This is a genomic window from Streptomyces sp. AN091965 (assembly GCF_022698285.1).
In the GTDB taxonomy this organism is placed as follows: domain Bacteria; phylum Actinomycetota; class Actinomycetes; order Streptomycetales; family Streptomycetaceae; genus Streptomyces.
The window spans coordinates 228,985-286,655 of sequence record NZ_JALDMY010000001.1 but is presented as its reverse complement, the minus strand read 5'-3'; the positions used below and the strand labels follow the sequence as shown (position 1 = coordinate 286,655).

General features: G+C 70.3%; 46 protein-coding genes and 6 pseudogenes (2 of these 52 only partly in view). 31 read left to right on the top strand and 21 right to left on the bottom strand.

Annotation, left to right across the window (positions count from 1 at the left end):
* From asnB to MQV74_RS01115, 8 genes and pseudogenes are all read right to left on the bottom strand, one after another.
* A protein-coding gene (asnB, locus tag MQV74_RS01150) for an asparagine synthase (glutamine-hydrolyzing) (RefSeq protein ID WP_242714107.1) crosses the window boundary here: on the bottom strand, positions 1-410 show its start. The gene continues 1,525 nt to the left of window position 1, outside the view; 410 of the gene's 1,935 nt are visible here — the first part of the coding sequence; it begins with the start codon at positions 408-410; its stop codon lies off the left edge, out of view.
* A gap of 3 nt (positions 411-413) precedes the next feature.
* Positions 414-1,982, bottom strand: coding sequence for a Wzz/FepE/Etk N-terminal domain-containing protein (locus tag MQV74_RS01145; protein WP_242714106.1), 1,569 nt, complete (start codon positions 1,980-1,982; stop codon positions 414-416).
* Positions 1,979-3,343: a Wzz/FepE/Etk N-terminal domain-containing protein gene (locus MQV74_RS01140; RefSeq protein ID WP_242714105.1), complete on the bottom strand. Its 1,365-nt coding sequence runs from the start codon at positions 3,341-3,343 to the stop codon at positions 1,979-1,981. Before MQV74_RS01140 ends, MQV74_RS01145 begins: the two co-directional genes overlap by 4 nt.
* Positions 3,340-4,607: pseudogene (locus tag MQV74_RS01135) on the bottom strand (glycosyltransferase family 4 protein). Before MQV74_RS01135 ends, MQV74_RS01140 begins: the two are co-directional and overlap by 4 nt.
* Entirely contained in the window at positions 4,597-5,913 is a 1,317-nt protein-coding gene (locus MQV74_RS01130; RefSeq protein WP_242714103.1) for a nucleotide sugar dehydrogenase, read from the bottom strand. Before MQV74_RS01130 ends, MQV74_RS01135 begins: the two are co-directional and overlap by 11 nt.
* Positions 5,914-5,986: 73 nt before the next feature.
* Positions 5,987-7,510: a sugar transferase gene (locus MQV74_RS01125; protein ID WP_242714102.1), complete on the bottom strand. Its 1,524-nt coding sequence runs from the start codon at positions 7,508-7,510 to the stop codon at positions 5,987-5,989.
* A gap of 877 nt (positions 7,511-8,387) precedes the next feature.
* On the bottom strand, positions 8,388-9,488 hold the full coding sequence (locus MQV74_RS01120; protein WP_242714101.1) for a ScbA/BarX family gamma-butyrolactone biosynthesis protein: 1,101 nt from the start codon (positions 9,486-9,488) through the stop codon (positions 8,388-8,390).
* Positions 9,489-10,223: 735 nt separating this feature from the next.
* Positions 10,224-10,487 carry a DoxX family protein gene (locus tag MQV74_RS01115; RefSeq protein ID WP_242714100.1) on the bottom strand — a complete coding sequence of 88 codons (264 nt, stop codon included), beginning with the start codon at positions 10,485-10,487 and terminating at the stop codon, positions 10,224-10,226.
* Positions 10,488-10,994: 507 nt separating this feature from the next.
* On the opposite strand from MQV74_RS01115, the gene MQV74_RS01110 reads away from it, so the two are divergent.
* The 6 genes from MQV74_RS01110 to MQV74_RS01080 all read left to right on the top strand — a co-directional run bounded on the left by MQV74_RS01110 (position 10,995) and on the right by MQV74_RS01080 (position 20,298).
* Positions 10,995-11,222: a hypothetical protein gene (locus tag MQV74_RS01110; protein ID WP_242714099.1), complete on the top strand. Its 228-nt coding sequence runs from the start codon at positions 10,995-10,997 to the stop codon at positions 11,220-11,222.
* A 163-nt stretch (positions 11,223-11,385) separates the two neighbouring features.
* Positions 11,386-12,639, top strand: coding sequence for a helix-turn-helix domain-containing protein (locus MQV74_RS01105; RefSeq protein WP_242714098.1), 1,254 nt, complete (start codon positions 11,386-11,388; stop codon positions 12,637-12,639).
* Between the two features lie 1,054 nt (positions 12,640-13,693).
* A complete protein-coding gene (locus MQV74_RS01100; RefSeq protein WP_308402214.1) occupies positions 13,694-14,167 on the top strand; it encodes a hypothetical protein in 474 nt (157 codons plus the stop codon).
* A gap of 134 nt (positions 14,168-14,301) precedes the next feature.
* On the top strand, positions 14,302-15,888 hold the full coding sequence (locus MQV74_RS01095) for a trypsin-like serine protease (protein ID WP_242714096.1): 1,587 nt from the start codon (positions 14,302-14,304) through the stop codon (positions 15,886-15,888).
* A gap of 163 nt (positions 15,889-16,051) precedes the next feature.
* The gene (locus tag MQV74_RS40650; protein ID WP_278194059.1) at positions 16,052-19,360 is read left to right on the top strand and encodes an ALF repeat-containing protein; all 3,309 of its coding nucleotides are present in this window, start codon (positions 16,052-16,054) and stop codon (positions 19,358-19,360) included.
* Between the two features lie 332 nt (positions 19,361-19,692).
* Complete coding sequence (locus MQV74_RS01080; RefSeq protein ID WP_242714095.1) at positions 19,693-20,298, top strand: dihydrofolate reductase family protein; 606 nt, start codon at positions 19,693-19,695, stop codon at positions 20,296-20,298.
* A gap of 319 nt (positions 20,299-20,617) precedes the next feature.
* Here the strand turns inward: MQV74_RS01080 and MQV74_RS01075 are convergent, their stop codons facing one another.
* Both MQV74_RS01075 and MQV74_RS01070 read right to left on the bottom strand, forming a co-directional pair.
* A complete protein-coding gene (locus tag MQV74_RS01075; protein ID WP_242714094.1) occupies positions 20,618-21,433 on the bottom strand; it encodes an SDR family NAD(P)-dependent oxidoreductase in 816 nt (271 codons plus the stop codon).
* An 88-nt stretch (positions 21,434-21,521) separates the two neighbouring features.
* The gene (locus MQV74_RS01070) at positions 21,522-21,992 is read right to left on the bottom strand and encodes a GNAT family N-acetyltransferase (protein WP_242714093.1); all 471 of its coding nucleotides are present in this window, start codon (positions 21,990-21,992) and stop codon (positions 21,522-21,524) included.
* Between the two features lie 291 nt (positions 21,993-22,283).
* Here MQV74_RS01070 and MQV74_RS01065 point away from each other — a divergent pair, with 291 nt between their 5' ends.
* From MQV74_RS01065 to MQV74_RS01055, 3 genes are read left to right on the top strand one after another with little or no spacing between them, the layout of a single operon-like run.
* Positions 22,284-22,739, top strand: coding sequence for an ester cyclase (locus tag MQV74_RS01065; protein WP_242714092.1), 456 nt, complete (start codon positions 22,284-22,286; stop codon positions 22,737-22,739).
* Positions 22,736-23,341, top strand: a complete 606-nt coding sequence (locus MQV74_RS01060) for a TetR/AcrR family transcriptional regulator (RefSeq protein ID WP_242714091.1) — start codon at positions 22,736-22,738, stop codon at positions 23,339-23,341. The genes MQV74_RS01065 and MQV74_RS01060 overlap by 4 nt, the downstream gene beginning before the upstream one ends.
* Positions 23,338-24,270, top strand: coding sequence for an oxidoreductase (locus MQV74_RS01055; RefSeq protein ID WP_242714090.1), 933 nt, complete (start codon positions 23,338-23,340; stop codon positions 24,268-24,270). The genes MQV74_RS01060 and MQV74_RS01055 overlap by 4 nt, the downstream gene beginning before the upstream one ends.
* Before the next feature lie 193 nt (positions 24,271-24,463).
* On the opposite strand, the gene MQV74_RS01050 is transcribed toward MQV74_RS01055, so the two are convergent.
* Both MQV74_RS01050 and MQV74_RS01045 read right to left on the bottom strand, forming a co-directional pair.
* A complete protein-coding gene (locus MQV74_RS01050; RefSeq protein ID WP_242714089.1) occupies positions 24,464-25,339 on the bottom strand; it encodes a methyltransferase domain-containing protein in 876 nt (291 codons plus the stop codon).
* A 13-nt stretch (positions 25,340-25,352) separates the two neighbouring features.
* Positions 25,353-25,514, bottom strand: coding sequence for a hypothetical protein (locus MQV74_RS01045; RefSeq protein WP_242714088.1), 162 nt, complete (start codon positions 25,512-25,514; stop codon positions 25,353-25,355).
* A gap of 780 nt (positions 25,515-26,294) precedes the next feature.
* Between MQV74_RS01045 and MQV74_RS41305 the strand changes: the two are divergent.
* Positions 26,295-26,484, top strand: a pseudogene (locus MQV74_RS41305) (hypothetical protein); the annotation flags it as partial.
* Between the two features lie 335 nt (positions 26,485-26,819).
* Here the strand turns inward: MQV74_RS41305 and MQV74_RS01035 are convergent.
* Together MQV74_RS01035 and MQV74_RS41300 are read right to left on the bottom strand one after the other, a co-directional pair.
* The gene (locus MQV74_RS01035; protein WP_242714087.1) at positions 26,820-27,941 is read right to left on the bottom strand and encodes a hypothetical protein; all 1,122 of its coding nucleotides are present in this window, start codon (positions 27,939-27,941) and stop codon (positions 26,820-26,822) included.
* A 799-nt stretch (positions 27,942-28,740) separates the two neighbouring features.
* On the bottom strand, positions 28,741-29,280 hold the full coding sequence (locus tag MQV74_RS41300) for a transposase (RefSeq protein WP_374120765.1): 540 nt from the start codon (positions 29,278-29,280) through the stop codon (positions 28,741-28,743).
* Positions 29,281-29,442: 162 nt separating this feature from the next.
* Here MQV74_RS41300 and MQV74_RS01030 point away from each other — a divergent pair, with 162 nt between their 5' ends.
* The 6 genes from MQV74_RS01030 to MQV74_RS01005 all read left to right on the top strand — a co-directional run bounded on the left by MQV74_RS01030 (position 29,443) and on the right by MQV74_RS01005 (position 35,572).
* On the top strand, positions 29,443-30,210 hold the full coding sequence (locus MQV74_RS01030; protein ID WP_242714086.1) for a peptidase: 768 nt from the start codon (positions 29,443-29,445) through the stop codon (positions 30,208-30,210).
* 167 nt (positions 30,211-30,377) lie between these two features.
* A complete protein-coding gene (locus MQV74_RS01025; RefSeq protein ID WP_242714085.1) occupies positions 30,378-31,589 on the top strand; it encodes an aspartate aminotransferase family protein in 1,212 nt (403 codons plus the stop codon).
* Positions 31,586-32,830: a glutamate-5-semialdehyde dehydrogenase gene (locus MQV74_RS01020; protein ID WP_242714084.1), complete on the top strand. Its 1,245-nt coding sequence runs from the start codon at positions 31,586-31,588 to the stop codon at positions 32,828-32,830. Before MQV74_RS01025 ends, MQV74_RS01020 begins: the two co-directional genes overlap by 4 nt.
* Positions 32,827-33,648 carry a hydroxyethylthiazole kinase gene (gene thiM / locus MQV74_RS01015; RefSeq protein ID WP_242714083.1) on the top strand — a complete coding sequence of 274 codons (822 nt, stop codon included), beginning with the start codon at positions 32,827-32,829 and terminating at the stop codon, positions 33,646-33,648. The genes MQV74_RS01020 and thiM overlap by 4 nt, the downstream gene beginning before the upstream one ends.
* Positions 33,645-34,250, top strand: a complete 606-nt coding sequence (locus MQV74_RS01010; protein ID WP_242714082.1) for an HD domain-containing protein — start codon at positions 33,645-33,647, stop codon at positions 34,248-34,250. Before thiM ends, MQV74_RS01010 begins: the two co-directional genes overlap by 4 nt.
* Positions 34,247-35,572: an ATP-grasp domain-containing protein gene (locus tag MQV74_RS01005; RefSeq protein WP_242714081.1), complete on the top strand. Its 1,326-nt coding sequence runs from the start codon at positions 34,247-34,249 to the stop codon at positions 35,570-35,572. Before MQV74_RS01010 ends, MQV74_RS01005 begins: the two co-directional genes overlap by 4 nt.
* On the opposite strand, the gene MQV74_RS01000 is transcribed toward MQV74_RS01005, so the two are convergent.
* A protein-coding gene (locus MQV74_RS01000) for an IS5 family transposase (protein ID WP_374120566.1) occupies positions 35,558-36,501 on the bottom strand; the annotation gives its coding sequence in 2 pieces (ribosomal slippage) (positions 35,558-36,082 and positions 36,085-36,501; 942 coding nt in all). The two genes, MQV74_RS01005 and MQV74_RS01000, sit on opposite strands and share 15 nt — an antisense overlap.
* 79 nt (positions 36,502-36,580) lie before the next feature.
* Between MQV74_RS01000 and MQV74_RS00995 the strand changes: the two genes are divergently transcribed.
* The 5 genes from MQV74_RS00995 to MQV74_RS00975 all read left to right on the top strand — a co-directional run bounded on the left by MQV74_RS00995 (position 36,581) and on the right by MQV74_RS00975 (position 40,995).
* The gene (locus tag MQV74_RS00995) at positions 36,581-37,519 is read left to right on the top strand and encodes a DMT family transporter (protein ID WP_242714079.1); all 939 of its coding nucleotides are present in this window, start codon (positions 36,581-36,583) and stop codon (positions 37,517-37,519) included.
* A 92-nt stretch (positions 37,520-37,611) separates the two neighbouring features.
* Positions 37,612-37,767, top strand: a complete 156-nt coding sequence (locus tag MQV74_RS00990; protein ID WP_242714078.1) for a hypothetical protein — start codon at positions 37,612-37,614, stop codon at positions 37,765-37,767.
* Positions 37,768-37,967: 200 nt separating this feature from the next.
* Positions 37,968-38,801, top strand: coding sequence for an NAD(P)-dependent oxidoreductase (locus MQV74_RS00985; RefSeq protein WP_242714077.1), 834 nt, complete (start codon positions 37,968-37,970; stop codon positions 38,799-38,801).
* A 446-nt stretch (positions 38,802-39,247) separates the two neighbouring features.
* Positions 39,248-39,601, top strand: a complete 354-nt coding sequence (locus MQV74_RS00980) for a hypothetical protein (protein ID WP_242714076.1) — start codon at positions 39,248-39,250, stop codon at positions 39,599-39,601.
* The gene (locus tag MQV74_RS00975; protein ID WP_242714075.1) at positions 39,598-40,995 is read left to right on the top strand and encodes a hypothetical protein; all 1,398 of its coding nucleotides are present in this window, start codon (positions 39,598-39,600) and stop codon (positions 40,993-40,995) included. Before MQV74_RS00980 ends, MQV74_RS00975 begins: the two co-directional genes overlap by 4 nt.
* A 159-nt stretch (positions 40,996-41,154) precedes the next feature.
* On the opposite strand, the pseudogene MQV74_RS00970 reads toward MQV74_RS00975, so the two are convergent.
* Positions 41,155-41,997, bottom strand: a pseudogene (locus tag MQV74_RS00970) (zinc-binding dehydrogenase); the annotation flags it as partial.
* A 197-nt stretch (positions 41,998-42,194) separates the two neighbouring features.
* Here MQV74_RS00970 and MQV74_RS00965 point away from each other — a divergent pair.
* From MQV74_RS00965 to MQV74_RS00950, 3 genes and pseudogenes are all read left to right on the top strand, one after another.
* Positions 42,195-42,383 (top strand): annotated as a pseudogene (locus tag MQV74_RS00965) (molybdopterin cofactor-binding domain-containing protein); the annotation flags it as partial.
* A 1,411-nt stretch (positions 42,384-43,794) separates the two neighbouring features.
* The gene (locus MQV74_RS00960; protein WP_242714074.1) at positions 43,795-45,996 is read left to right on the top strand and encodes a ribosome-inactivating family protein; all 2,202 of its coding nucleotides are present in this window, start codon (positions 43,795-43,797) and stop codon (positions 45,994-45,996) included.
* Positions 45,997-46,651: 655 nt separating this feature from the next.
* Positions 46,652-46,903 (top strand): aldo/keto reductase, encoded by a 252-nt coding sequence (locus MQV74_RS00950; RefSeq protein WP_242714073.1) that lies wholly within the window; start codon positions 46,652-46,654, stop codon positions 46,901-46,903.
* Positions 46,904-46,912: 9 nt separating this feature from the next.
* Here MQV74_RS00950 and MQV74_RS00945 read toward each other — a convergent pair whose 3' ends face one another.
* Complete coding sequence (locus tag MQV74_RS00945) at positions 46,913-47,326, bottom strand: DUF4345 domain-containing protein (protein WP_242714072.1); 414 nt, start codon at positions 47,324-47,326, stop codon at positions 46,913-46,915.
* An 89-nt stretch (positions 47,327-47,415) separates the two neighbouring features.
* Here MQV74_RS00945 and MQV74_RS00940 point away from each other — a divergent pair, with 89 nt between their 5' ends.
* Positions 47,416-48,063 (top strand): TetR/AcrR family transcriptional regulator, encoded by a 648-nt coding sequence (locus MQV74_RS00940; protein ID WP_242714071.1) that lies wholly within the window; start codon positions 47,416-47,418, stop codon positions 48,061-48,063.
* Positions 48,064-48,151: 88 nt separating this feature from the next.
* Here MQV74_RS00940 and MQV74_RS00935 read toward each other — a convergent pair whose 3' ends face one another.
* Positions 48,152-48,832 (bottom strand): hypothetical protein, encoded by a 681-nt coding sequence (locus tag MQV74_RS00935; protein WP_242714070.1) that lies wholly within the window; start codon positions 48,830-48,832, stop codon positions 48,152-48,154.
* A 351-nt stretch (positions 48,833-49,183) separates the two neighbouring features.
* A complete protein-coding gene (locus MQV74_RS00930) occupies positions 49,184-50,743 on the bottom strand; it encodes an InlB B-repeat-containing protein (protein ID WP_242714069.1) in 1,560 nt (519 codons plus the stop codon).
* Between the two features lie 174 nt (positions 50,744-50,917).
* Here MQV74_RS00930 and MQV74_RS00925 point away from each other — a divergent pair, with 174 nt between their 5' ends.
* From MQV74_RS00925 to MQV74_RS00915, 3 genes are all read left to right on the top strand, one after another.
* Entirely contained in the window at positions 50,918-51,361 is a 444-nt protein-coding gene (locus tag MQV74_RS00925; RefSeq protein WP_242714068.1) for a DnaJ C-terminal domain-containing protein, read from the top strand.
* Between the two features lie 385 nt (positions 51,362-51,746).
* The gene (locus tag MQV74_RS00920; RefSeq protein WP_242714067.1) at positions 51,747-52,019 is read left to right on the top strand and encodes a hypothetical protein; all 273 of its coding nucleotides are present in this window, start codon (positions 51,747-51,749) and stop codon (positions 52,017-52,019) included.
* Positions 52,020-52,737: 718 nt separating this feature from the next.
* Positions 52,738-53,121, top strand: a complete 384-nt coding sequence (locus MQV74_RS00915) for a peptidase inhibitor family I36 protein (RefSeq protein WP_242714066.1) — start codon at positions 52,738-52,740, stop codon at positions 53,119-53,121.
* On the opposite strand, the gene MQV74_RS00910 is transcribed toward MQV74_RS00915, so the two are convergent.
* On the bottom strand, positions 53,091-53,336 hold the full coding sequence (locus MQV74_RS00910) for a hypothetical protein (RefSeq protein ID WP_242714065.1): 246 nt from the start codon (positions 53,334-53,336) through the stop codon (positions 53,091-53,093). The two genes, MQV74_RS00915 and MQV74_RS00910, sit on opposite strands and share 31 nt — an antisense overlap.
* A 328-nt stretch (positions 53,337-53,664) precedes the next feature.
* On the opposite strand from MQV74_RS00910, the pseudogene MQV74_RS00905 reads away from it, so the two are divergent.
* The 3 genes and pseudogenes from MQV74_RS00905 to MQV74_RS00895 all read left to right on the top strand — a co-directional run bounded on the left by MQV74_RS00905 (position 53,665) and on the right by MQV74_RS00895 (position 57,147).
* A pseudogene (locus MQV74_RS00905) lies at positions 53,665-55,434 on the top strand (ABC transporter transmembrane domain-containing protein).
* Positions 55,431-56,201 (top strand): annotated as a pseudogene (locus tag MQV74_RS00900) (ABC transporter transmembrane domain-containing protein); the annotation flags it as partial. The pseudogenes MQV74_RS00905 and MQV74_RS00900, both read left to right, overlap by 4 nt.
* An 88-nt stretch (positions 56,202-56,289) precedes the next feature.
* Complete coding sequence (locus MQV74_RS00895; RefSeq protein ID WP_242714064.1) at positions 56,290-57,147, top strand: NAD(P)H-binding protein; 858 nt, start codon at positions 56,290-56,292, stop codon at positions 57,145-57,147.
* Between the two features lie 475 nt (positions 57,148-57,622).
* On the opposite strand, the gene MQV74_RS41055 is transcribed toward MQV74_RS00895, so the two are convergent.
* Positions 57,623-57,671, bottom strand: partial view of a cytochrome P450 gene (locus MQV74_RS41055; RefSeq protein WP_242714063.1) — the 3' portion only. The gene runs 1,181 nt beyond the window's last position; only the last 49 of its 1,230 coding nucleotides appear in the window; the start codon falls outside the window, past its right edge — the gene reads right to left on this strand; the stop codon is at positions 57,623-57,625.

Genomic DNA, 57,671 nt, shown 5'->3' with positions numbered 1-57,671 from the left:
GCGAGCACCAGGTCACCCGTGCGCTCGTCGAAGATCCCGAACGCGAACATGCCGCGAAGGCGGGGCAGACAGTCCGTGCCCCACCGCCGCCAGGCCTCAAGGACCACCTCGGTGTCGGAGGTGCCGCGGAAGCGCACCCCGGCGGCCGCCAACTCGGCCCGCAGCTCCGGCGCGTTGTACAGCTCGCCGTTGTACGTCAGGGCGAGGCCGCCCGAGACCATCGGCTGGGCGCCGGTCTCCGACAGGTCGATGATGGCGAGACGGCGGTGCCCGAGGTGCACTTCGCCGTCACCGGCGGGATGGCTGTACCTGCCCGCCCCGTCCGGACCGCGATGGGTGAGGACATCGGTGAGCCGGTCGGTCACGACCTTCCCGTCCGGCCATCGATACGTGCCTGCGATACCACACATGTCCTACCGCGCCTCCTGGTCGCTGTCCGGGACCCGAGCGGCCGGCCTCGACGGTCTCTCCGTCCGCGGCCCGCCCGTCCCGTTCTGCCGGGGTGGCCGCTCGGTGCGCGGCTGACCCGTTCCGTTCTGCCGGGCCCGCCGCTCAACAGGGCCCCGCAGCGCGGCGTGCGGCCCGTCCCACAGCGTGCCGTCGGTCCTGTCCCGCGGATCGGGGTCGATCAGCACCACACCGATCACGGGAACGCACTGGTCCGCGAGTTGCCGCGCCACGGTGTGCAGCCACGCGGCACTGCCGTGCCCGGCCCGCACGACGAGCACGGTCTGACCGCCGAGGTACTGCAGATCGGTCCAGGCCGTGCCGGGCGCGACCGAGCCGACGCCGATCCTGCGCACCTCGGGCGACACGGTCGCGGCCCGCTCGCCGCTGACCACGTCCGGGTCTCCCGACTCCTTGCGGCTGCCCGCGAGCTGCGGTCCCGGCAGACCGTCGACGACGACCACGGGCCCGTCCGCCGCCAGGGCTCTGGCCACGTTCAGGGCGAGCACGCTCGTGCTGCGCGCACAGCCCAGTTCGAGCAGCGACACCGGTTCCGTGGAGTTGCGCACGGTGCGCACCAGGGTCGTGGTGAGCCGTTCGTGTGCCGTACGGGTCCGTCGCCGCTGCCACAGCCAGGCCGGTCTGCGGCGCGCACGGCGCAGCTCCGCGATGACCGAGGCGCCCAGGTTCGCGGCGATCTCCCGGCGCAGCACGGGGCGGTCCGCCACCACCGTGCCGACCGCGGCCACCGCGAGCCCGAGGACGAGCCCGAGGACCGCCCCGATCACGGCGTTCGTGCCCGCGGCCTTGGGCAGCGAGTGCTCCACCGCGCGCGGGTCGTCCACGATCTGCGTGCCGGAGATGAGCCGGGGCGTGCCGACGCGTGCCTCCTCGGCGCGCTGGGCGAAGTCGGCGATCCGCGAACTGAGCTCGGCCCGGCGGGCGAAGAGCGACTCCATGTTCGCCGGCGCCTTCTCCCCGCTCTGCGGCGACCGGCCGCCGATCACCTTGTTGACCTCGGCGAGTTCCTTCCGCATCCGGTCACGCTGCTCCAGCAGTGCCTCGGCCTCCGCCTTCGCTGCCTCCTTCATCCGCCGCACGTGGTCCGCGACGAACGCGTTCGCCAGCGCCTTGGCCCGGGCCACCGCGTCCGCCTCGCTGGCGGCCGTCACATCGATCCGCAGCAGGTTGTTGGTCAGGCCCGTGCCCCGGTAGTCCTGCATGAAGTCCTCCGGCCTCACGGGGGACTTGAGCGACTGCAGGGCCTTGGCGGCGATCCGTGTGGTCCCGAGCAGCTCGACATCGGTACGGATCAGCGTTCCGGTGTCGTTCGGCTGGTCCTCCTTGTGCGCGACGAGGACCTTGGTCATGGCGCTCGGCGGCGGGGGCCGCAGCACCGCCAGCGCCGCGCCGGCCAGCAGCCCGATGACCGCGAGCGAGGACCACAGGCGGCGCCGTCTGCGCACCGCCACCACCAGCGTCTGCAGATCGAGGAGTGGAGCGGCGGTCGACGACTCCGTTGTCCTGCCCCTCACACCGCACCTCCCCCTGTGTCGTCGCCCACCGCGATGGCAGGCGTGGCGCGCCGCGCGGAACGGCCGGCCTTCTCCTTCGGACGCGCCCGGACCGGACCGGCCACGACGATGCCGACGACCTCGTGCCCCGCGTCAGCACTCGCCTCGGCGACGGCCGCGAGGTCCCCCGCGGTCCAGGTGCCCGCGCTGAGCACGACCAGGACACCGGACTCGATGTCGCGGTCCGGCACCATCGGCCGGGACATCGAGACCCCCACCACCCGCAGCGGATCGCTCTTGGCCTCGGTGACGAGCTGCCCGGCGGCCCGGCGGGCGACCTCGTCGCCGTCCGGTACGACGACCAGTAGCCGCCGCGGGGCCGGCACCAGATCCCGCAGGCGGGCGCACACGCGCCGGTAGCGGACCTGTCTGCTGGCCTCGTCGCCGGACGACTGCGGGATCGGCAGGTCCCACCGGGTGTCGACGCCGAGGAACCAGCGGACCCAGGCCCGTCGGCCACGGCCCTTGGGCCGGTGCGCGGACCGCTCACCCGGTACGTCGACGGTGCCGAGGAGCACCGAGCCGAGCGCCGCGGCGATCTCCGGCTCGGTCCGCAGCCGACGGTTCACCCGGGCCGCGGTGAGATGGCCGATGACCGAGAACACGAAGGCCAGCAGTGCCCCGGCCACGGTCAGCTGCAGCCTCGTCGGCGGCGCCTCGCCGGTCGGCCGGGCCGCGGGGCCCATGACGACCATGCCTGCCTTGCCGGTCGCCGGATCGGCCTCGTCGAGCTTCTTCATGGCCTCCGCCAGCGCCGTACGCAACTTCTCCAGCTCGGTGCGGACCTGCACGCTCTCCACGGTCTGCCCCGGATCCGCCGCATTGGCCAGTTCGGTGATGCGGCGGTTGGTCTCCGTCACCTTCTTCCGCAGCGCCTCGGGCCCGGTGGCGGCCCCCGAGTCGGTGCCGTCGCCCGCGATCCGTGCGGCGAAGGCGACGAACTGGTGGGCCAGCCGGTCGGAGAGCTGCTGGGCGCGCTCCGGAGTCTCGGCCGTACCGGAGACCTTGATGATGTTCCCGTCCGCTGCCTTGGCGCTCACGTGGCCCCGCAGGTCGCTGCCGCTGACGCCGTCCCAGCGGAGCGCGGCGGCCGTGCGGTCGACCACCGCCGAACTGGTGGCGATCTCCGCCTGGGTCAGCAGTTCGCGCTCCTCCCACTGCCCCGGCAGCAGGACCGACGTCGACGTCGTATAACGCGGCGGGAACAGCAGGGAGGTGCCGTAGCCGACGAGCGCGCCCACCACCGTGAGAATGGCCAGGAGCCGCCAGCGACGGCGGAGGATCCGCCCGATCGTGACCAGGCGTATGGTGTCATCGCTCAACGGTGCGGCCTCTTCCGTGTCCGGACCGGGCGTCGCCCGCCGGCACCGGAGCATGGTCACGGCAGGCAGCTGTGTAGGCGGCGAGCAGCGAGCGCTGGGAGTTCTGCCAGGAGAGCTCCCCGCTGATCCGCTCCTTGCCGATCTCGCCCATCCGGGCCCGCCGCTCGGGGTCGTCGAGCAGCAGCGCGACGAGCTCGGCGAACGCGGCCTCGTCGTTGGCGGGCGCGTAGACGGCGGCGTCCCCGGCGGAGACTCTCGCCTCCTTCAGGTCGAACGAGACGATCGGCCGGCCCATCGCCATGTACTCCAGGACCTTGTTCATGGTCGATACGTCGTTGAGCGGATTGCGCGGGTCGGGGGAGAGGCAGACGTCCGCCGTGGACAGATAGCGCACCAGGTCGGCGTCCGGGATGCGCCCGGTGAACTGCACCTGCTCGGACAGGCCGAGCTGCCGGGACAGCGCCACCATCGCGTCGAAGGCGTCACCCGCCCCGACGAACACCGCGTGCCAGTCGCTCCGCCCGACCTCGTCCCGCAGCTTCGCCAGGGCCCGCAAGGCGTAGTCGACGCCGTCCTGCGGCCCCATCACGCCTAGGTAGCACAGCAGATGGGGCTTGCCGCGCTTCAACTCGGGCTCCGGCGCGACCGGTTGGAACCGGTCGGTCGCGGGGGCGCTGCGCACCACGAAGACGTCCTCGGGCCGCCGTCCGCCACGGCGCACCGCGACGTCCCGGTAGCTCTCGTTCGTCGCGAGCACGATGTCCGCGGCCCGATAGGTCCGCCGCTCCAGCGCGCACACGGCGCGGTAGAGCAGGTCCTTGCCGCGGCCGAACCGCGAGAGGTACAGCTCGGGCACCAGGTCGTGCTGGTCGAAGACGAACCGCGAGCCGCGCCGCTTCAGCCACAGGGCCGGCAGGAACAGCAGGTCGGGCGGATTGCAGGCGTGGACCACGTGGACCGGGCCGACCTTCCGGGCGAGCCGGAGCGTATGCCACAACGCCGAGCCGTACTCCCGCAGATAGCCGGCCGGTCCGCCGGTGGCCGCGCGCAACGGGTAGCGGTGGATCCGCACCCCGTCGATCTCCGCTTCCAGTTCCGTGTCCCGCTTGTTCCCCCGGGGACAGATGACGTGCACTTCCCAACCCGCGTCGCGCAGCGTCGTGCATTCTTGCCACACCCGCCGGTCGAACGGCACCGACAGGTTCTCCACCAGGATCAGCGCGCGCCGGGCAGGCGCGCCGCCGCTGGTCGTATTACCAAGCAAGACCCAAGTACCCCGTTTCGGCCCGGCGCTCCTCGGCGTCCGGAAGGCGGATGAGATCGACGATCACCGGTCCGTCACCATGGGGCAGTGCCGAGAGCACCGCCGGATCCTTGGTCCCGACCAGGCAGACGTCGGCGTGTTCGAGCACCTCGTCGACGGAGTCCGCGAGCAGCTGCGCGAGGTGCGGAAGGCGGGTCTCGATGTACTCGCGGTTCGCCCCGATCAGCCGGGAGAGGCTCACATTGGCGTCGTAGATCTTGAGCTCGTACCCCTTGCCGAAGAGCCGCTCCGCCAGCTCGACGAGCGGACTCTCGCGGAGGTCGTCGGTGCCGGGCTTGAAGGAGAGCCCGAACAGGCCCACCCGCCGCTTGCCGGTGCGCTCCACCAGCTCCACCGCGCGCTGCAGATGGTCGGCGTTGGAGGGCAGCACATGGGACAGGATCGGCACCGAGACGTCGGCCCGCTGCGCCGCGTACACCAGGCTCCGCAGGTCCTTGGGCAGGCAGGAGCCGCCGAAGGCGAAGCCGGGCCGCAGATAGGCGGGGCTGATGTTCAGCTTGCGGTCGGCCAGGAACACGTCCATCACCTGGTGCGAGTCCACCCCGAGCGCCTGGCACACCGCGCCCAGCTCGTTCGCGAAGCCGATCTTCAGGCCGTGGAACGCGTTGTCCGCGTACTTGATCGCCTCGGCCGTCGGCACCGGCACCCGGAACACCTCGCCGGGCAGGCCCTCGTACAGCGCCGCCACCGCGTCGCCGCTCGCCGGGTCGAGCTGCCCGACGACGGTCTTGGGCGGGTCGAAGAAGTCCCGCACGCTCGTGCCCTCGCGCAGGAACTCCGGGTTGACCGAGACCCCGAAGTCCACCCCGGCCGTGCCGCCGACGTACTTCTCCAGGATCGGCACCAAAAGGTTCATGCAGGTGCCCGGGAGCATGGTGCTGCGGAACACCACGGTGTGCCGCCCGCCCCGCTCGGCGAGCGCGGCGCCGATCTGCTCGGTGACGCGCTCCAAGTAGGTGGTGCACAGGCTGCCGTTGGGCTCCGAGGGCGTGCCCACGCAGACCAGCGACACCTCGCTTCCCATGATCGCTTCACGGACGTCGCGCGTGGCCCGTAAGGCTCCGGTCCGCACGACTTCGGCGGTGAGCTCGCCGATCCGCTCCTCGATCACCGGGGCCTTGCCGTCGTTGACCAGGTCGACCTTCACCTGGTTCACGTCGACGCCGATGACCTCGTGCCCCATGCTGGCCAGGCACGCGGCCGACACGCAGCCCACGTAACCGAGCCCCAGGACGCTGACTCTCATAACCCGTTCCTCCCCCCAGGCACGCCCTTCCGGCCTGCCTTCCGTGTACCGGCCGGACGACGAACTCCCCGCATCAATAGGCTCCTTGCCCCTGGAGCACCGCCCGCAGGGTCTTCCACAAGATCACTGTGTCCAGGGCGAGCGACCAGTCCTCCACGTACCGCAGATCGAGGCGGACCGCCTCCTCCCACGGCAGGTCGCTGCGCCCGCTGATCTGCCACAGGCCGGTGAGCCCGGGCTTGACGAGCAACCGCCGCCGGATGTCCGGGCCGTACGCGGCGGATTCCTCCGGCAGCGGAGGTCGCGGACCGACGAGCGACATCGACCCGGTGAGGACGTTGAAGAGCTGCGGGAGCTCGTCGAGCGAGTACCGGCGAAGCACCGCTCCCACCCGGGTCACCCGCGGATCCCTGCGGAGCTTGAACAGCAGCCCCGCGCCCTCGTTGCGGTCGGCCAGCGCGGCCCGTGCCCCATCAGCGCCGACGACCATGGTGCGGAACTTCAAAATCGTGAACTCCCGCCCGTCCTTGCCGACTCGGCGCTGCCGGTAGAACGCCCCGCCCCGGCTGTCCACGAGCACAAGCAGCCCGACGAGCATCATCAGCGGCGCGAACAGCAGCAGCAGGAGGGCCGCGCCCATCCGGTCGACGACCTCCTTGACCGCCCGGCGGCCCCCGGTGAAGGTCGGCATGCTGACTCGGAGCAGCGGGATCCCGAGCACCGCGTCGACGTGCAGCCGCGGCCCTGCCACCTCCATCAGCACGGGCGCCACGACCATCTCGGCGTCGCTGCCCTCAAGGTTCCAGGCGAGGCGTTGCAGCCGATCGGGAGACCAGTGCGGGTCCGGCGTGACCGCGACGACGCGGTAGCCGTCACGGCGTACGTGACCCGCGACGTCCGCCAGTCGGCCGACGACCGGCACGCCGTCCAGGTGGTCCCCGTCGGGCCCGAGGCCGTCCGTCGTGCAGACCGCCTCGACCCGCCAGCCGAGGTGCGGGAACTTACGGGCCCGGGTGATCAGATCGCGCACGGTGGCCAGGCTCCCGGCGGCGAGCACCGGTCTGAGGCACCGGCCTTCCTTGCGCTGCTTGTGCAGCCAGAGGCGCAGCAGATAGCGCGCCGTCATGGTGATGATCGCGATGGCCGGTATCGCGACGAAGATCCAGAGTTTGATGTTGCGCGAGGTGAAGGCGATCCCGCCGAGCGCCAGGACGACCGTCGCCGCGAACAGCGAGCGGCCAAGGCGCCGGAATTCCTCGGCCCCCTGGCCGAGCACGGCCGGAGCCCACGAACGGCTCACCGCGAGGGCACCCAGCACGAGCAGCTCGGTGCCGAAGGCGAGAATGCCCCACTTCTCATGCCAGTTGGCCGCGTCCCGGGCCCCGAAGAAGTTACCGATGGCTGCCACTACGAAGGCTGTGGCCACGGTGTCGCTGGTGATCACGGTACGCCGGTACCGCTGCTCCCAGTCGATCGCGGGCTGGCTGATCGCCCCGTTCACCGGGCGCCCGCGCGCCGATGAGAACGGGCTGACTAATTCCCCCGGCTGTACAGCCCCCCGCAGGTCGCCAGTGGGCTCGGCGTGTTCGCTCCACATGGTTCCTCCCCCCCTCGGGAGGCCCCCGCCTCCCGCACTGGTCCACCCCTCGGGAGGCCCCCAGCCCCCCGCGCCGCACCGTTCCTCCCCTCGGGAAGCCGTCGCCCTCCGCGATGGCGTCCCGGTTGTTGCAGCGCTACTTGACCACCCCACCCAGGCGGCGGACGCTCACGCCCTGCCGGCCCCTCCAGGCATGCGGGAACCCGTCGAATTCCAGGTTGCCCCCCACGCCTGAGGCCTCAGCCCGGGCCCCAAGTACTGATCACCCCCACGTCCGCCGCCCGAGACGGCACATGCTGGCCTTCCGTGGTGCCGCACCCGCAGATCACTATCCGTTGCCTCGTGACCACGCAGGCGAAGCACGGTCAACATAGACCATCGGAGCCCGTCTGGAGAGGGGTGTGTGTGCAATTTGTGCGCAAGCTTTGAAGCCAAGTCCACCGGCTGGTTACCGCCCACGGACGCCTCGCCGACGAGCACGTGCCGTGTGGCCTGTGAATACGTCCTTCCGCCACCCCGAGGCCGCCCAAATCCGGGGGGCGCCCCGACCCCGCCAACTGGGCCGTAATCAGTACTGCAACGGTCCCTGACGTGACGACGGGGCGGGTGCGGCGTGACTCGGGTGACGAGTGGGAAGTTTGGGGCGGTCTGTTGGCGGATGCGCGGAGTGGGGCGTTCCTGCCCCCTCGGGGGAGGGGGCCGGCTTGTCCGCGGAGGCCCGCTGGGCGGTTGGCCAACGGGTCTGTGGCCTGCCCAGCGGGGAGGTCGCGTTAGCCACTGCGAAGGGGGCGTTTGCGCAGGGGCGGAGGGTGGCTAACTGGTCCTGGCGGGTGGGTCGTTGCGCTGTGCCCTGTTTGTCGCGGCTGTCTGGCTGGGCCTAGGGGTGGGGTGTGGTGGTGATGGTGCTGGTGAAGGCGGTTTGGTTGTTTTGGGTGGCGGTGATGTGGGTGGTGGTGGTTCCGGTGGTGGTTCCGGTGGTGGTTGCGCTTGGTCCGGTGTCAGGTCCGGGTTGTGTGGTGGTGGTGATGTGGGTGGGGGTGGTGTATTCGAGGAACTGGAGGAAGGTGGCGTGGATGTGGGTGGGGTAGGGGGGTGGGGTGGGCGGGGTGGTGAGGCGGGGGGTGCGGGTTGGGGTGCGGGTGAGGGTGGCTGTGGCTGTTCCTGTGGCTGTGACTGTGGTTGGTTCCGGGCTCGCGCCGGTGTTCAGTGCGGTGTGGTGGTTGTGGTTGTGGTTGTGGTTGTGGTTGTTGTGGTGGTGGGTGGCGTGGGTGGCTTGGCGGGCGGCTTCGAGGAGGAGCATGCCGGGGGTGTGGTCGACGGGGTGGTCGAAGAGGGTGGGGTGGGTGGTGTCATTGCGGAGGGTCCAGTGGTGGGGGTGGGGGGTGGGGGAGAGGACGACGTCGTGGGGGTGGTGGCGGCCTACGTGGGTGGGGTGGGTGGGGGGTGGGGGTGTGGTGGGTGTTTGGGGGTGGTTGCCGCGGATGCGCTGGTAGATGGTGGGGGAGTGGGCGGAGAAGCGGGTTTGGGCGGTGCCGAGGTGGGTGCCGTTGCGCAGGGCGATGGCGTGGAGGGTGAGGGCGGTGAGGTGGCCGTTTTGGCGGCGGCGGATGTCGGAGCAGGTGATGTAGAGGGTGAGGTGGGTGGGGTGGTGGGGGGTGTGGTGCATGGCGTGAGGGTTGATGTCGGCGGTGAGGTATTGCCAGATGAGGTGGTGGCCGTGGGGGAGGTGGTAGGCGTTGTGGGCGAGGAGGGGGAAGCATTGGCGGATGGTTTCGATGAAGAGGAGGGGGTCGTTGAGGTGGGGTGTGGGGGTGTAGAAGGGGTGGTGTGTCGGCCATTGGGCGGTGACGGTGTAGGTGTCGGGGCGCAGGGTGTCGTAGCCGGTGAGGAGGACTTCGGCGGGGTTGTGTTTGTGCACGTGGTGGGGTGCGAGGGTGGGTTGTGCGGGTGTGTGGGTGAGGTGCTGGGTGACAGGCATGGTGAGCCCCCGTTGAGTGGTTGCGAGTGACCGCTTGCACTTGTGCTCGGTTGGCGCTGTCTCGCCGTCCAGCAACATAACGAGTGTTCTTTTTGTTGTCGAGGGGTGTCTGGATCCTGTCCGTGGCACGGGGTGCCGTGCCGGGGGGCCGGGGTGCGGGGTGGCAGGGAAAGGGGGGCCTGTCGGGCGGGTGCACCCAGGGGCGCGGTGAGTGCCGGGGCAGGGTGCGGCGGGGGTGGGGGTGGTGGTGGAGTTGACCGGAACTGTTCGGCGGAGGCGGGGAGTTGGGGCCGTGAGGCGGGGCGTGGAGGGCGTTGGGTGGCTGAAAGTGGAAGGTCGTCATCCGTCGTGGGGCGGGTGGCTGCTTCCCGCCCCTTGGCTCCGATTTGACGGGGCGTCAGCTATCTGGTGCCTTCACCCCCACCGGCTGCCTCACTGCCCCGGTGCTGTCGCTCCCCACTGGGATTCCCGCCGTTCCGGTGTCTTCGGCTCTTTCTGCCGTCCTGGGCTGTTCGGCTGCGGGCTTGCCGCCCCTGTCCTGCGTGTCCTTGCCGGGCCTTCTGGCCAGGCCTGAGCCACCGTCAGGCCTCGGCGAATCAGAGAGGCAGCCTGGGGAACTTCGCCCTACAAGCCACCCCCCTGCGCGACGTGGCCACCGCGGCCACGGCGCGAAGCCCGCGATCGGTGGGGCAGGCCGGTCGCGGGCTGGGGCGCTGCGGGGGAGGGGGCTTGCGGTCAAGCGGCGTAGCCGAGGGCGATGGCAGCCACGACGGGTGCGAGGTGGAGGACGGGGAAGGTGATGGTCTTGTGCGAGCGGGTGCGCAGCACGGTGATGACGGCCCCGCCGAAGTGCAGGAAGAGGCCGATCGCGGCTGCCGCCCCGATCGCGGGCACCGCGAAGCCCACCAGCAGGCCGATGGCCCCGCCGGCCTTGGCCAGGCTGAGCAGGGCCCGCCACGACTGCGGGACGCCGTACTGGGTCGGCGGGGCGGTGGCCATCAAATGCCCTCAGCTCATGGTGTGTTGAGCGGCCCAGGTCCCCGCCGCCCTAGGTTGCCGAAATCCATTTCGACATCTACGGGAGGGGCAGGGTGCCCGATTAAGGGTGTGGCGGGCGACGGCGTCGCGTCGGAGCGCGATGCTCACGTCGTGCGATGGATGCGCACAACCGCTACCGGGCGCCGCGCGGGATGCGCCTGGCGGCAGTGAGCGTCATGAGTGAGCCTCCGCAGGCTGGACGCGGGCCCGCTCCTTCCTCCTTGTGAGTGATCGACTGGTGTGTGGCACGGGCCGAGCATGGAGGCAGGGCCTCGTGTGGGGCCGTTCGTTCCTGCTCGATGAGGAGTGGTTGTGTGGTGTCAGAAAGTGGCTCCGAGCCTCGCGCTCGGCTGCGCGCTCACCGCTGCTGTGATCGGTTTGGCGCCGGGTGCGGTCCACGCGGAACCTCGGGCCCAGGCGCGTGCCTCGGAGCCGGCCTGTGACGAACCGGGCACTGGCGAGTGCTACGTGGAATGGTTCGATCGCGTAGGCAACCGGACCATCGATCGAGACCCGGAGATCGGCGTCTGCCGCAACGTGGCCGCGGGCGCGGTCAGCGGCACCAACCGCACCAACCTCCCGCTGCGCTTCTGGCCCAGAGCCAACTGCCGCGACAGTCCGACGTTCCTGCTCCCCGCGGGCTTCTCCTGGAACGACCCCGTCCAGCCCTACTTCTCGTACATGCCCGCCCGCTGAGGCGCGTCGGGCGAGGAGTGCTCTCCTCCGCACTGGAGCCGGACGCGCAGCTCCGTCTCTGGGCTCTCGCTGCTGCGCAGGATGACCGTGACCTCACGCGAGCGGGCGGGGCGGGAGCTGACGGCCCCCGTACGCGGCGATCGCGGTCTGCCCGTCGAACGGCGTGATCGAGGCTCTGCCGGGCGGTGCGGAACAGGGCACCCTGCGTGCCATGACAGAGCGATTCTCATTTGGCAAACGCGTGCGGTTCCACCGAAAACGTCGTGGTCTTCTCCAGCGGGAACTCGGAGCGCTGCTGAGCCGCTCGGAGGACTGGGTGTACCGCGTGGAAGCGGACCGGATCCCCGTGCACAACGTAAGAATGCTCTCGGACCTGGCGCGGGCTCTCCGCGTGCAGGTGCAAGACCTTGAGGAAGCCCCGATATCCGTCGGCGGCGGAAGCGAAGTCGGCGTCACTGCCATCAGATCGGCCCTGATGCGTTCACGGCAGCTGAGCGGAGCCCTGTACGCGGACCGTGAACCACCGAAGCTGGAGCGTCTGGGCGCAGAAGTGGATGGCGCGTGGTCGCGCTTTCAGGCGTCTGACTACGAGCGACTCACCGAAGACCTCCCCGCTCTCTTGGCGGATGCTCGCCTTGCCGTGTGCGAGCACCCGTCGGGCCGGGAAAGAGTTCAGGCTTTGCGGCTCTTTGCTCTGGTGTGCCATGTCACGGCGGTTCTCCTTCGCAACATCGGCGAGACCAGCCTGGCCTGGACGGCATCCGACCAAGGAGACGTCGCGGCGAGTGAGTCGGAGGACCCGGCCGTGATGCTGGCACTGCGCCGATGCGTGCTTCATGTGCAGCTCGGGTCCGATATGGCCGCCGAGGCCGTGGACGTTGCGCTGCGCACCATGGAGGGCCTGGCACAGCGCCGGCTCCGGTCCTCACCGGTGGCGTTGTCCCTGCACGGAACGCTCTGCCTCAACGCGGCCGTCGCCGCGGCCCGGCTCCCCGACCGGCCCCTGGCCCATGACCTGTTGGCGCAGGCGCAGCGGGCAGCCGATCGTCTGGGTGCCGACGGCAACGCGATGTGGACCTCCTTCGGCCCTACGAACGTCGAGCTTCATCGCTTGGCACTGGCCCTTGAGTTCGACGATGGACAACTGGCCGTGGATCTGGCCTCCCGGCTGCGACTGGGGCGGGACCTGCCGCTGGAACGGCGTGCACGGGCGCGCCTCGATGTCGCTCGGGCCTTTGACGGGGTCGGCAGGACCGATGAGGCGGCGGATCAGCTGAAGCGGGCCTTCAGAGCGGCCCCCGCGCAGATACGGACGCATCACCTCGCCCGCACTCTGGCGGGGCGCCTGCACAGACAGAGCGCGCGACGAGACGTGTACGAACTCGCCCTGGCGCTCGGCGTACTCGACGCCTCGTGACGAAGACGACGGCGGACCCGGAAGTTTTTTCCGGGTCCGGCCCGTGCCGGTGGTCTACGGTCCCCTTCTCGCAGCCAGTGCCTCGTGCCCGGCCCCGGCGTCGCGGCACCGGCCGCGCGCCGCGCGGCCGACGCCGAGGGCCAGCCCCGGGACCTGCGGGGCAGGAAGACCCCGCAACGGAAGGTGGAATCGATGGCCACAGGGAAGAGAAGGGCGGCCTTCGCGCTGGTGGCGTCTCGCGCTGTCAGCCGGTGCGTTGACGGTGACGGTGGCCCCCGCGTCCGCAGGGCCCCCTTGTCCATGGCCTCGCGGCCCCCTTGTCCATGGCCTCGCGCGGCCTCCGATACACACTCCCGCGCGAGGCGGGGCCGCCTGGCGGCGCTGCGTGTAGGAGGCCGGGCACCCGCGCAGGGACCGGTGGCGATTGTGCGGGAACCGCCTGCGACGGCGGACGCCCGCAAGGACGCTGTCGCGCGCGGGCGTCGGCTGCAAAGAGTCCGCGAATGCTTTGCATACGGTGTACACCGTCCTGGCGGCGGCTCGGCAAGGCTGGCTCGACGACAACCCAGAGATCGTCTCGGAATGGCGCAAACTAAAGGAACGCCAGGACCAGGCGGCGGACTCCGTCTCCGCCTCCTGAACCGGAGAACGACCGGGCGGGGCAGGTGCGGTGAATGTCGTCACGGTTCTCCGGGTCTTATCCGGTGGCTGGGAACGACCGCATCGGCAGCTGTCGCCCCGGCCGTCAGCGGCAAGCTCGTGAGTAACTTCCTTCGCCACAATCGCCCACGTCACACACCGTTTCCAGAATGCGGAGTCCATTTCCGTCTCGCTCCACAGAGCTTTCGGGAAAGCACTCCAGCTTGCGCCGGACGGTAGATTCCGGGGGCGGAGCCATGGCTCTCCCGCACCCTCACCGCGTTCGGACCACGTACTGCGACCTACGGATAGGACGGCGATGAAGACACGGAGAAGAACGGCCTCAAGAACGAAGTGGCACAGACTCGGCAAGGCGGCACTGAGCGGCGCAGCGGTTGCCGCCTTGATCTGGTGCTTGGTGACCGGTGGCCTGTCGGGCACGCCCGCCACGGCGGACGCGCACACCGCTGACGCGGACACCAAGGTGCACAGCGCCCTCGTAGCGGACGACGCCCCCGGGTTCGCCATCGAGTACTTCGCCTATCCGCAGGCCGACAAGATCCGGGCGGAGAAGGGCATCATCCTCAAGCGGGGCGACGGGCACGTCCTGCTCGCCGACTGCGCCGGCGGGCCCGGTCTGCTGGAGGTCTGGGCCCGTGCCAAGGAGAAGATCTGCTTCCGGGTCACCGGCAACTCCGGCTATCTGAGCCTGGAGATCCCCTCGGTCTTCGGAGTGAAGGGCAACGACTACGCCGCCCGCGTGGACATGACCGCGGGCAGTGAGCGTAAGAGCTTCGACATCACGAAGAACGCCTGGACCGGAGTGGGAGAGAGCGCGGACGAACAGGGCCGCGACTTCATGCTCGTGGAGATCAGGACCGCCAAGTAGCTGCCATACCCGGCCTCTTCGCACGGCGCTTCCATGCCGGCGGCCCGACCGCGCCCGCCAAGGCCGTGCTCCGCGTTTCCCGTCAGGCCCCGCCGACGGGCCTCCCTTGCCCACCTCGCAGCAAGGAACACATCATGCCCCTCACCAGACCCCTGCGCCTCGTCGCTCTGGCCACAGCCATGATCACCGGGCCTCTCGCACTGAGCGCCGCCGTTCCCGTCGGCGCCGTCTCCGGTACCGCCACCACCAGCTCCGCCTACGCCTTCGCCGCGCGCCTGGACATCGGCGACGGCGAACGGGCCTGCTCGGGCGCGCTGGTGGACCCCCGCTGGGTGCTCACCGCCGCCTCCTGCTTCGTCGACGCCCCCGCATCGGGAGCGACGCCCGAGCCGGGCAAGCCCGCGAAGAAGACCGTCGCCACCATCGGCCGCACCGACCTGACCGGCACCGGGGGACTCGTCACCGAGGTCGTGGAGCTCGTCCCGCACCCGAGCCGAGACCTCGTCATGGCCCGGCTGGCGCAGCCCACCTCCGGGATCGCCCCGATCTCCCCGGCCACCACGGCACCCGGCGCCGGCGAGACCCTCAAGGCCGCCGGGTACGGCCGTACCAGGACCGAGTGGTCCCCGCTCACCCTGCACACCGGCTCCTTCACTGTGGACGCCGTCCAGGACGGCCAGGTAGCCATCACCGGCCAGGGCGGTGCCGCGGTGTGCGCAGGCGATACCGGCGGCCCCTTGATCAGGGAGCAGGACGGCAAGACCGAACTCGTCGCCGTCAACAGCCGCTCCTGGCAGGGAGGGTGCTTCGGACAGGAAGCGACCGAGACCCGTACCGGTGCCCTGTCGGGACGTGTCGACGACGGCGCGGCCCAGGAATGGGCCCAGGAGGCGCGGGAGCGTCTGCGCGAGGTCGTGTCCATGGCCGACATCAACGGAGACGGCGCGGACGACCTGGTGATTCAGGGCGCGGATGGCACCATCACAGTGCGCACCGCGGTGAAGAACTTCACGCCACAACCGGGAAAGCCCGCCTACCGGTTCTCCGCAGGGGTCCATTGGAGTGCGGGTTGGTCGAATTTCCTCGGTCTCCCTGGCCAGGGTCGTCTGTATTTCGGTGACGTCAACGGTGACAGCGAGGCTGATCTGATCGTTCATGGCACTGATGGGAACATTTCGGTGCGTGTGAACAAGGGCACGTATTTTGACGGTGGTACGCATTGGAGTGCGGGTTGGTCGAATTTCCTCGGTCATCCCGGCAAGGGTCGTCTGTATTTCGGTGACGTCAACGGTGACAGCAAGGCTGATCTGATCGTTCATGGCACTGATGGGAACGTCTCGGTGCGTGTGAACAAGGGCACGTATTTTGACGGTGGTACGCATTGGAGTGCGGGTTGGTCGAATTTCCTCGGTCATCCCGGCAAGGGTCGTCTGTACTTTGGTGACGTCAACGGTGACAGCAAGGCTGATCTGATCGTTCATGGCACTGATGGGAACATTTCGGTGCGTGTGAACAAGGGCACGTATTTTGACGGTGGTACGCATTGGAGTGCGGGTTGGTCGAACTTCCTCGGCCACCCCGGCAAAGGCCACCTGTACTTCGGCGACGTCAACGCCGACAAGAAGGCGGACCTGGTCGTCCACAGCCCGGACGGGAAGGTCGGTGCCCGTCTGAACACGGGTACCTACTTCGCCACCGCGCCGGGCGACGACTGGATCTGACGCACGAGCCGTCGCCCGCCGCAACAGCTGAGGCACCTCACCCCACCCTCCTGCCCCGCGCGGCCGCCCTGCGTGCCCGCTGTGCGCCGCCACCGGGCACCGACCTCGAAGGGCCACCCCTGTGGACACCACGTTATGGAGCAGACGACGCGTTCTGGCGACCTTGTCGGCCACCACCGCCGTCGCCGTCACCTCAAGTCTCGTCCTCAACCCGTTGGCGGCCCGAGCCGACACCCCGCCGACCGGCGGCGAGGAGGGCGACCCGTTCAGCCTGCCCGACACCGACCGGGCCAAGGTCGTCAAGGCGTGGCTGCTCGGCGGCAAGGCGGTCCGTACCGCCGCCGAGGCCGCACTGAGCGGCGCGGACGCCGATGTCCGGGCGTTTCTGGCCGACGGCCTGCCCAATGCCACCGCGGAGGACAACCGCGTCGCCATCCTCAGCTCGCTCGCCGGAGGCGGCAAGGGCACCCGGCGGGAGGCGGGCGCGGCATTGGACGGCGGCGACGCCACCATCGCCGAATTCCTCGACGGCGGATTCGAAGTCGCTCTGACGGAGGACTTGCGCGTCGCCACCACCACCGTGATGGCCGTCGGCGGGAAGGCCGTCAACCGCGACGGCGACGCGGCCCTGAAGGCAGGCACGCGGACCGCACTGGAGTCGTTCCTCACCGACGGCCAGCACGCGGCCCGCCTGGAGGACATGCGCTTCGAGGCGTTCACGCTCATGCGGGAGGCCGGTCCGGAAGTGCGCAAGTACGCCGACCGTGCCGTGTCGGGCACGGCCGCGGACGTGGAGTGGTTCCTCGACACCGGCCAGCACATCGCCCGCGCCCGCGACCAGGAGTCCGCCACCATCGAGGAACTCGTGGCGGTGGTCGAACGCGAGGGCAAGAAGGCCGACGCGAAGACGAAGCAGGCCGAAGAGGCCGCCGCCCGCGCCCAGACCGCCGCGGAGAAGGCCAAGGAAGCGGCGGAGAAGGCCGCAGCCGAGGCCAAGGCGGCCCAGGACGACGTGGTGAAGTCAGGCAGAGCCGCACGCAAAGCCGCCGAGTCGGCCAAAGGCGCGGCCAACTCCGCCCGGGTCGCGATCCGCGCCTCCCACGCCGCCGTTCAGGCCTCGCGCCGCGCCGCCTACGCCTCCACCGCGGCGAGCCAGGCCGCCGCCAGCGCGGGATCCGCCGCCGCGGCCGCCTACGGGGCCGCCATCGCCGCATCCAAGGACGCCTCGCGCGCGGCCGCCGCCAAGAACGCCGCCGTCGCCGCGCGCAACGCCGCAGCCAAGGCCCGCACCGCGGCCCGGGCCGCCGACCACGCCGCCACGGCCTCCGCCCAGGCCGCGGGCGCCGGGTCGGCCGCAGCGTCCGCGGCCCGCAACGCCGCGGCGGCCGCGAACGCCTCAGCAGCGGCCGCCGCGGCCGCGGGCAGGGCCCAGGCCCTGGCTGCCGAGGCCCGCCGCCAGGCACAGATCGCCAACACCAACGCCACCATCGCCACCAACGCCGCGGGCACCGCCCAGGCCCTGGCCAACAAGGCGGCGCAGGCGGCTCGTACCGCCCGTGACGCCGCCAACAGCGCGGCCGGTCATGCCGACAGAGCCGCGGACGCGGCGGAGTGGGCCGCCAAATACGCGGGTCAGGCCGTCGAGTACGCGAAGAAGTCCACCGAGTTCGCCAACGAGGCGACCAAGGCAGCGAACACCGCCATCGAAGCCGTCACCAAGGCCGTCGAGGTGGAGAAGGAGGCACGCGAGGCCGAGTGGCAGCGCCTGGACGAGGACATGAAGCAGGCGATGGAGGAGTCCCGGCTGCTCGTGCAGATCGAGGAGCAGGAGCGGGAGGAGGTCACCAGGAAACGCACCCAGGCCGATCAGCTCTCCCAGGCCACCAAGGACCTCATCGCTCAGGCCGAGGCGGCCCTGAAGGCAGGTGACGGGAACCTCGCCGCCACCGCGGGGCGCAAGGCGGCCATCGCCTTGATGAACGCTCCCGGCGGCTGGTCGCGTGAGGCCGCACGGTTCGCCCTGTGCGGTACGGAAGCCGACATCCACGCCTGGATCGACACCGACCGGCAGCTCGCCCAGCATCAGGACGACAGGGAGACCGCCCTCTACCTGGCCCGCATCTCCACCCCGGACGTCGCCGACGCCGCGACCGAGGCCGTGGAGAGCGCCGCCCCGGACGCTGCCACGACGTTCCTGAGCACGGGCGTGGTGGAGGCCTCCGCCACCGACAACCGCGTCATGATCACACGCATTCTGGCCAGCGGTCCCGGGAGCGCGGTGAGGAGGGCGGCGAACGACGCGCTGGACGCGGGGACCGCCCGGGCGCTGCACGAGTTCGTCAGCGCCGCCTACGAGGCGGCGCAGCAGGAGGACGACGCGGTGGCCACCGCCGCCGTCATCGCCTCGGCGGGCCCGTACACCAAGGCCCACGCCCAGGCCGCGATGGAGGGCCCGGCATGGATGCGCCGCCGCTTCCTCGCCACCGTGCAGTACAAGACCGCGCAGCTCGACCACGACTCCGCGGCACACATCGCCGCCATCCAGGGCGCGATCGCCGCCGCCATGAAGATCGCGCACAAGGCGCAGGAGGACGCCGCCCGCGCCCAGGAGGCGGCGGCCAGGGCCCGTAACGCGGCGTCGGAAGCGCTGGAGTGGGCGGACAAGGCGAAGAAGTCGGCGACGCAGGCCGCGCATTACGCCCAGCAGGCGGATGCGAACGCCGATGCCGCCGACAAGTCGGCCAGGGACGCCCAGGCATCCGCCGACAAGGCGAAGCAGGCAGCCGCCACCGCCCGTACGGCCGCGCGTACGGCGAACCACTCCGCCAACCGCGCCATGGACGCCGCCCGCCGCTCGGTGGCCTCCGCCAACTCGGCGCAGGAGTCGGCCACGTCGGCCCGCGCCTCGGCGATCCAGGCGGGCAAGGACGCGCGTACGGCGGCAGTGGCCGCCAGCCAGGCGCACCAGATCGCGGCCGCCAAGCGGAAGGCCGAGATCGCGGCGGCGATGAGGAAGGCGGCCGAGGACGCCCGCCGGGCACGGGCGAGCGGGCAGAACCCGGCCGACACCCCTGACAACGACGACTTCGACGACCTCGTCCCTCAGTGGAAGCTCGAGGCCAGGCGCTATGCGGACGCCTTCAACGCGTTCAGCATCCTCACCGGACTGGCCGCTGCCGGGCTCGGCGTCGCCAGCCTGTTCCTGCCCATCGCTCCCGTCACGGCTCCGCTCGCGGTCGGCTTCGGGATCGCCTCGCTCATCTTCACCGGCGCCAACGTCGTCTTCACCGGCCTCGGCTACGGCTGGACGAGCCGCAAATTCTTCACGTCCCTCGCCGGCGGCGGCCTGGCCCTGCTCACCTTCGGTCAGTCCAAATGGATCGGGGCGATGGGCGGCAGCAGGGCCGTGACGAAGGTCTCGCAGTTCGGACACGACCTCATCTCGCCGGTCACGAGCTGGCTGACCTTCTGATCACGCGCCCGACCGGAGCGCGGAGGCGGCGCCTCACTCCGCGCTCCGGCCGCACCCGGCCCTTGCCGACGCGCCCAGTCTCCCTGGCTGAGTGGTCCCGGGCAGAAGCCGGGATACGTCAGCGGGGGGTGGCGGCCCCGCAGCGCGCACATCTCCGCGGTCCGATCACGGACCCGGCGGGGTGGCTGATGGGCCTGGGCCTGCCGCAGCGCCGCTCCGCCGACCTGATCGGCTGCAGTGTCATGGCCTTTTTCGTTACTTCACAGCGTGGCCGATGAGTTTGTGGCGCCCGGCCGGTCCAAGCTCGTGACACCCCACGAAAGGACACCGTCATGTCGGAGCTTCTCGTCGACTTCATCACCTCCCTCGACGGCTGCGCGTCGGGAGAGGGATGGCCCGGGTTCTGGGGCCTGGAGGGCCCGGAGTACCTCGCGTGGCTCGGCGAGCAGCCCGAGGTCACCTACCTGATGGGAGCCAACACCTACCGCCTGATGTCGGGCTTCGCCGCAGGCGAGGTCCCCGGCGGCCAGGACGAGTTCAGGCCCGAGGAAGAGGCGTCCGTCGACGAGCTCACGCAAGCGTCCAAGGTGGTGTTCTCCTCCTCCCTCAAGGAGCCCCTGACGTGGGCCAACTCCACACTCGTCCGCGACGACGCCGTCGAGGCGGTCCGTGCCATGAAGTCGAGCGGCGCGGGGCTCCTCAGCACGATCGGCAGCCTCAGCCTGTGCCGGTCCCTGCTGCGAGCCGGACTCGTCGACCGCTTCCGGGTCGTGATGTTCCCGGTGATCACCGGGGCCACGGGCGAAGAACGCATCTACGACGGCTATCCGGACGTCGCCCTGGAGATGACCGAGCACCGCACCTTCGACGGCCGCATCCAACTGGTCGAGTACAAGCCCCGCGTACTCGACCACCCACCGCTCCACACCCCTGCGTGACGACACCCCGTCCGCCGGACTGCCCGCGCCGCGCCCGGCCGCAGCCATCCCGACCCCGGCGGCCGTGGACGTCGAAGACCAACAGGAGCTGAGGGAGACGGCACGCAGGGGCGCCGGGCGCGGTGCCGACGTCCGAGCCGATCGACGTCCGATCCGGAGCTCCCCCGAAGGCCCGGGCCATCCAGTCGTTGGGTGCTTCGACCTGACGCAACATCTGGACGTGTTCAAGCCCAGCTCTTGCTGGGGCCGGCGGGTCTGCCCCCGTCACAGGTCCAGCCCTCACCGCGGACCCCGCGAAATGAACCCATCCGGTACTCCGCTACAGGTGCGGGGTGCGCGGCTCGATCCGGTGGTCGAAGGCGGCACCACCGACGCCGACCGTGGTCATTCCGCCGTCGATGGTGAGGACGGCCGCGTTGACGTAGGACGCGCCGGGTGACAGCAGCCAGTCGATCGCCTCGGCGACCTCCTCCGGATCGCCGGGCCGCCCGGCCGGATTCAGCCGGTTGGCTTCCTCGTACGCTGCCTCGGTGCCGCCCGCCAGGCCCGCCTCTGCCGCGAACCGTGCCATCCGCTGGTCAGCCATCTCTGTACGCACCCAGCCCGGGCACACCGTATTGGCCCGCAGCCCCTGCGGCCCGTAGTCGACGGCGAGGGAGCGGCAGAGGTGGAGCAGGGCCGCCTTGGATGTCGCGTAGGCGGCGTTGCCTGCGCTGTTGCGCAGCGCCGCGACCGAGGCGACGGCGACCACCGCGCCGCGGGCGGCGAGCAGATGCGGCAGCGCGGCGCGCAGCAGCAGGAACGGGCCGGTGAGGTTGGTCCGCATCAGCTCTTCCCAGTCTTCGACCGTGGTGTCGCCGACCGCACCGCCCCGTCCGATTCCGGCGTTGAGCACCAGACCGTCGAGTCTCCCGTAGGCCGTCACCGTCGTCTCGATGAGCTCGCGCACGGCCTCAGGGTCGGAGACGTCGGAGGGGTGGGCCAGCGCTCCGGTCTCCTTGGCCACCGCGTGAAGTGGCTCGGTCCGCCGCCCGGAGATCACGACGTGGTGCCCGCCTGCGCGCAGCAGCCGGGCGGTGGCGGCCCCGATTCCGGTGCCTCCGCCCGTCACCAGGACAACACGCTGTTCTGCCATGGTCGTTCGCCTCCGAAGATCGGCTTCCAGTTCCTCGCACGGCGAGCATACGAAGCGCCGGCACCACTGGACCGACCGGGTGCGGCTGCTACCAGCAGCACGGCCGACGCACCGTCCTCCTGCTGCACCACCGTGGCGGTCGGAGATAGCTCGTAGCGCACCTCTGTACGGGGGTTCCGCCGATGTCGGAGCTCTCCGCGTGGCCATCGCTGCAGAAGCCCGTCCACTCGTAGAAGTGTCGTGCGTGGGTGTTTCTCCGGAGAACCCATAGCCTCACCCAGGTCAGGTCAGGGCGGTGCGCCTCGGAGAGGACGTGGTCCATCAGCGCCGTGCCGACCCCTGTGGACTGCTGCTCGGGCAGCACGTACATGGCGTGCAACTCGCCGTCACGCGGCGGCTCTTCGGGCTCCGGGCGGGGTCCGAAGCAGACCCACCCCACGAACTTTCCCGTGCGGTCGGCGACCCGGTCGGCCATGGCGCCGGTGCCGCGTTCCAGGAACGCGCGGCGCGGCTTGGCGTCGTCCGCCACGGACATCGAGTCCAGATAGGGCTGCGGCATCAGCCCTGCAAAGCAGGGAGGTCAGCAGCTCGCCAACCACGGCGTCGCAGCGCAGCAGCGGCAAGGCATCCGTCCGGCGCCCACGCAACTGCTACCACCGTGAACACCAGGACCACGCACCCGGTCTGCGTTGAGGCGTAGATCGCACCGGGCTGATGCCGGGTGGTCTTCCCTCGTGTCCTGTTCGCTGATGCGGAGGGGGGATAGGTGGCGGCCTCACGACCGCATCCACTATTGGTTACACCGTACACATCGTGTACGGTGTAACCACATCGACGACCGGAGGATCCGATGTCCCAGCAGACTGTCGCGCACGCATTCGCCGCATTGATGAACGGCCACGACCCCAATGCCGTGGACGGCTTCGTGGCCGAGGACTATGTCAACCACAACCCGTACGTCGAGGACGGCCGGGAGGCCAACCGGGCCTTCTGGGGCCGCTGGTTCGCCGCCTTCCCCGACACCCGTGTGACTCTCGAGGACGTCCTGGTCGACGGAGACCGTGTGGTCGGCAGGTTCACCTACCGTGCCACCCACCTCGGGTCGCTGCTCGGAGAGGAGCCCACCGGTCGCCCGGTGGAGATGCGGTCACTGGACATCTGGCGGGTACGGGACGGCATGGCGGTCGAGCACTGGGACGAGCTCAACACCATCGAGTTCTTCACCCAGCTGGGCCTGCTCGCACCGATGAACATGCCCGGCGCGCCCGCCGGCGCGCGGAGCCGGGAAGAGGGCGATGCGTCATGACGCCTCCCGGGCAGGAGCCCGAGCCCTCCAGGTCCCGGCAGCGCCGGGAGCGGGAACGCGCTGAAACGCGGGCCGAGATCCTGCGGGCCGCCCGTGAGCTGGCCCGTTCCGAGGGCTGGGACGCCGTGAGCATGCGCCGCCTGGCCGACCGGATCGGTTACTCCGCCAACTACGCCTACCGCTACTTCAAGGGCCGGGACGACATCCTGCTGGCCTTCGTCAAGGACGGCTTCGTCCGGCTCGCCGGCGTCATGAGCTCCGGTGGTACGTCGGTCCAGGCCGCGGCGGCCGCCTACTTGGACTTCGCGCTCGACGAGCCGGACGTCTACCAGGTGATGTACGGCCTCGGTGGCGTCCACGTGCCCGCCGCCGACACCGTCACCGAGGGCAACGCGGTCGGCGCCGTGATCGCGGACGCCCTGGGTGTCGCGGACCCTTACGACGACCGCATCGCCCGTATCTGGGCCACCGCGCACGGCCTCGCCGCTCTGCACGCCATCCGCAAACTCCCCGTCGACCGCGCCCACCTGCACCGGCTGCTCGCGGCAAGCGTCGACGACCTGCTCCGCACCCCACAGCAGTCAGAAGGAGACGCCCGATGACCACCGCTCCCGCCGTCCCCGCCCGCTGGACTGCGGACGACATCCCGGACCAGACCGGCCGCACCGTCATCGTGACCGGTGCCAACAGCGGCCTGGGCTACGTCACCGCACGAGAACTCGCCCGCCACGGTGCTCACGTCATCCTCACCGCACGCAACGCGGACAAAGGCAGAGCCGCGCTGGACAGACTCCGCGGCGAGCTCGTCGCCCCCTCCCTGGAACTGCGCGCCCTGGACCTGGCCGACCTGAACTCGGTCCGCGACTTCGCCGACACCCTCGATGCACCCGTGGACGTACTCGTCAACAACGCGGGGATCATGATGCCGCCGCGCACCCTCAGCAAACAGGGATTCGAGTCCCAGTTCGCCACCAACCACCTGGGGCCCTTCGCGCTGACCGGCCTGCTGCTGAAGCGACTGCGGACCGGAAGCGACCCACGCGTAGTGACGGTCACCTCGACCCTCCACAAGAACGGAGCCATTCACTACGACGACCTCGACGGCGAACGGTCCTACTCACCACGCGGGTTCTACGCACAGTCCAAGTACGCCAACGTACTGTTCGGCCTCGAACTGGACCGGCGACTGCGTACGAACGCCGTCCAGGTCCGCAGCATCCTGGCCCACCCCGGCTACTCGGCCACGAACCTCCAGTCCTCCGGGCCGACCGGACTGCTCAAGGCCATCCTCAAGGTCACCAACCGCCTCGTCGCCCAGGACGTCGAGACGGGCGCGCTCAACCAGCTCTACGCGGCCGCCGCCCCGCAGGCCAGGAGCGGGCAATTCATCGGCCCCGACGGACGCAACGAGGCGAAGGGCCACCCCACCCTCGTACAGCCGGCCGAGTCCGCCACGGACCCCGAGACCGCCCGCCGCCTGTGGGACCTGTCGGAGCAGCTCACAGGAGTCCGTTACGACTTCACCGACTGACCGACTGACCGACTTCACCGACTGACCGACTTCACCGACTGACCGACTTCACCGACTGGTCCGCACCACGCCGCCGCCCTGCCATGAAGGCCGAGAAGACCGACGCCGCCCGAACCGAAAACCGCCACATCTCCGAGCACACCGCGGCCGACCAAGAGGACGTCGGGCCTGAAAGCCAGGCCGTCTCACTCCTTCACGGCAGCGTTCGAACGCGTTGCTCGCCCGACTCCACCGTGACCCGGTAACCGCTCCAGGTCGGCCAGCCCAGGTCGGCGTAGCTGCGGACTGCGCGCTGCCCTCGTGTCTTCATGAAGTCGACGGCGCCGACGAAGGAGCCGGTTGCCCGCCCCTGCCCGTCGACGGTGAGGCGGGCGAGGCCGTCGCACTGGAAGGGGCTGTCGAGCGGGGCCAGGATCACACCGCCGGGGCGGACCTGGTCGACCCAGGCCTGCGGGAGCTGACGCACGGCGACGGTGGAGATGAGGCGGTCGTACGGAGCGCCTGGCGGGTGGCCTTCCTCGCCGTCTCCCACGACGAGGCGCGGCACGCAGCCCGCGGCGCGCAGCACGGTCTCGGCGTGCTCGGCGAGGTCTTTGTCGATCTCGATCGAGGTGATGGCGGCCGCGCCGGCACGCTCGGCCAGGAGCGCGGTGTTGTACCCGGTGCCGGTGCCGATCTCCAGGATCCGCTCGCCGGGCTGGGGGTCCAAGTGGTGCAGCATGTCGACGACGACGGCCGGGCAGGAGATGGACCCGGTGAAGTCGCCGCATTCCGTCGGCCCGTGGGGAGGTACGGCCCCGTCAGCGATCTGCGTGATCAGCGGGCTCCGGGCGCGGTAGACGGCCCTCAGCCACTGGTCGGCCTTCGTCCGCCGGTCCAGGAGGGGGAACAGCCCGTCCTCGGGGCTGCGGTGCGGCCACCACACGCGCTCGGGAACGAAGGCCTCGCGCGGCACGGCGAGGAAGGCCTCGCGCAGCCAGGGCCGGTCGTGGAAGTGGCCACACTCGTACCGATCGATCTCGTCGGCGCATTCCGCCCGCGCCCGCTCCGCGGCCGCCACCGTGCGCATCCCTGACGCCGGGTCAGCCGCCGCTTCCGGGCTCGTCCGGTGGCTCCTCCTCAGGTGGCTCCTGGACGTCTGGGTCTTCCGGCGGCAGCGTCTCCTCCGGCATGGGATTGCCGGGATCGCCCGGGGACGAGTACTCGCCGCCGACCTGGCCGTTGCCCTGCTGCCGGTGCGCCACGGCCCCTCCTCCACACTGCTGGTCCTGTGAGTCTGCGCGCCACCGCACCCTGATCGCCACACCGCGACGCGACCGTTTGTGCATCCAGCACGCGCTCTGTGCGGCGGCCACCGCCCTCCCTACCGCGGGTGGACCAGCCGCGCGGAGGCGTGGGAGGCCCCCTGAGCGCCGATTCCCTGGGGGAGAGCACGCGGGTCCCCGCGCTTGTCGCCGCGGGTCGCTGCGGCGCCCTGACCCGGGTGCGCCGACAGGCGCGCGGGTGGCGGCAGGCGGACCTCGGCGCCCGCATCGGGTGCGTGGCAGCGACCGTCTCCCGGCCGGAGCGACGCACCGCCCCCGGCGACGTGGGCCTGGTGGTAGCCGCCACGCGGGCGGTCGGCTGCGCCGGCCGGTGCCGAACGGATCGCCTCGCTTGCCGTGGCGGCCGCCACGGGAGCGGTCCTCGGCCTGGGCGCGAGCGATCGGCCCTGGACAGATTGCCTCTTGTGGGGGCTGGCCGGATGCATCGCCGTAGTGCCGATAGCCATAGGCGCCAGGCAAGTCGCCCGGTACGTGAGCAGACGGCGAACACCCTGACACCTTCGAGCCGGTCCACTCCTGACAACCGCCAAGGACGATGTCAGGAGTGGACCGGCGCCAGGCCATGACCGATCCGTCGGGCACGGTCGCGGAAATGTCGACCGCCGCGATGCGGGAGCTGTCCCGCCGCGCGTTCCCTGAGCCCGACGCCGTCGCGGACGACGCGTCGGCCCCGATCGAGCAGGTCCGCCTTGAGCGCCGCCGTCAGGCCGCGTGCTCGACCTGGACCTTCCAGCCGCCTTGGCAGTGGCCCGGCGCCACCTGGGCAGCTGCGCACTGCCAGTACGCCGCCCAGCCGACACCCGACCGCCCCGACGGCGCGATCATCGCCACCACCGCAGCAGACCGGTGGATCGGTGAGCCGGTCCGTGCCCTGGAACTGACGCCCTGACCGAGTCGGCCGCTCCCAGCGGGCAGCAGCCCGCCGTCGACGGGCTGAAGCTGTCCGGCGTCGGCCGTGCCCGGGTCGCGCCGCGCGACGGCCGGGAACCGTCCGGGTTCGCCGCCGTGTTGCAGGACCTGGCGGCCGACCGGGCCTGGGACCTGCTCCGGGGTGCGCGGCGCAGGTTCGTAGAATCCATGGGCACGGTCGTTCCGGACGCACACGGCACGCCCTCAGCCCCGGAACGTTGGGGGTGACACGCCCCGAGACCTGTCTGTGGGGAGAGGGTCCTCGTGAGCACGCTGCCCGGAGCCGGTGGCTGACGGCGGGAGCGAGCACCCGTCTCAGGATGGCCAGTTCAGGTCCGGGAACGCGTCACGCGTCTCTGCCAGGAGGTGCGGGTAGGCGCTGCCATAGGTAGCGGCGGCCGCGTACACGGCATCCAGGGCGGCGCGCCGCGGGTCCTCCTGCACCGCGGCGAACAGCGCGATCATTGCCGTGGCCTGCTGCGACACCTCGCCCCCGGAACCGTGCAGAGGGCGTACGAAGGTGTGCGGCAGGTTCTTCTGGGCGAAGAACCATTCCCAGGCCTGGGCCCGGTCGCCGAGGGGGACCGGTAACTCCTCGCCAAGGCGCAGCGCCCGGATGGCGCGCGCGAAGGTGGAGAACGTATGGAGTTCAGCCTTGGCGATGGCGTAGCTGACGGCCCACCGGGCGATGTCCCGCTGGGTGGCCGCGTCGGCGCTGTCCACGGCGTCCACCAGGTCACGGTCCAGGGATATGAGCCCCCACTTGTTGCCGCCGACCTCGCGCAGCGTCGGGCTCGGCGCCCGTCCGCCCCAGTTGCCTGCTTCCGCCTGCCGCTCCGCTTCACGGACGATGGTCTCTTCCGCTTCGCGTCGAAGGCGCTCGGCCTCGGCGCGGATCTCGGGCCCGGGCGGGGGCGGCAGAGCGCGGGCGCAGTCATGCCAGTAGGCGGCGCTCCGCGTTGTCTGCTTGATTACCTGGTCCGCGGCGGGTTCGGCCGGCCAGAACTGCAGTAGGTAGTGATCGATCACAGGGCCGTCGTCCAGGACGGAGAGTTCGTCGTCCGGGGTGACATCCATGCCTCGGCCGCAGTAGCGGACCCGGTAGTCGGTGACGGGCAGATCGAGCGAGCAGACCGCGCCGTCGCCCCACGGAACGACGGCGGTCTCCGCGGATGCAGGGCGGAAGGAGACCTCGACGATCTCCTCCCACTGGTCATCCAGGGACGGTTCCGTCTCGTGGACCTCCACCGTCAGTCCCACACGTCCTGTGTGCAGACCTGTGGTCAGGAACAGGTTGCCGGGGTTCGCGGCCCCGCACAGCCCGTTGCTCTGACCGGCGCAGTGCGCGATCTCCTCCTCGCGCGAAATGTCGAGGCGGCTCTCCACGTAGAACTGCCTGTAGTGGACTCTCAGTTCACCGTCGTAGACCGTCCGCACACCTGCCCCCTTGGCCGAGCTTCATGGGAAGGCAGTATGCGACCCCGCACTGACAACGCCGCCCGGACGCGTACAGGAGCGGGGCAGGCGGGACGTACTCGGCAGCCCCGAGCGCGAGCGACAGGCCGGGGCCGCAGGCAAGTCCACCGAGGAACGCGCCGGCGCCGCCGGGCCCGGGACCGTGGCGCGTGACGGGCGGGAGCCGTTGCACAGCGCGGCTGGTCGCCGCCGGGCCGGAGATCTGCAGCGTGAATGCCGGGAGCCGTCCGGGGTTGCCGCCGTAGTTGAGGTGCCCTGCGCGGGTCCTTCGTGGGTCCTTTGCGGTTCTTCAGGGGCACGGTACTGGCGGGCGGCGGCCAGGCCGCGGGCCCACTTCCCCCTCGGCCCGCTCACCCACGTGCGTTGGCGGAGCCAACGGGCGAGGCGCCCGATCATCGCCCGCCGGCGGTGGCATCCGGCTCACAGCCCTGGATGACTACGCCCGGGGAGGGTTCACCGTGATGGCCCAGGGGGATACGCGGGCTCGCGAAGTCGCTGGACATCAACAGGGCTAGCAGAAGGTGTTCCACTGCTTTTCCTTCCGGATCATGCGGAGACGGAAGGTGATAGCGCCGCCCCTTCTCGATCAACGCCTGCGCGTCAGTGATCTCACGCTCACATTTCATCGTCACCGTGACCGTGGCGCGCTGGGTGCCGTTTCCTGGCTCAATTTCGATGCCTGCCGTGATGGCCGGAAAAGAAGGTCTGAGTGCGGCGTTCCCCAGCTACCTTGACGCCGTCTGGAGGAAGTGCATGGGATTCAGGCCTGGAGCCGTACTGCTGGCCCTTGCGCTCGTATCGCACGGTGCGGCGGTGGTAGCCGAACAGCCACGAGAGCGACCGCTCGACCTTCCAGCGGTGTCACCGAGCCGCTTGCTGGAGTCGATCGCGGGGCGGCTGACGCGCGGGTCGAAGGCGCGTTCTCGCAGGCAGGCGAGGTACTCGACGGAGCGGAGCTTGCCGCCGGGGCGGTGCTTGCGGTGCCCGCGCCGAGCGCACGCGGCGGGCACCTCGAGCCGAGCCCGTCCAAGACCTTCCGATGCAGCTGCCGCCACACCGACGTCGCCTCGGCCCAGGCGGTGCACCGGCGAAGTGCCCTGTCCGGGGAGACCCCGAAGATCTCCGGCAGCTGCCGCCAGGCGCACCCACTGGTGAGGACGCACACCACGGCCGTGCACATCGCTCGCTCGTCGACCGGAGCGGTCACTCCGCCCGACGGACGGGTGGAGTAGAAGAAAGGCAGCAACGGATCGGCCGACGACCGCAGTTCGTCACGAACCAACCGGTGCGGCCGACACATACCCACGGCTCGACATCATGTCGCATCGAGTGCCACCACGTGAAAGCGCTTACGACAGAAACCTGGTCACGGCTGGCGTCCCGGTCGGCGCGGTCATCAGTGTCTCTCCATCATCCGCCCAGTCCCGGTTCGGGCTCGCGAAGGGAATGCTCAGTGTTAGGCGTGGAGATATTACGTAGCCTTGGACTTCCAGAACAGGACGACTACAGCCTCAGTCGTTCACCGCATTCTTTCCCGGATGGTGCCGACTTCCGGATCGAAGTGCCGGTCGTCAACAGCTTCAGCACCTTCCGAGCACTGGTGGATCAGGCTCGGCGCAGAGGCATGACCGTGAACAGAGTGACCGAGACGGTCGGTCTCTTCCGGCACACCAGGGAAGAACTGATCGACTATCTGAGGCTGGCCGCGGACGAAGGCATCACCACGGTCTTCTCGGTGGGCCCGCGCGCCACGTACGACACGTGCCCCACCCGATTGACTCAGCACGGCAGTTTCATCGGGTACCGGCTGCGCGGGTTCGACCAGATCCGGCGCGCGCTCGACGACGTGCTGCGCGGCCTCGAATTGGGATGCCGGTCGTTCGTCGTGTACGACGAGGGATTGCTGAAGACACTCGGGCAGGCCAGGAAGGCGGGCCTGCTGCCGGCGGACACCACGTTCAAGGCCTCCGCTCACCTCGGCTACGCCAATCCGATCAGCATCTCGATGCTGGAGGAGTTCGGTGCGGACAGCATCAACCCGGTCAGGGACCTCCCCCTGCCTGCCATCGCGGCTGTCCGGCAGCACATCGCCGTACCGCTCGACGTGCATACGGACAACCCGCCGTCGTCCGGCGGGTTCATCAGAACGTACGAGGCACCCGACATCGTGCGCGTCGCACGGCCGGTGTATCTGAAGACGGGCAATTCAGTGGTCGGTGCGCACGGCTAGTTCACCGGGGCTGAGGACGGTGAGAGAATGGCGGACCAGGCCTCCATCACGCTGGAGACGGTACAGCGGTTCGCACCCGAAGTGAGGCAGAGTCCCGCGGGTTCACCAACACCGGGAGACGCGGTTTCCAGTCGGGCTGCGAGCGAGGAGCCCGCCGGGAGCATGCGATGACGCATCCGGCGCTGGTGGCCACCCTGCTCGATGGCCCGGTCATGCGCAGTGGCAGCGGCTCCTGGCTCGTCGACATCGAGGGAAACCGCTATCTGGACTGTGTCGCGGGGCCCGGTGTGCATCTGCTGGGCCACGGTCATCCGGCGGTGATCTCGGCAATCGAACGGCAAGCGGGCGCACTCGTTCATTCGAGTTTTCAGCTCAACGAACCGGTCATCGCATTGGCGGAAGAGCTCACCGAACTGGCCGGTGGCTCGTTTCAGCGCGTCTTTTTCGCCAACAGCGGCTCCGAAGCGATCGAGACCGCGGTCAAGCTGGCCAAGAAGTTCCAGGCCTCTCGCGGCAGGTTCGGCCATTCCATCGCCGCGCTGGAGAACGGTTATCACGGGCGGTCCGGCATAGCGCTCGCGCTCACCGGGATGAACATCTACAAGACTGGTCTGCCCGGTTTCAGTCTCTATCCGGGCATCGTGCACCTGCCGGTGCCCCGGACCGGCGAGGTGGACCTCGACGAGCTGGGACGCCAACTGGACGCGCGGTCCCAGGACGACCTGCTCGCCGTCGTCGCGGAACCGGTGCTGGGAGTGGGCGGGGTGATCGTGCCTCCCGACGGCTTCCTCCGCGCGCTGCGCGAACTGTGCGACGCACGGGGTGCGCTGCTGATCTTCGACGAGATCTTCACCGGCCTCGGCAGAACAGGCACGACGTTCGCCTTCGAGCGCTCCGGAGTGCGGCCGGACATCCTGGTGATCGGCAAGCCGCTCGGCGCCGGCTTGCCGGTCGGCGCCGTCCTCACCCCGGACGACCTCGGCTCGTGCTGGGCACCCGTCGACCACTCGACCACGTTCGGCGGGAACGGGGCCCTGGTGGGCGCGGTGGGCAGGGCGGTGCTCGGGGAGCTGACCGCGGGCGGCCTGGCGGACGCGTCGGAACGAGCGGGCAACCAGCTGATGGACGCGCTGCGTTCCGCGGCGCCGGCTGACGTCGAGGTGCGCGGGCAGGGGCTGCTCATCGGCCTGGAGTGGCGGTCGCCCGATCAGGCCATGGCGTTCCGGCGCCGGATGATGGCGCGCGGCGTCCTCGTGGGCGTCGGCGGCCAGCGACGCTCGGTCGTGCGTCTCACTCCGCCGCTCAACATCACCTCCGAAGACCTCAAGCTCCTGGAGAGCACCACGCTCGCCATGTTCGACGAGGTGGTGCGCCGGTGACCTGGGACGTGGTCGACAGGCGGGTCGCGGCGGCAGCGGCGCGGTTGACAGGAGACGAGAAACGCGCCGCCCTGCATGCGGTGGCGGACGCGATGGCGGAGCGGTTCGGCGAGATCGCGGCGACCAACAAGGACGAGTTCGCACGGGCGGAGAGGGCAGGCTCGGTCACGGGCAAGGCGCTGCGGCGGATGCTGGTGGAACGCCCCCGGTTCGACCGGATCATCAACGGCGTCCGGTGGCTCGCCGAGTGCCCGGACCCGGTGGGAGAGATCTCTGAACTCCGTCCGCAGCCGAACGGCCTCCTGGTCGGCCGGATGCGCGTTCCGCTCGGAGTCATCGCCGCCGTGTACGAAAGCCGTCCCGAGGTGACCCTTGAGGCCTCGGCGATGGCGCTGAAGAGCGGCAACGCCATCGTCCTCCGGGGTGGCGGGGAATCGACGCGGACGAACCGGCTACTGGTGCGGATCATCCAGGACTGCCTGAAGGACGTCGGTGTCCCACCGGGCATCACCCGGTACGTCGACGATCCGTCACGGGAGGCACTGTGGGACCTGCTCAGCGGCGACAACCGGATCGACCTGGTCGTGGCCAGGGGCAGCGACGCCTTCATCGCTGAGGTGCGGCGCCGCTCTCCCTGGCCGGTCCTCGCGTCCGGCGGCGGCAACTGCCACATCTACGTCGACGCGTCGGCGGACCTCGACTCGGCGACCCGCATCGTGCTCAACGCGAAACTCTCCGCGCCGACCATGTGCAACGCGGTGGAGACGGTGCTGGTGCACGCTGCTCACGCGCCGGGCTACGTCAGCAGCCTGGTCACCGAACTGCACCGGGCCGAGGTCGCCGTGCACGGCTGCCTCCAGGTGTGCGCGGCGGCCCCGGAGGCCACCCGGGCCGACGAGGAGGACTGGTGCACGGAGTTCCTCGGCCCGACCGTGGCCATGCGCGTGGTGCCGGACCTGGAGACCGCCGTCGACCACATCAACACGTACGGCACCGGGCACTCGGAGGCGATCGTGACGGCCGACCTGGCGAACGCCCGCGAGTTCCAGTACGCGGTGGACGCGGCCGCCGTCTTCGTCAACGCGTCGACCCGGTTCACCTACGGCTATGAGTTCGGTCTCGGCCCGATGCTGGGCGTCTCCACGCAGAAGCTGCACGCGCGAGGGCCGATCGGCGTCACCGATCTCACGTCGAGGAAGTTCGTCGTGACGGGTGCCGGTCAGTTGCGGACGGCGCCATGAGCGGGCCGGCAGGTGACGGGCTGATCGCCACGATCCGCGAGCGCCGCCCGCTCGTACACATGATCACCAACCTGGTGTCGATGGCTGCCTGTGCGCAGACCGTGAAGTCGCTGGGCGCTGCGACCATCTTCGCGCACGCGGCCGAGGAGGCGGCGGAGATCGCCGGGACGGCGGACGCGGTCGTGCTGAACGTCGGGACCTCCGTGCCGGGCATGGACCGGACCGTACTGCGGGTGGCCGAGATCTGTGCGGCACGGTCGATCCCCGTCGTCCTCGACCCGTTGGGCTCCGGAGCCAGCCGGTTCCGCTCGAACCTCGCCAGGGCGCTGCTCGGCACCGGAGCCGTCCGCATGGTGTCCGGCAATGTCGCCGAGCTGGCGGACCTGTGCGGTGTCCCGTCGGTGATGCGTGGCGCCGACGCCGTCAGCGCCACAGCCCCAGCGGATGAGGTGTGCCGGAAGCTGGCGGAGTCCGCTCGGGTCGTCGCCGCCGTCTCCGGCCGCACCGACTACGTCGGCGACGGACGGCAGCTGGCCGCGATCGCCAACGGACATCCGGTCATGGGGCAAGTGGTCGGCACGGGCAGTGCGCGGTCCGCGGTGCTCGGCGCCTTCGCGGCCGTCGCGGGTGAGGACATGTTCACCGCGACGGTCACCGGGGTCTGCGCCTACGGCATCGCCGGTGAGCTGGCGGCGGCCACCGGCCGAGGACCCGGATACTTCCTGCCCGAGCTCTGCAATCAGCTGTTCGTCATCGACGACGAGGTGGTCGCGACCCGGTCACAGGTCACCACGTCCGCCCCCAGGGAGACATCGTGAAGTGGGTGCAGTGGCTGCCCGAGCTCACCAGGATCGGTGACGACGGCCTGCGGGACAGGACGGTCGACGTGCTGTCCGAGGCCGCGCGGCGCGGTGGCTGGGCCGACCCGAGCATCATGTGGTACGTCGAGGAGACCGCGTCCGGAGGGCCACCGGTCGTCCGCACGCAGGTGAGGCTGGTCGATCACCTCCGGCTGGTGGCGGCCGCCGCGGCCGACATGGCGGAGCAGTGCAACCGGATCGTGGGCTCGCGCACCATGGTGGACCACGTCCTGGCCGGCGGGCTGCTGCACGACGTCGGCCTGTTCGAGCTCTTCGGACCGAAGAGCCCGGCCGAACCGGCGGTGCCGGTGCTGCGCCAACCGTTGCTGCTGCGCCACCCGTACACGGGCGCGCGCCTCGCCGAGGAGATGGGCCTGCCGACCGAGGTGGTGCACATCATCGCGACCCACTCCGTCGAGGGGGAGCACACCAAGCGCAGCAAGGAGTCGGCGCTGGTGCACTGGGCGGACTGGGCGACCTACGACGTGATGCGGGAGGCACTGTTCCCGAACGCGCCGCAAGAACGGGCCTTTTACTACGCTCCGGGGGGCGCGTCATGAGGGTGCTCATCGTCTACGACTACGGCGGCCCGCCGCTGTCCTACTTTCTGCCCGTTCTGCGAGCTCGGGCCCGCGTCGCGGTCTACGTGCCGCGCCCCGAACGCCTCGACCCGGTGGAGCGTGCCTTGCTCACCGCCACAGCGGAACGTGTTCTGCTGGACGACGGCACATGGGACCGGCGGGACGAGCAGGAGACCGAACGACGCGTCGTCGTGGCGGCGCAGGACTGGCGTGCCGACGCTCTGGTGTGCTTCAGCGAGCTCTACGCCACTCAGACGGCCGGCGTGGCGGAAAAGCTCGGGCTGCGCGGTCCCGGCGCGGCCGGTGCCGAACGCGCCAGGGACAAACTCCTGATGCGGGACGCCCTCACGGTGGCAGGGCTGACGAATGTGCGCTACCGCCCGCTGCGGTCGCAGGAGGACATCGTCGCCCTGATGTCCGAAGTGGGTGGTCCCGTGCTGATCAAGCCACGGCGCGGAATGTCCGCGGCCGGCATCCAGCGAGTCGATCGCGCCGACCAGGCGCAGCAGATGTTCGCCTCGGCACGGGAGTCGCTGGCCGGTTTCGACGTTCCGGCCGATGCCGAAGGGGCCTTCCTGGTGGAGGAACTGCTCCATGGCGATCCGGACCTGTGGTACCCCGTACCGGGCTTCAGCGACCAGGTCTGTGTCGAAGGCCTGGTGGTGGCCGGCGCGTACGTACCGGTCGCCATCACCGACGTGACCCCGAAAGTGCCTCCGCTCACCCAGAGCGGTCACGTCTCACCGACGTCCCTGGACGTGGACGCCCGCCGCCGGGTGATCGACACGGCCGAACGGGCCGTCGCCGCACTGGGCCTTGACACATGCGGCACGCATGTCGAGCTCAAGCTCATGCCCGACGGCAGCTGTGCCGTCGTGGAGATCGCGGCTCGCTACGCGGGCCGCACGATCATCCCGGAGACGGACTTCGCCCACGGCTGCGACCTGGTCGGCGCCCTCGCGGACGCGCTGCTGCACGGTACGTGCACCACCCGGCGCTACGATCCCGACGCGGAGCCGCCGCGGGCGGCGGCCACCATCCATCTCTACGGCAGCGAGTGCCTGGGCACCCATCGGACCCCCGTCCGGTTCGGCGGCTTCGCCGTACACCCGGCCGAGCTCCTGGACCGGACGGTGCGGATCGCGGGCTACGCCGAGCGGGAGCGTGGCTGGGTCGTCGAGGACCGGGTGCACGAGCAGCCGTACTGGCTCGCGCAGCTCCACCTGCAGAGCACCTCCCTCGTCGAGCTGCGGAACTCGGTGACGCGCGTGCGCCGGGAGCTGCGACTAGGGCGTTTCTGATGGCTCTTGGACGGTGTCGCGGAGCCAGATGACGATCGCGGTGACGGTGAGGGTGCCGTTGAAGATGTAGTCGCGTTTGTCGTACCGGGTGGCCACCGCGCGGAACTGCTTCCACTTGTTCACGCACCGCTCAACGGCGTTGCGGTGGCGGTACTGGGCCGTGTCGAAGGCCGGGGGCCGGCCACCGCGGCGTCCGCGCTTCTTGCGGTGGGCACGCTGGTCTTCGGGCTGCGCGATAGTGGCCTTGATGCCGCGTCGTTGCAGGTAGGCGCGGTTGTCGCGGCTGGAGTACGCCTTGTCGCCGCGGACCCGGTTCGGTCGGCTGCGCGGGCGGCCTGCACCACGGCGCCGGATGCGTAAGCCGTCCAGCACCGAGGCGAACATTGTGCTGTCACCCCGTTGGCCCGGCGAGGTCAGCCAGTGCAGAGGACGGGCCCGGTCGTCGGAGAGCAGATGGACCTTGCTGGTCAGCCCGCCCCGCGAGTGCCCCAATGCCTCGCGCCCATCTGCCTCCTCACGAGCCCCGCCCCCTTTTGCGGGTAGTCAGCGGGAGCCTTGCGGGGCGCCCCGGCCGCATGCTGATGTGCCCGGCAGGACGTCGAGTCGATGTTGACCGCCCACTCCTGCCGGGAAATTTCGCGGGCATGGGCCTCGTCCGGGTCGTCGGCATCCGCTTCGATCTGCAGCTCTTCCAAGATGGTCCGCCAGGTGCCATCGGCCGACCAGCGGCGATGACGCTCATAGACGGTTTGCCAGGGCCTGTACCGTTCCGGCAGATCAGGCCAGGGGACCCCGGTCCGGGCTCGGAACAGCACCCCGTTGACGATCTTCCGGTGATCGGCCCACTGTCCGCCCGGCCTGCCGTTTCCGGGCAAAAGAGGCTCAATCTTCCGCCACTGCGCGTCCGTGAGCTCGTGTCGCCGCACCATACGAGCGTCCTGCCCGGACGACCACGAGATCTACCCAACCACCAAGAGCCATCAGAAACGACCTAGTGCCGGAGGACGAGTGAAGGGTCGGGGTTCCGCGCTGCTCGCGCTGTCGACCACCGTGCTGATCTGGGCCTCGACCTTCGTCGTGAGCGACCGCGTGCTGACCGAGACCGGGCCGGCCCAGCTCACGTTCCTGCGCTTCGCCATCGGATCCCTCGTGCTCCTGCCGTTCGGCATCGCCGGTGGGCTGCGGGCGCGTGACCTGTTCAGATCCGCGTACGTGGTGTGCGGACTCACCGGCGTCGCCCTGTACTACGGACTGCAGAACGTGGGGCTGCTGTTCACCTCACCCGACAGCGCCGCGCTTCTGCAGGCGGCACTGCCGGTGCTCACTGTGATGCTGGGTCTGCTGTGGCTGCGCGAGCGGCTCCGTGCCGGCCGGGCACTGGGACTGGTCCTTGCCGTGCTCGGCGTGCTGCTCGTGGTCCGGCACGGCGGGCCCAGGTTCGACCTGCTCGGCAACCTGATCGTGCTCGGTGGTGTCGCCGCGTACGCGTTTTACACCGCCTACGTACGGCGCTTCTGCACTCACCTCAAGCCGGTCGTACTGGCCTCGGCGTCCAGCCTGTGGGGCCTGGTGTTCCTGACACCGTGGCTGGGGTGGGAGATCGGTGAGAAGGGGTTCCGGCCGCCCTCCACCGACGGCTGGCTCGCGATCACCTACCTCGGTGTCGTGGCGTCCGGCCTCACCCTGCTCCTGTGGGCGTTCGCACTGCGCAAGGTGTCGGCGTCCGTGGCAGGCACGTTCACCGGCGGCATCCCAGCCGTCGGCTACCTGTTCGCGGTCCTGACCGGGGCACCGCTGATCTGGTCCCAACTCATGGGAGGAGCATTGGCGTTGGCGGGTGTGTTCCTCAGTGCGACGAGCCGGCCGGACCCCGTGCCGGGCCGACCGGAGCGTGCGGTGATCCGGCAGGAGCGTGGGCGGGTCGATGCCGTGTACCGCGACTCCTGACGGCAACCACGCCGAAGTGCTGTGGCGAACCGGTGCCGTGGCGGGAGGCCACCACACATGTCCGCTCGGTGGGGCACGCATCGGTGTCCGCCGTGTTCGAAGGAGTTCGGGCGTACGGGGAACTGCTCCCGATCACCGAAGTCGGCGGCCTGCTCGTCGGGAGCGGCGAGCCGGGGCCGGCCGGCACCGAACTCGTCCTGGCCTGTCGCCGCGTCGTACGGGGTGAGAAGGCTGGCTGCTCCCACTGACTCATACCGGGCGGTGAGGTGATCTCACCCAGCACAGGACGACCTGTGCGGTGCGCGGCCCAGCCCAGGCCGGGCCTGGGGCCCTTGGAGGAGGGTCGCCCGCCGAGTCACCCCCACCGGACGGACTCCGTGCGACGGCCGCCGGTGGCTGGGGGAGCGCCGCTTCACCACCGTTCAAGGAGACGATGATGCATATCGCTGTGATCGGCCTCGGCGAGGCCGGCTCCCGTTACGCGACGGCCTTGGCCGCCGCCGGACACGAGACGACCGGATTCGACCCCGGCCCCGCCGCCACCCCCGGCGGCGTCCACCGCGTGGCAGACCTGGCCGACGCCGTACGCGAGGCCGAGATAGTGCTGCTGCTCACCCCCGCGTCACTGAGTGTCCGCCTCGCGACGCAGGCCCGCCCCGCTCTCGCCCCGGGCACCTGCTGGGCCGATCTCACCGCGGCTTCCCCGGCGACGATGACCGCGGCCGCCGAGGCCTTCGCCGACGCGCCGGTGTCCTTCGCCGATGTCGCGATCCTCGGCACGGTACCGCTCACGGGCGCACGGACGGCCGTGGTCGCCAGCGGCCCCGGTGGCCCCGCCGTCGCCCGGGTACTGCGGGGACTTGGCGCCCCCGTCGAGCTGCTGCCGTTTCCTGCCGGTGCTGCCGCCGCCCGCAAACTGCTGCGCAGCGTGCTGATGAAGCCGCTCGCCTTGGTGATCTGTGAGGCAGTGGAGGCCGCTCGCGCGGCGGGCTGCGAAGAGTGGATGCGCGAGCAGATCACGGACCAGCTGGGCGCCGACGGACCGGTCATGATCGACCGATTCCTCACCGGCACCCGGCAGCACGCCGAACGCCGGTCGGCCGAGATGCGAGCGACGGTCGGCTATCTGGACTCCCTGGGCGTCGCGAGTGAGATGTCCAGCGCTTCGGAACAGGCACTCCTGCGGCTGACCCGGAGGAATCCGGCTGTGCCGCTTTCCGCGGATGCCGCTTCAACGCACACGAGGAAGTCGTCCGGTGCCGATGCGCGTGATCAACAATGAGGAGAAGGGGCTCCGGTCCACTTGGCGTGCGGGGTGAGCGGTCTCACCCTCCACTACTACCGCTCCTACGACTACCCTCCCGACAAAGACGGCTATGGCCCCTGCCTTGAGACCGGCTCGGGTCCAGCCACGAGCATGGCGCCGACGCGCTACACCGGCTGGCGGGTCATACCCGGCTGACGCACCCGCGACATGCACCCTCCTGGCTTCCGCCCCCGGGCGGGGAGGCCATCCCCTTATGTCTGCCCCCGCGTTGATGGGCTGGAGGGCCGCAGTAACGCTGGGGGGCATCCCCCACACGCACCTCCGCTGTCGCTCCGGCCGCAGTCGTGCACAGTTCGTCGTTCCCGCACACCGCACGGAATCGGCGGGCCCTATGCTCCCGTAGCAGATGGCATCAGGTCACCGCGAGTGACCGCTCGGGGGCGACGGGGGGACGGGACCACATGACCGTCGAGGAGTACTGGAGCAGGAGCGACGACGAGCTGTACGCCTTGCTGGGGGCGGAGCTCCTGGGGGAGGGTTTGGGGCTCTCTCCCGCTGACGACGAGGACAAACGCCGGTTCGGGCAGCAGTGGTTCGCCAACAAGCACCGGGAACTGCAGATCAAGGTCTGTCATCACGAGCGGGCCCAGTCGCTCATGGGCACCACCGGCTCGGACCGGCTCCTCGACGCCTACGCCCTCCAGGAACTGCTGCAGCAGTCCCTCGGTGACCCCACGACGGCCATCCTCATCGCCGTCCTCGTCGCCAGGGTGGGACTCGGCACGTTCTGCCACAACGCTCCCGCGCGCCCATGACGACCCTGGCGGACCGCAAACGCGCTCTCCTCCAGGCGGACCGCGAGGCGGCACTGGCGGAGAAGCGGCGACAACTGCGGGAACTCGGGGCCCACGACCTGCTGCGACGTGTCGACGAGGCCTCCACCAACTGGCGAAAGGACCCTCGGTACAAGCCGGGCGCCGACCTGTCCGTCGGCTTCGTGGACATGGTGGGTGAGGAGCTGAGGGCCGCGATGGCCGACCTCGGGGCGAGCGCCGCCCGGCTCGAGTCGGTACGCGTCGTCACCACGCTCGACCAAGCCGTGTCGGCCCAGATGACCCCCTTCGACGACGGCTCGGGCCTGGTCATCGTTGCCGACGGAATCTTCGGCATGTGCTCCAGCTACTGCCAGTACCTCGCTCTGTGCGCCGACAAGCGGTCCCACGCCGCGTCCCGGCCCATGGCCTTCTGGCGAGTGCTGCGCGACCTGGGCAAGGGGGAGCTCTTCGGGTACGAGGACGTGCTCACCGCCCTGCTGCGCTACCACACCACCCACCAGCGGGCCTTGGCCGCGTCGACGCAGTTGGGGGTGCGGCTCAGCCCGGAGGGCGAGCGGTACGCCTGGCAACTCAGTCACCTCGCCTATCGCTTCGTCGTCGGCCATGAGATGGCCCACCACGTCCTCGGGCACTCCTCAGGCCCGAGCGCGTTCGCGCCGGGCGAGCGCCTTCCGGCCTGCTCCGCGGACGACCGCAGGGAGCGGGACGCGGACCGGCTCGCCTTCCAGGCCACCAGGTGCGCCAGTGAGAGGCTCAGCCACGGCCGGTGGGAAACGTTGGGCATGCGGGAGCGGGCCACCATGGCCGCGCTGATGGCCATGATGGCCCTGCACGTGGCGGAGCGGACGCTGTTCGTCCACCGGGGTTGCACGCATCCCCCCGCCGCTGTCCGGACGGGCTGGCTGCTGGAACAGCTCAAGCCGGGCAAGCAGCAGTCCACGCGCCGTCTCCTGCGCGTACCGATGAAAGCCACGGAGGCCGCCACCGATCTGTCAGAGCATGCCCGGCCCTTCTCCTGGCAGGCGTTGGATCCGGACCTGGTGTTCAGCCCCATGCCCCGCTCCCACCTGGAGGCGATCGGCGAGTTCGACGCGATGCAGTGCGAAACGGAGGCCTTCCACGTCTCCTGGCTGGAACGGCACGCCACGGCCGACACCGCCTGGCTGGGCGAGGGAGCGCGGCTGGCCGCCGCCGACGAACCGGCGCCCGCGCTGCGGCGCTGGGGCGTGGACGCGGGGACCTCCCGCAAGCTGTGCGACCCTCAAAGGGCGCTCACCTTCTTCACGTTGAAGGAGTACATCACCCGGTCCTTCACCGAGCGGGGCATCGCGGAACCGTGGGTGGCCCCGCATGCCCTGGCGGCGAGATGCTGATCGCCAGGCGCGTGCAGCCGCGTCGAGCGCATCTCGCGCAGGGCCCCGACGGCTGCTCGCCTTCTGGCCGCCTGGCATGAGTGGAGCAGAGCGACGTGCTCCCCTTGCTGCCCTTACCCGGCCACCGAGCGGCTGACCGGGTGGCCCCGGCCGCGGTCGTCACGGCTGCAGGAGCGTCTTGATCATGCCGTCGTCCTTGGCCTGGAACGTCCGGTAGGCCAGCGGGGCGTCCTCCAGGGGCATGTGGTGCGTGGCGAAGTCGTCCACGCCGAGGGGGTCGTCGTCGGTGAGCAGCGGCAGGATGTCGTCCACCCAGTGCTTGACGTTGGCCTGTCCCATGCGCAGCTGGATCTGCTTGTCGAACATGGTCAGCAGCGGCAGGGGGTCGGCGGCTCCGCCGTAGACGCCGCTGAGTGAGAGGGTGCCGCCCCGGCGCACGATGTCGATGGCGGCGTAGAGGGCGCCGAGCCGGTCGACGCCGACGCGTTCCATGAGCTTCTCCGCCAGTGCGTCGGGCAGCAGGCCCACGCCCCACTGCGCCGCCTTGGCCACTGGTGCCCCGTGTGCCTCCATGCCCACCGCGTCGATCACGGCGTCCGTGCCCCGGCCCTGCGTCTGGTCCCGGACGGTGTCACCGATGTCCTTGCTGTGGCGTCGCAGGTCAAGGGCCTTGGCGCCGTCCCGGCTCGCCCTGCTCAGCCGGTCCGGCACGAGGTCGACGCCGATGACGAGGTTCGCGCCCTGGTGCAGCGCGATCCGGGCCGCCATGGCGCCGATCGGCCCGAGGCCCAGGACGGTCACGGTGCCGCCGGGCGGGACGTTCGCGTACTGGACGGCCTGCCAGGCGGTGGGCAGGACGTCGGAGAGGTAGACGTACCGGTCGTCGGGCGGGCCGTGCGGTACCTTGACCGGCAGTGTGTTGCCGAAGGGGACCCGCAGGAACTCGGCCTGGCCGCCGGGGACTTGGCCGTACAGCTTGGTGTACCCGAAGAGCGCGGCGCCCCGCATGTCAGCTGGTGCGCGAACCATTACCTGCAGTGGCCGCCCGGTGCCTCTCTGGCGCGGCGCGACCTCCGGCCTCCCGGGCCCTGCTCCCGGCGCCCTCCGCAGGCACGCTCGGTGACCGAGTCGGCGACGTGCCGGCCGCCCCAGACGGGGATCGCCCTGGCGGCTCTGAACGACGTGATGACGACTGCGGCATCGCCGAGGAGCTGGGGGTGCCCCTGGAGCGGGTGCGCGTCACGCTGGCCGACGCGCGGCCGGAGCTGGTGTTCAACCAGCCCACCGGCGCGTCCAACACCACCATCTCGACATACGCCCCCATCCGGGTCGCCGCCGCCGTGGCCCGCGAGCGGCTGCTGCGGGCCGCGGCGGACACGCTTGGCTCCCCGGCCGACGGACCTTCGGGCAGCGCATCAAGGCCGTGCGCGCTGCGGGTGGCGTAGCGTCCCGGCACCGCGAAGGGCAGATCCGATGAGTCTGTGCTCGAGGAACTGCGGGCCGCGGAGCTGCCCTTCGGCCTTTCGCCGCTCACGAAGTCGGTGGAGGCCTCGACGGGTCCCCGTTGGTCTTGCCGCCCTGCCGGGCGAGTGCGGGTTCGTGTGGGAGCCGCGGGCTGCCTCCCGGCAGGTCCTGGTCGAGGCCTCGCGCCTGTACGCAGAGCGGTACGGGCCCCTGCTGCCCGGCCTTGCGAAGACCATCGACGTCGAGGGGTAGCGGGTACGCATTGGGAAACCGCTGAGCGAATGCCGCAGACCCACCTGGGGGCGCCCGGCCCGAGGAACGCCAGGTCGCCCGCACACTCGATCGGCTTGCGGTGTGGCGGGTACGGGTCGAAGCACCCTGGAACACGGGCTGGAAGCGGAAACCCTGCCGTTCGAGGCCTTCCACGCCCAAGGCGGACCCCGCGCAGAACTCCTGACCAGGCACCGCGACTTCCGCAGGACAGACGCAGCGGTCGGCTCGTCGCCGAGTCGCCGTCGCGGCGGGCACCGGGCGGCGTCCCGGTCGCGCGGTGTCGGCAGAACGGCCGACTCAGCCGAACGGGTCCTCCGGGGGTCCAGCACCGGTGGGCGGACAGGGAGAAGTACAGGGAGGCTGTCACCGTGTCGGGGGCGGCCTCCCTGTCTTCGTTCGCTCTGATCAGCTCATCTCGTCGGGGTAGAACGGGCTGTGCCTGTTGGTCACCCTGCTGGTGGTCCAGTCGCGGCGCATCCCGGAACCAGCAAGTGCGGCGCACTGACGTACTGCCCGGCATCCCCCTGGACGAGCAGGCGCAGATACTCGAAGCGCTCCCACGCCCCGGTGAAGGCACTCTCGTTGGCCACCACGCGCCCGGTGAAAATGGGCTTGAGGTACCCGCCTGCCCGTGCCGCGGAGGTGCGTCGGCCGAGAACCGTCTCGAGCCGTCGACGGTCAGCCTCAAGTTGCCCCCCCCCGGCGACTACTGAATGGCTCCGGCCCCGACGCCGGGCACTGGCCACGGCCCCTTCCTCTGCCGCGTCACCTCGGACTCGGCTTCACGGCCGAGGGGGGGCCGTCACGCCACGTCCGAGGAACCCTCGCAGCGGCCCGGGGCATCTTCGCGGTGGCGCCTTCCGGCGCAGCGGTGGGCGGGGAAGAGCTGGTTTCTGTCTTCTGCTGGAAGCTGTGGGAGAGGTCCACTGGTGGCAGTGGAAGGGCAGTGTGGGCCGGGGGGTGGAGGGATGCTGGCGCGTGCGGCGCGTGGGCCACCGGGGTGCGGCTCTGTCTCGACGGTGTGCAACAGACCTTTCCACCACACCAGAACGGGAGATCGACATGCCGCCGCGTTGCGTGGCCACCTTGGACATCGAGAGCACCGACACCAGGGCCTACGGCGCCTTCATCGCCGCCGTCCGGGACGCCGTCGCCGTCCAGGAAGGTGATCAAGTCGAAGCGGGCAGGACCGGTGAGGCCCTCCGGCCGGTGCGCATGTTCCGGCTGCGGGGGGAGCACACGGAGAACAGCACCGACAGCGTCTTCTACGTGCGCATCACCGCGGGGACGACGGCTCTGATCGATTTCTACGTCCAGGACACCACTTTGTACGGGTGGGGTTTCGCCCTCCCCAGCACCAGCGCTGACAACGACCCGCAGAGGTTCCACCTGTACCACGCCTCGAACCCGCCCGGCGGAATCAGAGACTTGGCACGTGAGGGCTACACCCTTCACGACATGGGCTTCTCGGAGGCGTACGGCTCCAACGGTGTGCCGCACAACCGACTGGGCTGGGAAAACCTGCGTCGCACGATCGACGATCTCAGGCGCCGACCGGACTCACGCGACTCCCGGCAGCAGGTGATGGGCTACCTGGTCGAGATGATCTCCGAGGCCGTGCGCTTCCGCGAGATGGCCCGGATCCTGGCACGGATGTGGGGAACCACCGAGGAGATCTCCGACGCCACCCGGGCGGATCTCACCTACATGGTGACCAGCTGGCAGACGGCCTCACAGCTGTTTCACACCTACAACGTCGCGCCGGGGACAGCAGCCACCACCCGTTCCGACAACCCCACGACCCTCACTCGGACCTATCCCTCCCTCGCCGTGGTCGCGGCGGTGCTGACCATCCTGCAGGTCAGGCAGGGGGCCGGGCAGGGCTCCTCCCGTCCCCGGGACGGAGCGGCCCAGCGGGTCTCCGGCGCCGACGCGTCGCCCCGCTCCTCCCGGCTGTATCCGGTCCTGGACGCGGGCGGGAACGACGGGGACGGCATGTCGGCCCGCTTCTTCCGGCCGGGCACCTGCGTCTTCGTCGACCTCAGCAGTGGCAGCGTCTCCGGGAACTCCGTCCGCACCTTCGCCAAGGCCTTTCCCGCGCTGAAGGACACCGACTTCGTCACACGGATCGACGCTGTCATGCCCGTCACGGGCAGCACGGCCGATCTGTGGCTGTTCAGCGCGGACCAGTGCGCCGAGTACAACACCGGAACCGGCTATTGCACGAAGCAGTACATCGGCACTGCCTGGCCCGGTCTCGCGGCCACCGAGTTCGCCCGCTACATCGACGCCGCCGTCGAGGACCCCCTCGACCCCACGCGCCACGTCTATTTCTTCCGCGAGTCCGAGATCATCTCTTACGACCTCAACACGGGGGCGATCAATGGCCCCGTGTCCATCGCCGAGAAGCTGCCCGGTCTCGCGGGCACCGATCTCGTCCACGGTGTCAGCGCCGCGGTGCGCGACACCAGGAGCGGGCACACCGGACAGCTGTGGCTGTTCCGGGGCGACACCTACGTGCACTACAACATCAACACTCATCGCATAGAGGGCCCCACGCTCATCCACCAGGGCTGGGCGGGCCTGCAGCGCAAGGCGTTCACCGACGGCGTCAGCGCCGTCCTGCCCTGCCCGATCGGCCACGTGGGCCGATCCGTCTGGATGTTCCACGACGACCTCTACCTCCGGTTCGACATCGACGCGAACACGGTCACCGTGCCCGCCACCCCCGTCGCCTCGAAGTGGCCCGGGCTCGGCACCGACGGCTTCGACCACGTCGACGCCGTCATCCCCAGACCGAAACGGGACGGCGAGCCTCACTACGCGTGGTTCTTTCACAAGGACCGCTACCTGCGCTACGACATCGACAACAGCAAGGTCCTGTACGGCGCCCGCCCCATCGCGGACGGCTGGAAAGGGCTGAAGGGCACCGGCTTCGAGTACGGCATCGACTCCGCCCTCCCCGACCCCGGCAACTCCGACGCCGTGTGGATCTTCGCCGGACACCAGTACGTCCGCTACTACCTCGAAGAGGACAAGCTCGTCGTCAAACCCACCCCCATCGCCGAAACCTGGAAAGCCCTCAGGAACACGCCGTTCAGCCAGCGCATCGACGCCGCGTGCCTGATCCCGGGCACCACCGACGGTGACGTCTGGCTGTTCCACGGCGATGCCTACGTCCGCTACAACCCGAAAGCGGACATCATCACCGTCCCCCTCACCCGCATCATGCAGAACTGGAACCTCGGCTTCACCGACCGCTGAGGTTCCAGATCGGGGCCGGGGCCGGGGGCGCGTGGGTGAGGCCGGTGGCGGTGAGGCAACCGTCGACTCCACGGCGTCTGTGACGTTCAGGGCTTCGTGACCGCGATCTTCCCGGGCTGGCGGGGCACGGTCTTCTCGCGGTCCAGGTGCCCGCGCACCGCCGGGTGGGGCACGCTGGACATTCGGCGATCTGGTGGAGGGCCCTTCCCTGCTCGCCGTCAAGCCATGGGGCGAGCGGGGCCTGGCCCTCGGTGAGCTTCGGCCGGCGCCCTCCGGCACGGCCGCGGGCCCGCGCGGAGGCGAGCCCGCCGTTCGTATGCGCCAGGACCAGCGCCCGCCGAAGCTCCGCCACGGGCAGCATCCCGAAGGCCACCGGCCTCTTCACCCTGAGCTCCGGTCAGGCCCTGGCGTCGGGCAGCGAGGTCCTGGACGTCGGTAGAGCGGCGGGCGCGGTTGACGTCAGCCAGCAGTCTGCGTCAGCAGTGTCCGTTGAGGGTTCGGTTGTCCGGCAGTTCGGGGGTCGGTAGCTGGTCCGGCCTTGACCTTGAGTGCACTCCACCTGCAAGCATCGGGCAGCACCGGAAAAGGAGTGCAGACGGAGACTCTTCAGTTAGGCAGTTCGGGGCCGGCCGTGTCCCGGTTCGCGTTCGGGGCTATGACGTTCGGTGGTGACACGGACGAGGTGGCGGCCCACGTGATGCTCGATGTGTACGTCAATGCAGGCGGCACGCTGATCGATACGGCCGACAACTATGGGAGCGGCACGTCGGAGCGCATCGTCGGCCGGCGGCTGAGCGCCCGGCCGGGCGTGCGCGAGCGCGTCCTGATCGCGACCAAGGGCCGCTTCGGATACCCCGGCGCGAGCCTGACGCCGACTCATCCCCGCCCCGGCGTTCGAGCGGGGTGAGCGCGGTACTCACCGCCCGGCGGGCACCGCTTCCACGGCGCCGCGCGGGCTCCGCTCCTCCGCGTCGGCCAGCCAGAAGAACACGGCCGGCAGGACGAGTTCGATCACCGTCAGTGCGATCTGGAACCACTGCGGCCAGCCGTGCACGGCCAGGGAGAGCAGTCGCCCCACGCCGCCCAGCAGGAAGACGCCGGCCAGCCACCGCACCGCCCGCGCCGGGATCGGGCGCTGCCGCGCGGCCCAGAGCCAGGCCAGTCCGTAACCGGCGAACACGGCTCCCATGAACCGGCCCCAGCTGTCGACCGTCGTACCGGCCGAACCGGCGCCGGGGATCGCCGCGTTGCCCAGTGCCACGTGGAACAGGCCGATCGCCACACCGGCCCAGCCCATCAGCTGTGCGAGTAGGCGCAGAGCCCTGGCCATGGTCCCTCCCCGTCATCCCGACAGACCTTGGTAGACATGCGTCCACTACAGTGAAGGTCTAGTAGACACATGTCAACTAAGCTGCGCTCATGCCTCCCCGCCGACGACTCACGCCCGCCGACCGCCGCGCCCAGCTCCTCGCCGTCGGCGCCCACCTCTTCGCCGCACACCCCTACTCCGACGTACTGATGGAGGACGTGGCCGAACAGGCCGGTGTCTCGCGGGCCCTGCTGTATCGTCACTTCCCCAGCAAGCACGCCCTCTTCGCAGCCGTCTACCAGCAGGCGGCGGACCAGCTGCTCGCCCGGACCCGGATCGACCCGGCCGACTCCCTGGTGGAGCAACTCGTCCAGGGAATGGACGTCCATCTCGACTACTTCGTGGCCAACCGCCACGCCGTCCTCGCCGCGAACCGGGTCCTCGCGGGCGACCCCGTGATCCAGACGATCATGACGAACGAACTGGACGCGCTCCGTGCCCGGCTGCTCGCCGTACTCCCCCTCGCGCACGAGGACGCCCGCGAGGCCGTGTCCGATGTCCTGAAGAGCTGGCTGGTCTTCGTCCAGGTCCTCTGCGTCGACTGGCTCACCCGCGAGACCTGCACCCGCACCCAGCTGCGCGACATCTGCGTCGGCGCGGTCCTCGGCGCCCTGCGGCCACTGCTGGCAGAAGACCCCGCCCCCCACTGGCCGTCGCGCGGGTCCGGCACGGCTGCCCAGGCCCGGCCCGCTGAATGAGGAACCGGCGCTCGCGGCCGCGCGAGGCCCACGACGGTGGTGCGATCCCGGCGGCTCGCAGGCGCGGGGGAGGGGATCGTGCGGGCTGCTACTGCTGCCGGGCCGTGGCCCGCCAGGTCAGGTCCTCGGCGGGGAGCCTGCCGGTGTCGGGTAAACGGGCCACCGACGAGCCCGCTGGATAGATCACGAAACCGCACGGGAGTACTAGGGGAAGCTGCCCGATACCGCGGACATCCAGCTCAACACCGCAGCGTGCAGCACAGCATCGAACGGCTTCGTGCTGGCTGTGGTCGCGGCTCTCCCTGCCGGTGATGCGGCTGCTGTCCGACACCCACCGCCCGGCGACCGAGGAGGTGGCCGCCGCTGCGGCCCAGCCCTCCCTATGAGCGATCCGCTGTCTGCTCCTCGGCGGCGTCTGTGCCCGGTGGCGGAGGACCGTCCGGCGCGGGCCACTGCCGTACAGCGGCACCGCCTCGAAGACGTCCTCCTGCTGCATGTTGGCGAGGGCGTCGGCGCGGCTGTACGTGGTGTCGGTGAGCTGGGAGTCCGGGGCCCAGCGGCCCTCTTCGTTGCGGCGGGCCCGGGAGACGCAGGCGCGCTTGAGGTCGTTGTTGGCGCCCACGTGCAGGCTGTGGGAGCGCACTGGCAGCCCGCCGATGAAGGCTTTCCAGGCGGCGACGCGGGCGGCGAAGCACAGGTAGGGCCGGTCTGAGTAGAACCGCCAGGCGGCGTTCTTCGCGGTGGTGGTCTTGGTCTTGGCGACCCGCACCCAAACCCCGGGCCGTGGCCCGGTGGTCACCGGGCGCAGGTCGGCGATCTCGATGCCGCGCAGCAGCAGCCGGTAGCCGACGGCGAGCGCGGCCGCGTCCCGGCGCCTGATGCGGGTGGTCCCGTTGATGGTGTCGAGGACGGGCAGCAGGTGCTCCAGGGTGAGCGCGGCGGCCTGGTTGCTCAGCCCGGCCGGGTAACGGCAGAGATCACGCCGTCAGGCGGGGCCGCCTACGGGGCGGGCCGGGGCGCGTCGGCCATGGCCGTGACGGACCTAGTGGTCACGTGGATCGGCGGCTCGGGAGGACGGCTCGTCCCCCTGCGGCCTTGTCTTCGATGCCCTGTCGGCCGGTCAGAGTGGCAGGAAGACCGCCTCCAGGGTATGGGCGGCGTCCATGGTGACGTTGACCTGGGAGCTGGGGTTGTACTGGGCGCCGTCGTAGATCCAGGCGGCGAGCCGGTACCCCTGCTGCGGGCGGGCCGTGACGCCGACGACTGCGCCGGGTGCGTACGGCCCGAAGACCGCGGGGCGCACGCTGCCGCCCTCGCTGGCGCGCAGGGTGAGGGCGTATCGGGTCCGGGGCGTGCTCAGGGCGCGGTAGCCGGCCACGATCGGGGTGGACAGGCGGGCAAGTGCGGCGTTGTTGTTGTTCCGGTCGCCCAAGGGCTGGCCGTTGACGGTGTTCTCGGTGTTGGAGTACTGGTTCACCGCCGTGCAGGCCTTGAAGCAGGACGAGGAGTACGCCATGAGGGTGTGAAACTCCTCGTTCGGGGTGATCCAGCCTGTCCCGGAGGGGGTGTTGAGCATATTGCGCCAGCTGCCGTCTGGGACCTGCTGTTCCAGGGTGCGGCGGTCGTGGAACAGGCCGAGGTTGTGGCCGATCTCGTGGCCGAGGTTGTACCAGCCGGTGAGCGACTTCAGATCGACGACGGAGAAGGCGTCGTTGGAGTCGAAGTTCCCGAGCGTGGGCAGGCTACCCTGGCCGGAGGACTGCCCGGGCTTGACGCTGTTGACGACCGTGACCAGGTCCACCCCGTAGCGGCGGCGCAGGGAGGCGGCGGGCGCGCCGAGCTCTCCGTTCGCCGGGTCGGACAGCTTCTCGTGCATGACGGACGAGGTGTTGTCGCCCGTGTAGCGGGTGTTGTAGGTCCTGATGATGTCGATGCTGGCGGCGACGTTGCTGTCGGCCAGGGCCTCGTTCATCTTCCGCTCGGCCCAGTTGATCGTGTTGATGACCTGCTGCTCGCCGCCGGCCGCGGCCACGGCCCTCGGTGTGTAGCCCGCGATGATGTCGATGACCACCGGGTTGGCGGGCGTGGCGGGCGCCCGTCCCTGAAGCTTCTTGCGAGTCCCCGACGGCGGCGCGGCGACCGTCCCGGGGAGCAGCTCGTCGGGCGCCCTGTGCGGACGGTGGTCCGGGTCCTCCTCGGTGGCGCGCACCCGGGGCTTGTCGCCCGGGAGGGAGACCAGCCGGTAGACGCGCTCGCCGAGGTCGGCGAGGACCTCAACGACGAGGGTGCCCGGGGGCGTGCGGTCGGTGCTGCAGATCCCGCGCATGGACAGGACGACGCTGTTGTCGGGCTTGCCCTTGACGTGCCCGCTCCAGGTCAGCGTGCCCTCGGCCTCATCGATGCCGTCTTCGACCGCGGTGATGTGGACGTCGTCGAAGAAGACGAAGGTGTGCTCGCGCGGCGCACCGAACGGTGCCGGTGTGCACAGGTCGCGGAACGCGTCTACCCGGAGAGGGAAGGTGCGCTCGCGTAGCACCTCCGTGCCCTCGGCCGGTGCGGTGGGAGCGCGTTGGGGCAGCGGGGAGGCCGAGACGCTGGCGGCCGTGAGCGGCAGCGCGGTGAGGGCGGCAGCGCAGACGGCGATCAGGCTGGCGTGGCGGGGGCGGCCGGGAGTGGTCATGCATACAACAGACGCATGCCCGGATCGGACAGATGTCCGACACGCCTGCACGCCCGAGCGGATCACCCGCCCGCCACGCCATGATCCCCGTGAAGTACGCATGCACTGTCACCCCGCAGGGCACACTTCAGTCCTGCCGATGGACCGGTGTCGGCCCTGCGCCCGGACGCTCCTGTGGAACTGGAGCAGCTGGTCGCCCGGCTCCTGGCCAAGGACCCCGCCCGGCGGCCGGACAGCGCCGATGAGGTCTATGACCTCCTCGACGAGATCAACGACCGCTGCTTCGGCGACACGTCGCCCATACCCAGCCGTGGTGCCGACATCACGTCCGAGGTCTGGCTCTCCCCGCGCGAAGCCACCGACGGGGCGGTCATCCCCATGCGTATGACCGCCCGTGAGACCTGCCCCGACTGCGCCACCACAGGAGACGAGACGAAGGTGCTGGGCTGCTCCACCTGCAGAGGGGAGGGCAGGGTCGTCTCGAAGCGGCACACCTACAAGGTCCGCGTCCCCGCCGGCGTCAAGGACGGGCAGAAGATCCGGCTTCGGGAGCTCGGAGCGCCGGGAAAGCACGGCGGAGCGCCCGGTGACCTGTACGTCACCGTGCACGTCACCTGATCTGCGGGAGGCGGCCAAGGCCAACGCGCCGGGCCCGCGCTGAACGAGGGGCAGAGGGGCGTCGGCGCAGAACCGCTCCCACACCCGCCACGACTTCACGTACGTGTCGAGCGTGTTGTCCGGCGTGATCTCCTTGGCCACCGCGTCGGCCAGGTCCTCGGCCTCGGCCAGGCGCCGGACGGCGTCGATGCCGTGCCGCTCGGCCCACCGCTCGATCAGCGCCTGGCGCTCGGCGGCGGGCGGGGATATGAGCGCGGGCTGGGGCTGAGGTCACGCAGGCGTCGGGGGGCACCGCAGCAGGCTCCGGCGGAAGGCGGCCATCTCCGCCTCGTGCGCGGCGTCGCGATGCTTCCAGGTTCCGCCAGCGCGCCGTGTCGAGGTCGGGATGCCGACGGAAGGGCAGGGTGACCAGCCACAGGCCGGTCCAGTGCCGGTCCTTGATGTCGAGGATCTCGCGAGAGCCGTCGTCATAGCGGAACGCCTCGCGCAGTGGCTCGAACCGTTGCGCCAGCGTCATCTCCAGGCACAGCGCCGTCTGGCGTTCGATGTCGCGCTCCTTGTGGCGTTCCCTCACCTCCTCGATACGCGCTCGGAGGAACGCCTCCAGGGCGTCGACGTCGGCGAGGGTGAGCTCGCAGGTGTAGGGACACCGATGTAAGTCCGCGACCAGGCACGATGAGCGACCCGACAGAGCCCCTGCCCGAGCTGGTGGAGATCAGATCCCTTGTGCCCTCTCGGGGAAACACCCGGTGCACCACTGCTGTCCCTCTTCGAGAATGTGGTCACCGCGCACTTTCCGCTTCTGCCCCAGGACATGGATGCCATCCTCAGGGCCATCACTGCAGGACAGACGCTGAGAATCGTTCTCGACCGGACCGACGGCCTGGTGCACGACGCGCTCGTCCTCACGGAGGCCCGCAGTTCGTACACGTTCACTGCCAATCCACATCCTGGGCTCCTTCTGCCACGTCAGACGATAGTGAGTTTCGTCGGTGCGATGCCCTGCGTTTCGTCGGTGCCCCATCAGGGAGCGGTGGGTGCGGGGCACGGTGACCTCCAGGGAGGGCCCATCGCCCGGTCCGGGTGACCGGGCGGACACCGCACGGCCCCAGCCGCCGTGGGGGAGGGCGGCGGCCGGGGACGCACGGAGAGCGCCGGTCAGTCCTGCGGGAGGCGGCGTGCGTAGGAGAAGACGCAGTCGCTGTACTGGCTGCGCTGGATGCACAGGATTTGCGCGCTGGCTGCCAACACCCGTGCGACTGGGGCGGGCCATAGTGAGGGCGGGCCGTGTGCGGGGGCTGATCAGCCCCCGCACACGGCGATGCCGTTCGCTCGCGGAACGGCGGAATCCGCCACCGAAGAAGGGACACCGTTCCATGCGCACTACTCGTTCGCTGTTCGTCGCGTCCTTGGCCCTGACCGCCGCGCTCGGCACCGTACCGCTCGCGGCGGCGTCCTCCGCCCCGGCGCCCAAGGCCCCGCATGGGTACAACTGCAACACTGGCTACTTCTGTATCTACAGCGGCTGGAACGGCAGTGGTGAGCGCTGCATCTGGGCGAGCAACCAGCGCGCCAACACCGCCGACGACTGCGGCTTCATCCAGCGCGGCGCGAACGTGCTCTCGGTGGCCAACAGCACCGGTCACAGGAAGCAGTACTACAAGGGCACGAACTACCAGGACCGCGTGGGCTCCACCCCCGCGGGAGGCTACGGAAACCTCCAGGGCAACTACCAGATCCGCTCCTTCAAGCCGCAGTAGCACCTCGCTCCGGGGCCGTCACGGCCGTCGGAGCACGCGTGCCCGACGATGCGCGCGGCCCGGGAGACGCGCGCATCGTCCGGGAGCCGGTCGACGGGGTGCTCGCCGCTGCCGGTGACGTCTACGTGGGCGCCGCCGACGGTGAGGTACCGGATCTGGAGGTCTTTGGGCCGGTCGGGCTCGGTGAAGGCGGAAGTGCGTACAGCGAAAGCCATGCCGGAAGTCCTCCCGGTGGTCACGAGGCCAGCAGGTGCTTGGCCGGGGGAGCGAAGTAGGTGTCGGGGCTGGGCTCGTAGCCCCGGGCGCAGGGGTCGCAGCAGCCTTGGGTGCGCAGCGGGAGGCAGAAGTAGTAGCGCCTGTTGCACGCCGGGCAGGTGGACCTCGCGGCCAGTCGCGGTTCGCGCCGCCGAAGACGTGCATGGCGCGTTCCACGAGGCCGATGAAGCCGGTTTCGGTGATGCCGACCGGTGGTTCCTCACCGCGGTTTTGCGGATGAATCAGCCCGCCCGAACGGTTCGAACAGTGGTCACTACTGTGAGGCGGATGACAGACGCGAGCCCGGATCCGGGGACCCCGGACCACCGCAGCGCCTCTCGGTACCTGTGGTGGCTGGTCACCAGTCAGCGCCGTCGGATCGCCGCCGGTGCGTTGTTCGGCAGTGCCTGAATGCTCTGCCTGGCACTGCCGCCCTACCTCCTGTCGCGCGCCATCGACGAGGGGCTCGAACCGGGGCGTTGGACCGCGCTCGTCGGCTGGGTCGCCGCGCTGGTGGGCGTCGGGGTGCTGAACGCGTGGCTGGCCATCATGCGGCACCGGACGATGACCAGGGTGCGGATCGACGCCTCGTTCCGTTCCGTGCAGGTGGTGGTCAGGCACGCGACCAGGCTGGGTGGGGCGCTGCCGCGCAAGGTCACCGCCGGGGAGGTCGTGACGATCGGGTTCGGCGACGTCGGTGTGATTGCCCAGACGCTGACCATCACGGGGCCGGGCATCGGGGCGGTCCTCGTCTATGTCGCCGTGGCCGCGTTGCTGCTGACCGTTTCACCATTGCTCGCCGTGGTGGTGCTGCTCGGCGTTCCGCTGCTCGCGGTGCTGGTCGGCCCGCTGCTGGGTCGGTTGCAGGGCATCGAAGCGGCCTACCGGGAGCAGCAGGGCGCACTTGCCGCGCGTTTCGGGGACATCGTCGGCGGGCTGCGCGTGCTCAACGGCATCGGTGGCAAGGAGGTGTACGCCGACCGGTACCGGCGCGGCTCGCAGGCGCTGCTTGCGGAGGGATACCGCGTCGGTACGGTGACCAGCTGGATCCAGGCCTTGGGCGTCGGCCTGCCCACCCTGTTCCTCGGGGCGGTGACCTGGCTGGCGGCCCGGATGGCCGCCCAAGGGGACATTACCGTCGGCGAGTTGGTTGCCGTGTATGGGTACACCGCGGTGCTGGTGGTGCCGGTCTCGTTCTTCATCGAGGGTGGCTACGACCTCACGCGCGGGCTGGTCGCCGCACGTCGGGTCGTACGGTTCCTGGCCCTGCAACCCGATGCCCCGGACAAGGAGCCCACCTCCAGGGGGCCCGAGGTCCCGGCCGTGCTCCGTGATCCGGAGACCAGGGTCGAGGTGGTGCCCGGCAGGATGATCGCGCTGGTCAGCGCCCGTCCCGCAGAGAGCGCGGCGGTCATCGACCGGCTCGGCCGGTTCGCAGGGTCGGCCGCGACCTGGGGCGAGATACGGCTGGACGAGATCGACCTGACGCAGGTACGCCAGCGGATCCTGGTCGCGGACAATGCGGCGGACCTGTTCGCCGGTCCGCTGCGCGAAGTGATCTGCGGCGACCGCGAGGTGGAGGAGGACACCATCGCCCGGGGCGTCCACGCGGCCGTGGCGCAGGACATCGTCCGCGGTCTGCCGCGCGGACTGGACTCGCCCGTCGAGGCGCAGGGCCGCAACCTCTCCGGAGGCCAGCGGCAGCGCGTCCGGCTGGTCCGGGCGCTGCTGGCCGACCCCGAGGTGCTCCTGGCGGTCGAACCGACATCGGCCCTGGACGCACACACCGAGGCGGCCGTCGCCACCCGTCTGCGTACCGCACGCTCCGGCCGCACCACGGTCGTCACCAGTACCTCGCCGCTCCTGCTGGACCAGGCGGACACCGTGCACTACCTGGTCGAGGGAGCAGTCGCCGCCGTCGGCACCCACCGCGAACTCCTGGACCGCCGGCCCGACTACCGCCACTTGGTCTCCCGGGGCACGGAAGACGAGGGCCCCGGCCGTACGGACGCTGAAACCACCGGGGAAACCCCGTCCCGCCAGGAGGCCGCACAATGACCACCCCCTCCTCCCTCCCCGTCGCCGAGCCGTCCCGGATACGACGCGCAGCCCTCCGGCTGGTCCGGCTCGACGGGCGGACCTTCGCCGTCATGCTCGGACTCAACGCCCTCGCAGCCGCCGCCGGACTCGTCGGCCCGTGGCTGCTCGGCCGCATCATCGACGAAGTCAGGGCCGGAGCCCCGGTGACCTCCGTGGACCGCCTCGCACTCGCCATCCTCGTCTTCGCGCTGGTGCAGCTCGTCCTGGTGCGTTACGCGAGTTACATCGGCCACCGCTTCGGCGAGCGGGCCCTGGCCCGCATCCGCGAACAGTTCACCGACCGGGCGCTCGCCCTGCCCGCCGCTGTGATCGAACGGGCCGGCACCGGCGACCTGATGACCCGCGGCACCACCGATGTCGCTGCGGTCGGCCACACGCTGCGCAGCGCCGGGCCGGAAATCCTCGTCGCCGGGGTCCAGGCGCTGTTCATCCTCGGCGCGGTCTTCCTGGTGGACCCGCTGCTCGGAGCGTGCGGGGTGGTGGGCCTGTTCGGCATCTGGTTCGCCTCCCGCTGGTACCTGCGCCGGGCTCTCACCGCCTACCTCGCCGAAGGAGCCGCCCACTCGGCGCTCGCGGAACAGCTCGCGGCCACCGCGACCGGCACTCGCACCATCGAAGCCTTCGGCCTCCAGCAGCAGCGCATCACCGCATGCCAGGAACAGATCGAGGCGTGCCGGGCCACCCGGAAGCGGACCCTGTTCCTACGCAGTGTCCTCTTCCCGGCATCTGCGGGCCCCTCCCGTCGGCGTTTGACCTGAACCTTGGTTGATGTATGAGAGTCGTGTCATCGAACGGCGAGACGAGGAGTTTGCGATGACACAGCCCAGGATCCTGGTGACCGGCGCGACGGGAAAGGTCGGCGGCGCGGTGGTGGCCCAGTTGCGTGCGGCGGGGGTGCCGGTGCGGGCGCTGGTGCGCGGGGAGGCGGAGTTCCCGGAGGGTGTGCAGACGGTGCGTGGGGATCTCGGTGATCCCGCGTCGTTGGGTGCGGCTCTGGAGGGTGTCGATGCGGTTTTCCTGGTGTGGCCGTTCCTGAGTGCTGACGGTGCGTCGGACGTGATCGACGTGATCGGGAAGCATGCTCGGCGGGTGGTGTACCTGTCGTCCGCCGGGGTTCAGGACAGGGGCGGGAAGGAGGAGGCGGGTGAGGCGATCACCATGTTCCACACGGAGCTGGAGCGGCTGGTCGAGGCATCGGGGCTGGAGTGGACGGCGCTGCGGCCCACCGGGTTCGCGGGCAACACGCTGGGCTGGGCGCAGGAGGTCCGTGCCACCGGTGCGGTGCGGGCGCCGCTGGCGGGGCTGGCCCGTCCGCTGATCCACGAGGCGGACATGGCCGCGGTCGCCGTCCAGGCGCTGACGACCGATGCCCTGCTCGGTGCCCGCCCTGTGATCACCGGTCCGGAACTGGTGACCCAGGAACGGCAGGTGGCGCTGATCGGGGAGGCGATCGGGCGGCCGGTACGGTTTGACGAGGTCACGCTGGAGGAGGCCGTGGAGCAGATGAAGGCCGCGGGCTACCCGGCGGAGCTGGTGGAGGCCGTGTTGCCGGCCCAGGCGAAGATGATCGACCATCCGGAGCCGGTCAACGACGAGGTGGAGCGCATCACGGGCACGCCGGCCCGGTCCTTCCGGGAGTGGGCGGTGGACCACGCGGCGGACTTCCGTTGAGAGAGGCGTCAATACGCGTTGGCGTAACCGGCGGAAGCGCCGGGTCCCGGCTCCGTCGCCCACGCGCTGGCCGCCGGGGCCGGGCCCTCCACTCAGGGAAGCCCGCAAGCGGTTGAACCGTGCAGGCCGGGAGGCCGTCTCGGGAGCCGGAGCCGTTCCGCCCGTGCACGATCCCCGCATCGCTCACCGACGCCGATCCGACCCACGGCGGCTCGGTGACGCACTCGCCAGGTTCCACGCGCAGCGGGCGCCTGCCCGTCGGACGAGTTCGTCACGCCCGAGATGCTCGACCTCCTCGGGGCTGCGTCACAGGGTGCGGCCCAGCTCACAAGGTCCCTCGTGACACAGGTGACCTCGGCAGGGGACTCGTGGGGCGAGGAACGTCGTGGCCGCCACGGCGACGAGGCCGTCCGGACCCCTGGTGCGGAGTCAGGACGACCTCGCTGTCCGTAGGGCGTTCGAGGCGTCGGTGATGTCAGAAGCGCACCGGCAGGCTGCTGAGCAAGGTGCCCTTGCCCGGCAGG

Excerpts from the sequence above, each read along its gene's own strand:
- MQV74_RS41300 (WP_374120765.1), bottom strand. The coding sequence starts at position 29,280 with ATGTGTCGGCCGCACCGGTTGGTTCGTGACGAACTGCGGTCGTCGGCC.
- MQV74_RS01130 (WP_242714103.1), bottom strand. The coding sequence starts at position 5,913 with ATGAGAGTCAGCGTCCTGGGGCTCGGTTACGTGGGCTGCGTGTCGGCC.
- MQV74_RS01065 (WP_242714092.1), top strand. The coding sequence starts at position 22,284 with ATGTCCCAGCAGACTGTCGCGCACGCATTCGCCGCATTGATGAACGGC.
- MQV74_RS00960 (WP_242714074.1), top strand. The coding sequence starts at position 43,795 with ATGCCGCCGCGTTGCGTGGCCACCTTGGACATCGAGAGCACCGACACC.
- MQV74_RS00980 (WP_242714076.1), top strand. The coding sequence starts at position 39,248 with ATGACCGTCGAGGAGTACTGGAGCAGGAGCGACGACGAGCTGTACGCC.
- MQV74_RS00975 (WP_242714075.1), top strand. The coding sequence starts at position 39,598 with ATGACGACCCTGGCGGACCGCAAACGCGCTCTCCTCCAGGCGGACCGC.
- MQV74_RS00895 (WP_242714064.1), top strand. The coding sequence starts at position 56,290 with ATGACACAGCCCAGGATCCTGGTGACCGGCGCGACGGGAAAGGTCGGC.
- MQV74_RS01050 (WP_242714089.1), bottom strand. The coding sequence starts at position 25,339 with ATGCGCACGGTGGCGGCCGCGGAGCGGGCGCGGGCGGAATGCGCCGAC.
- MQV74_RS01095 (WP_242714096.1), top strand. The coding sequence starts at position 14,302 with ATGCCCCTCACCAGACCCCTGCGCCTCGTCGCTCTGGCCACAGCCATG.
- MQV74_RS01120 (WP_242714101.1), bottom strand. The coding sequence starts at position 9,488 with ATGCCTGTCACCCAGCACCTCACCCACACACCCGCACAACCCACCCTC.
- MQV74_RS01055 (WP_242714090.1), top strand. The coding sequence starts at position 23,338 with ATGACCACCGCTCCCGCCGTCCCCGCCCGCTGGACTGCGGACGACATC.
- MQV74_RS01080 (WP_242714095.1), top strand. The coding sequence starts at position 19,693 with ATGTCGGAGCTTCTCGTCGACTTCATCACCTCCCTCGACGGCTGCGCG.
- MQV74_RS00930 (WP_242714069.1), bottom strand. The coding sequence starts at position 50,743 with ATGACCACTCCCGGCCGCCCCCGCCACGCCAGCCTGATCGCCGTCTGC.
- MQV74_RS00915 (WP_242714066.1), top strand. The coding sequence starts at position 52,738 with ATGCGCACTACTCGTTCGCTGTTCGTCGCGTCCTTGGCCCTGACCGCC.
- MQV74_RS01070 (WP_242714093.1), bottom strand. The coding sequence starts at position 21,992 with ATGCCGCAGCCCTATCTGGACTCGATGTCCGTGGCGGACGACGCCAAG.
- MQV74_RS00945 (WP_242714072.1), bottom strand. The coding sequence starts at position 47,326 with ATGGCCAGGGCTCTGCGCCTACTCGCACAGCTGATGGGCTGGGCCGGT.
- thiM (WP_242714083.1), top strand. The coding sequence starts at position 32,827 with ATGAGCGGGCCGGCAGGTGACGGGCTGATCGCCACGATCCGCGAGCGC.
- MQV74_RS01060 (WP_242714091.1), top strand. The coding sequence starts at position 22,736 with ATGACGCCTCCCGGGCAGGAGCCCGAGCCCTCCAGGTCCCGGCAGCGC.
- MQV74_RS01115 (WP_242714100.1), bottom strand. The coding sequence starts at position 10,487 with ATGGCCACCGCCCCGCCGACCCAGTACGGCGTCCCGCAGTCGTGGCGG.
- MQV74_RS00920 (WP_242714067.1), top strand. The coding sequence starts at position 51,747 with ATGCCGACGGAAGGGCAGGGTGACCAGCCACAGGCCGGTCCAGTGCCG.
- MQV74_RS01075 (WP_242714094.1), bottom strand. The coding sequence starts at position 21,433 with ATGGCAGAACAGCGTGTTGTCCTGGTGACGGGCGGAGGCACCGGAATC.
- MQV74_RS00910 (WP_242714065.1), bottom strand. The coding sequence starts at position 53,336 with ATGGCTTTCGCTGTACGCACTTCCGCCTTCACCGAGCCCGACCGGCCC.
- MQV74_RS01005 (WP_242714081.1), top strand. The coding sequence starts at position 34,247 with ATGAGGGTGCTCATCGTCTACGACTACGGCGGCCCGCCGCTGTCCTAC.
- MQV74_RS00950 (WP_242714073.1), top strand. The coding sequence starts at position 46,652 with ATGACGTTCGGTGGTGACACGGACGAGGTGGCGGCCCACGTGATGCTC.
- MQV74_RS01025 (WP_242714085.1), top strand. The coding sequence starts at position 30,378 with ATGACGCATCCGGCGCTGGTGGCCACCCTGCTCGATGGCCCGGTCATG.
- MQV74_RS00940 (WP_242714071.1), top strand. The coding sequence starts at position 47,416 with ATGCCTCCCCGCCGACGACTCACGCCCGCCGACCGCCGCGCCCAGCTC.
- MQV74_RS01125 (WP_242714102.1), bottom strand. The coding sequence starts at position 7,510 with ATGTGGAGCGAACACGCCGAGCCCACTGGCGACCTGCGGGGGGCTGTA.